General features: G+C 63.6%; 48 protein-coding genes and 2 tRNA genes (2 of these 50 running past the window's edge). 29 read left to right on the forward strand and 21 right to left on the reverse strand.

The features are described from left to right. Together folP and glmM are read left to right on the forward strand one after the other, a co-directional pair. Nucleotides 1–218 carry the 3' end of a dihydropteroate synthase gene (gene folP / locus C1O66_RS21895; protein ID WP_102770432.1) on the forward strand. Its footprint begins 562 nt before the window's first position, so only the last 218 of its 780 coding nucleotides appear in the window; the start codon falls outside the window, past its left edge; it ends in the stop codon at nt 216–218. 68 nt (nt 219–286) lie between these two features. Continuing rightward, nucleotides 287–1618: a phosphoglucosamine mutase gene (gene glmM / locus C1O66_RS21900; RefSeq protein ID WP_102770128.1), complete on the forward strand. Its 1332-nt coding sequence runs from the start codon at nt 287–289 to the stop codon at nt 1616–1618. Nucleotides 1619–1746: 128 nt separating this feature from the next. On the opposite strand, the gene C1O66_RS21905 is transcribed toward glmM, so the two are convergent. From C1O66_RS21905 to trxA, 4 genes are all read right to left on the reverse strand, one after another. Next, the gene (locus C1O66_RS21905; protein WP_243392922.1) at nt 1747–3396 is read right to left on the reverse strand and encodes an ArnT family glycosyltransferase; all 1650 of its coding nucleotides are present in this window, start codon (nt 3394–3396) and stop codon (nt 1747–1749) included. 192 nt (nt 3397–3588) lie between these two features. Then, entirely contained in the window at nt 3589–3846 is a 258-nt protein-coding gene (locus tag C1O66_RS21910; RefSeq protein WP_102770129.1) for a type B 50S ribosomal protein L31, read from the reverse strand. A 205-nt stretch (nt 3847–4051) separates the two neighbouring features. Beyond that, complete coding sequence (rho, locus tag C1O66_RS21915; RefSeq protein ID WP_102770130.1) at nt 4052–5317, reverse strand: transcription termination factor Rho; 1266 nt, start codon at nt 5315–5317, stop codon at nt 4052–4054. A 262-nt stretch (nt 5318–5579) separates the two neighbouring features. Then, nucleotides 5580–5909, reverse strand: a complete 330-nt coding sequence (trxA, locus tag C1O66_RS21920) for a thioredoxin TrxA (RefSeq protein ID WP_102770131.1) — start codon at nt 5907–5909, stop codon at nt 5580–5582. Between the two features lie 335 nt (nt 5910–6244). Between trxA and C1O66_RS21925 the strand changes: the two genes are divergently transcribed. From C1O66_RS21925 to C1O66_RS21940, 4 genes are all read left to right on the forward strand, one after another. Beyond that, a tRNA-Pro gene (locus tag C1O66_RS21925) sits at nt 6245–6321 on the forward strand. 198 nt (nt 6322–6519) lie between these two features. Further along, entirely contained in the window at nt 6520–8508 is a 1989-nt protein-coding gene (locus C1O66_RS21930) for an OPT family oligopeptide transporter (RefSeq protein WP_102770132.1), read from the forward strand. Nucleotides 8509–8691: 183 nt separating this feature from the next. Next, nucleotides 8692–8768 (forward strand) — tRNA-Arg (locus C1O66_RS21935). 832 nt (nt 8769–9600) lie between these two features. After that, nucleotides 9601–10212, forward strand: coding sequence for a hypothetical protein (locus tag C1O66_RS21940; protein ID WP_133155328.1), 612 nt, complete (start codon nt 9601–9603; stop codon nt 10210–10212). 56 nt (nt 10213–10268) lie between these two features. On the opposite strand, the gene C1O66_RS21945 is transcribed toward C1O66_RS21940, so the two are convergent. After that, complete coding sequence (locus tag C1O66_RS21945; protein WP_102770134.1) at nt 10269–10961, reverse strand: glutathione S-transferase N-terminal domain-containing protein; 693 nt, start codon at nt 10959–10961, stop codon at nt 10269–10271. 81 nt (nt 10962–11042) lie between these two features. Between C1O66_RS21945 and C1O66_RS21950 the strand changes: the two genes are divergently transcribed. Continuing rightward, nucleotides 11043–11786, forward strand: a complete 744-nt coding sequence (locus C1O66_RS21950) for a hypothetical protein (protein WP_102770135.1) — start codon at nt 11043–11045, stop codon at nt 11784–11786. Between the two features lie 21 nt (nt 11787–11807). Here the strand turns inward: C1O66_RS21950 and C1O66_RS21955 are convergent, their stop codons facing one another. Continuing rightward, a complete protein-coding gene (locus tag C1O66_RS21955; RefSeq protein WP_102770136.1) occupies nt 11808–12512 on the reverse strand; it encodes a Crp/Fnr family transcriptional regulator in 705 nt (234 codons plus the stop codon). Nucleotides 12513–12735: 223 nt separating this feature from the next. Here C1O66_RS21955 and C1O66_RS21960 point away from each other — a divergent pair, with 223 nt between their 5' ends. Beyond that, nucleotides 12736–14889 carry a hypothetical protein gene (locus C1O66_RS21960; protein WP_102770137.1) on the forward strand — a complete coding sequence of 718 codons (2154 nt, stop codon included), beginning with the start codon at nt 12736–12738 and terminating at the stop codon, nt 14887–14889. A gap of 49 nt (nt 14890–14938) precedes the next feature. Here C1O66_RS21960 and C1O66_RS21965 read toward each other — a convergent pair whose 3' ends face one another. The 5 genes from C1O66_RS21965 to lptF form a co-directional block, all read right to left on the reverse strand. Next, nucleotides 14939–16147, reverse strand: coding sequence for a pyridoxal phosphate-dependent aminotransferase (locus C1O66_RS21965; protein ID WP_102770138.1), 1209 nt, complete (start codon nt 16145–16147; stop codon nt 14939–14941). A gap of 62 nt (nt 16148–16209) precedes the next feature. Next, on the reverse strand, nt 16210–17154 hold the full coding sequence (locus C1O66_RS21970) for a CysB family HTH-type transcriptional regulator (protein ID WP_102770139.1): 945 nt from the start codon (nt 17152–17154) through the stop codon (nt 16210–16212). Next, nucleotides 17151–17543 (reverse strand): sirohydrochlorin chelatase, encoded by a 393-nt coding sequence (locus C1O66_RS21975; RefSeq protein ID WP_102770140.1) that lies wholly within the window; start codon nt 17541–17543, stop codon nt 17151–17153. Before C1O66_RS21975 ends, C1O66_RS21970 begins: the two co-directional genes overlap by 4 nt. A gap of 28 nt (nt 17544–17571) precedes the next feature. Then, nucleotides 17572–18690 carry an LPS export ABC transporter permease LptG gene (gene lptG, locus C1O66_RS21980; protein WP_102770141.1) on the reverse strand — a complete coding sequence of 373 codons (1119 nt, stop codon included), beginning with the start codon at nt 18688–18690 and terminating at the stop codon, nt 17572–17574. Then, complete coding sequence (gene lptF / locus C1O66_RS21985; protein WP_102770142.1) at nt 18687–19808, reverse strand: LPS export ABC transporter permease LptF; 1122 nt, start codon at nt 19806–19808, stop codon at nt 18687–18689. The genes lptG and lptF overlap by 4 nt, the downstream gene beginning before the upstream one ends. A 29-nt stretch (nt 19809–19837) precedes the next feature. Between lptF and C1O66_RS21990 the strand changes: the two genes are divergently transcribed. The 16 genes from C1O66_RS21990 (at nt 19838) to C1O66_RS22065 (ending at nt 38929) form a co-directional block, all read left to right on the forward strand. Continuing rightward, the gene (locus C1O66_RS21990) at nt 19838–21313 is read left to right on the forward strand and encodes a leucyl aminopeptidase (protein ID WP_102770143.1); all 1476 of its coding nucleotides are present in this window, start codon (nt 19838–19840) and stop codon (nt 21311–21313) included. 51 nt (nt 21314–21364) lie between these two features. Further along, nucleotides 21365–21805: a DNA polymerase III subunit chi gene (locus C1O66_RS21995; protein WP_102770144.1), complete on the forward strand. Its 441-nt coding sequence runs from the start codon at nt 21365–21367 to the stop codon at nt 21803–21805. 150 nt (nt 21806–21955) lie between these two features. Beyond that, a complete protein-coding gene (locus tag C1O66_RS22000; RefSeq protein WP_102770145.1) occupies nt 21956–23098 on the forward strand; it encodes a branched-chain amino acid ABC transporter substrate-binding protein in 1143 nt (380 codons plus the stop codon). A 503-nt stretch (nt 23099–23601) separates the two neighbouring features. Further along, nucleotides 23602–24984 (forward strand): TIGR03013 family XrtA/PEP-CTERM system glycosyltransferase, encoded by a 1383-nt coding sequence (locus C1O66_RS22005; RefSeq protein ID WP_102770146.1) that lies wholly within the window; start codon nt 23602–23604, stop codon nt 24982–24984. A gap of 111 nt (nt 24985–25095) precedes the next feature. Next, nucleotides 25096–27243, forward strand: coding sequence for an XrtA/PEP-CTERM system histidine kinase PrsK (gene prsK, locus C1O66_RS22010; RefSeq protein ID WP_243392923.1), 2148 nt, complete (start codon nt 25096–25098; stop codon nt 27241–27243). Beyond that, entirely contained in the window at nt 27240–28607 is a 1368-nt protein-coding gene (gene prsR, locus C1O66_RS22015; protein WP_102770148.1) for a PEP-CTERM-box response regulator transcription factor, read from the forward strand. Before prsK ends, prsR begins: the two co-directional genes overlap by 4 nt. 256 nt (nt 28608–28863) lie before the next feature. After that, nucleotides 28864–30234 carry a GNAT family N-acetyltransferase gene (locus C1O66_RS22020; RefSeq protein ID WP_243392924.1) on the forward strand — a complete coding sequence of 457 codons (1371 nt, stop codon included), beginning with the start codon at nt 28864–28866 and terminating at the stop codon, nt 30232–30234. Beyond that, nucleotides 30186–31049, forward strand: a complete 864-nt coding sequence (locus C1O66_RS22025; protein WP_165794735.1) for a S1C family serine protease — start codon at nt 30186–30188, stop codon at nt 31047–31049. Before C1O66_RS22020 ends, C1O66_RS22025 begins: the two co-directional genes overlap by 49 nt. 54 nt (nt 31050–31103) lie before the next feature. Then, the gene (locus C1O66_RS22030; RefSeq protein ID WP_102770150.1) at nt 31104–32237 is read left to right on the forward strand and encodes an NAD-dependent epimerase/dehydratase family protein; all 1134 of its coding nucleotides are present in this window, start codon (nt 31104–31106) and stop codon (nt 32235–32237) included. A 50-nt stretch (nt 32238–32287) separates the two neighbouring features. Further along, entirely contained in the window at nt 32288–33493 is a 1206-nt protein-coding gene (locus tag C1O66_RS22035; protein ID WP_102770151.1) for a glycosyltransferase, read from the forward strand. A gap of 63 nt (nt 33494–33556) precedes the next feature. After that, the gene (locus C1O66_RS22040; protein WP_102770152.1) at nt 33557–34078 is read left to right on the forward strand and encodes a YbaK/EbsC family protein; all 522 of its coding nucleotides are present in this window, start codon (nt 33557–33559) and stop codon (nt 34076–34078) included. After that, nucleotides 34075–34314 carry a DUF1289 domain-containing protein gene (locus tag C1O66_RS22045; protein WP_102770153.1) on the forward strand — a complete coding sequence of 80 codons (240 nt, stop codon included), beginning with the start codon at nt 34075–34077 and terminating at the stop codon, nt 34312–34314. The genes C1O66_RS22040 and C1O66_RS22045 overlap by 4 nt, the downstream gene beginning before the upstream one ends. 90 nt (nt 34315–34404) lie before the next feature. Further along, the gene (locus C1O66_RS22050; protein ID WP_102770154.1) at nt 34405–35055 is read left to right on the forward strand and encodes a 2-hydroxychromene-2-carboxylate isomerase; all 651 of its coding nucleotides are present in this window, start codon (nt 34405–34407) and stop codon (nt 35053–35055) included. A 367-nt stretch (nt 35056–35422) separates the two neighbouring features. Beyond that, nucleotides 35423–37105: an MFS transporter gene (locus C1O66_RS22055; protein WP_207796057.1), complete on the forward strand. Its 1683-nt coding sequence runs from the start codon at nt 35423–35425 to the stop codon at nt 37103–37105. A gap of 417 nt (nt 37106–37522) precedes the next feature. Then, the gene (locus C1O66_RS22060; RefSeq protein WP_165794736.1) at nt 37523–38638 is read left to right on the forward strand and encodes an erythromycin esterase family protein; all 1116 of its coding nucleotides are present in this window, start codon (nt 37523–37525) and stop codon (nt 38636–38638) included. A gap of 90 nt (nt 38639–38728) precedes the next feature. Beyond that, complete coding sequence (locus C1O66_RS22065; RefSeq protein WP_102770157.1) at nt 38729–38929, forward strand: hypothetical protein; 201 nt, start codon at nt 38729–38731, stop codon at nt 38927–38929. Between the two features lie 93 nt (nt 38930–39022). Here the strand turns inward: C1O66_RS22065 and C1O66_RS22070 are convergent, their stop codons facing one another. Together C1O66_RS22070 and C1O66_RS22075 are read right to left on the reverse strand one after the other, a co-directional pair. Next, nucleotides 39023–40594, reverse strand: a complete 1572-nt coding sequence (locus C1O66_RS22070) for a sensor histidine kinase (protein ID WP_102770158.1) — start codon at nt 40592–40594, stop codon at nt 39023–39025. Between the two features lie 215 nt (nt 40595–40809). Then, entirely contained in the window at nt 40810–41895 is a 1086-nt protein-coding gene (locus tag C1O66_RS22075) for a GGDEF domain-containing protein (RefSeq protein ID WP_102770159.1), read from the reverse strand. A gap of 296 nt (nt 41896–42191) precedes the next feature. On the opposite strand from C1O66_RS22075, the gene C1O66_RS22080 reads away from it, so the two are divergent. The 5 genes from C1O66_RS22080 (at nt 42192) to C1O66_RS22100 (ending at nt 48043) form a co-directional block, all read left to right on the forward strand. After that, a complete protein-coding gene (locus tag C1O66_RS22080; protein ID WP_102770160.1) occupies nt 42192–43415 on the forward strand; it encodes an NAD(P)H-dependent flavin oxidoreductase in 1224 nt (407 codons plus the stop codon). A gap of 240 nt (nt 43416–43655) precedes the next feature. Continuing rightward, entirely contained in the window at nt 43656–44750 is a 1095-nt protein-coding gene (locus C1O66_RS22085) for an ABC transporter substrate-binding protein (RefSeq protein WP_223696546.1), read from the forward strand. Between the two features lie 121 nt (nt 44751–44871). Next, nucleotides 44872–45798 carry a DMT family transporter gene (locus C1O66_RS22090; RefSeq protein WP_102770162.1) on the forward strand — a complete coding sequence of 309 codons (927 nt, stop codon included), beginning with the start codon at nt 44872–44874 and terminating at the stop codon, nt 45796–45798. A 4-nt stretch (nt 45799–45802) separates the two neighbouring features. After that, nucleotides 45803–46591 (forward strand): SDR family oxidoreductase, encoded by a 789-nt coding sequence (locus C1O66_RS22095; protein ID WP_102770163.1) that lies wholly within the window; start codon nt 45803–45805, stop codon nt 46589–46591. A gap of 132 nt (nt 46592–46723) precedes the next feature. Beyond that, on the forward strand, nt 46724–48043 hold the full coding sequence (locus tag C1O66_RS22100; RefSeq protein ID WP_243392954.1) for a CsgG/HfaB family protein: 1320 nt from the start codon (nt 46724–46726) through the stop codon (nt 48041–48043). A gap of 45 nt (nt 48044–48088) precedes the next feature. Here C1O66_RS22100 and C1O66_RS22105 read toward each other — a convergent pair whose 3' ends face one another. The 8 genes from C1O66_RS22105 to C1O66_RS22140 form a co-directional block, all read right to left on the reverse strand. Next, a complete protein-coding gene (locus tag C1O66_RS22105; RefSeq protein ID WP_102770165.1) occupies nt 48089–49018 on the reverse strand; it encodes a DMT family transporter in 930 nt (309 codons plus the stop codon). Then, nucleotides 49015–49305 (reverse strand): hypothetical protein, encoded by a 291-nt coding sequence (locus C1O66_RS22110; RefSeq protein ID WP_102770166.1) that lies wholly within the window; start codon nt 49303–49305, stop codon nt 49015–49017. The genes C1O66_RS22105 and C1O66_RS22110 overlap by 4 nt, the downstream gene beginning before the upstream one ends. A gap of 13 nt (nt 49306–49318) precedes the next feature. Continuing rightward, on the reverse strand, nt 49319–50866 hold the full coding sequence (locus C1O66_RS22115; RefSeq protein ID WP_102770167.1) for a hybrid sensor histidine kinase/response regulator: 1548 nt from the start codon (nt 50864–50866) through the stop codon (nt 49319–49321). A gap of 186 nt (nt 50867–51052) precedes the next feature. Next, entirely contained in the window at nt 51053–51880 is an 828-nt protein-coding gene (locus C1O66_RS22120; RefSeq protein ID WP_102770168.1) for a DUF2189 domain-containing protein, read from the reverse strand. 123 nt (nt 51881–52003) lie between these two features. After that, complete coding sequence (gene lspA, locus C1O66_RS22125) at nt 52004–52510, reverse strand: signal peptidase II (RefSeq protein WP_102770169.1); 507 nt, start codon at nt 52508–52510, stop codon at nt 52004–52006. A 3-nt stretch (nt 52511–52513) separates the two neighbouring features. Next, entirely contained in the window at nt 52514–55360 is a 2847-nt protein-coding gene (gene ileS, locus C1O66_RS22130) for an isoleucine--tRNA ligase (RefSeq protein ID WP_102770170.1), read from the reverse strand. 149 nt (nt 55361–55509) lie between these two features. Then, nucleotides 55510–56532: a bifunctional riboflavin kinase/FAD synthetase gene (locus C1O66_RS22135; RefSeq protein ID WP_102770171.1), complete on the reverse strand. Its 1023-nt coding sequence runs from the start codon at nt 56530–56532 to the stop codon at nt 55510–55512. A 43-nt stretch (nt 56533–56575) separates the two neighbouring features. Continuing rightward, a protein-coding gene (locus tag C1O66_RS22140; protein WP_102770172.1) for an ATP-binding protein crosses the window boundary here: on the reverse strand, nt 56576–56889 show its end. The gene runs 1633 nt beyond the window's last position; only the last 314 of its 1947 coding nucleotides appear in the window; its start codon lies off the right edge, out of view — the gene reads right to left on this strand; the stop codon is at nt 56576–56578.

Below are 56889 nucleotides of genomic sequence, written 5' to 3' on the forward strand. Positions count from 1 at the left end.
AAGAGTTGCAAGGTTTGGGCTACCCATTGTTGATCGGTTGGTCGCGCAAGCGGGCCATCGGAGATGTGACCGGCCGGCCTGTGGACCAGCGCCTGGCCGGTAGTTTGGCCGCGGCGTTGGCCGCGGTGGCACGCGGCGCCCGCATCGTGCGCGTGCACGATGTGGCGGCGACGGTCGATGCGCTCAAGGTCTGGCATGCGGCTGCCGGGGGCGCGTGAATACTGTTACGCAGTTGCCACAGCCGCTGACCGACAATAGCGGATTGATTTTCAGGAGGGTGCTCACAATGAGCCGCAAGTATTTCGGTACCGATGGGATTCGTGGCACGGTCGGCCAGGCGCCGATCACGCCCGACTTCATGTTGCGCTTGGGCCATGCGGTGGGCCAAGTGCTGCGCAAGCAGTCGAGCCGCCCCAGCGTCTTGATCGGCAAGGACACGCGTATTTCTGGCTACATGATCGAGTCGGCCCTGGAGGCCGGTTTTGCCTCGGCCGGCGTCGATGTTCAGCTGACTGGCCCGCTGCCCACGCCCGGGGTGGCTTACCTGACTCGCGCGCTGCGCCAGGATCTGGGTGTGGTGATCAGCGCTTCGCACAATCCCTTTGCCGACAACGGCATCAAGTTCTTCTCGGCCAAGGGTGAAAAGCTGCCCGATGCCTGGGAACTGGCCGTCGAAGCGGCGCTCGACGAGCCGCCGACCTGGATTGATTCAGCCAATCTTGGCCGCGCTCGCCGCATCGGCGATGCGCGTGGTCGTTACATCGAGTTCTGCAAGAACAGCTTCGGCTCCGATTTGACCCTCAAGGGCATGAAGATCGTGGTCGATGCAGCGCATGGCGCGGCCTACCACGTGGCCCCTGATGTGTTCCACGAGCTGGGTGCCGAGGTCATCTCCATTGGCTGCAGCCCCGACGGTTTCAATATCAACGCCGGTTTCGGAGCCACTTCGCCCGCCGCCCTGGTCAAGGCCGTGCATGAGCACGGCGCGCACTACGGCGTCGCGCTGGATGGTGACGCCGATCGCCTGCAACTGGTGGACGCACAAGGCCGCCTCTACAACGGTGACGAGTTGCTGTATGTGATGGTGGCCGATCGCCTGGGTCAGGGCCTGCGTGTGCCTGGCGCGGTGGGCACCTTGATGACCAATATGGCGGTCGAGCTGGCCCTGCGCTCGCGCGATGTGGACTTCGTCCGTGCCAAGGTCGGTGACCGTTATGTTTTGGAAGAGCTGAGCGCGCGCGGCTGGCAGCTGGGTGGCGAAGGCTCGGGCCATTTGCTGGCCCTGGACAAGCACACCACGGGCGATGGCATTGTCAGCGCTTTGCTGATTCTGCAGGCCGTCAGCCGCACCGGTCGCTCTTTGTCGGAGCATCTGGCAGACGTCACCTTGTTCCCGCAGACCATGATCAATGTGCGTTTGCAGCCGGGTCAGGATTGGCGCAGCAATGCCCGCCTGGCGCGCGAGCAAGCCGAGGTGACGGCTGAGCTCGGCGACCGCGGCCGTGTGCTGATCCGCGCCTCCGGCACCGAGCCGCTTCTGCGGGTGATGGTGGAGGCCAGCGACGCGGCCTTGGCACAGCAAAGTGCTCAACGCTTGGCGGAGGCCGTCAAGGCCTGATGTGATGATGGTTCGGGGCGGGTGTGCTGCAGTGTGTTGCATTTGCCCGAACCCTTGACGCTGAAATGAAAAGCCCCAGGTGACATGTCATCTGGGGCTTTTTGCTTGATTGCCAGGCAGTGGTCGATTCAGGGGCGCTTGAGAACCAAGAATCCGCCCGACTTGTCGGAAGGCCGACTTACGGCCGCTACCACGCTCCAGCCGGAGGGAATCTCCTGACTGTTGCTCTGCAGCGCATGGCTGCAGCGGGTGTTTTGCAGGGAATGCTGAGCATCGACCCTCCATCGGCCCTGGAACTGCAACGAGGCCAAGGTTGCCAGGGACTGATCCGGTGCTGCGACACAGTTGGCGTTCTGCGGCAGGTGAGCCCGCAAGCGCTCCACCAAGGGGCCGTTGCTGCGAATGAAATCCAGTGGCGGCAGCAACAAGGTCATGATCAAGAGCCAGCAAAGGGCCACGCCCCCGGCGGGCAGGACCAAGCTCTTCCAAAGCGCATGCTGATGCCGGGCGGTGCGCCAACGAACCAGTGCGATCCATGCCGCAGTAGCCAATACGGCCAATACCAGGGCCAGTGCGCTGAAGCGTGGTTCGAACTCTTCACCCAAACCCAGGCGGCGCAGATTGGTCATGGGCGTGCGTGGCACACCCAGATGCATGGAGATGTAGTGCAGCCAGAACAGCAATGTCCAGGCGCTGAAGAAGAACACCGAGAACCAGTCCATGGCTGCGGCGATGCCGCGCTGCAAGGTGGGCAACGCAAAACTGGCGAGCACTGCAAGCGCCGGCAAGCTCAACAACAAAGCGCGATCCGAGCCGCCCATCAGGATGCTGGTCAGCAGGGGGATCAGGGCGGCGATCAGTGGCAGAAGGATATGCCTGCCTTGCCAATGTGCACGCCAGCGCCACAGGGTCCAGAGGGCCATGGGCCAGACCGGCCAGCAGAACCAAGCCAGCAAATTGAGGGTGCGCAGCAACTGATCCAGATCCAATTCGCCTTTGATTCGCCAAGCCCAGGCATTGAATTCCCAGGCACTCATGGCGGCCAGACAGCCTGAAGCAAGCAGCCATAAGGTGAGGCTCCGCACTTCCAGATACCGCGAGCGCCGGCAAAGCCAGGCGCCAATGAGCGACAGCGCGAGCGCCACCGCGGGCGCGCCACTGGCTGCCAATATGGGGAGTGCTCCAAGAATCGCCCAGCGCGATTTGCTGGGGCGATAGGGGGCCGCGGCGAGGCCGTATAGGTAGAGGCTGACAGCCAGCAACTGCAGTAATTCGGGCGTGGTTTCGTGACCCAGTTGCAGCAGACCCAGGCTGGCGATCAAGGCAAGTAGGGCGCCATCGGCCAGTGAGCGGGCGTAATCGACGGCCTGTGCTTCCCCGCCAAATGCAAAGGCCACGGGTTGTGCTGCATCGGTGCGCGCCAGATGGAAGCTGCTGTACCAAACCAGCACCAGGACCAGCACCAGCATCAGTGCATATGGCAGGCGCGCCGCGAAAGCAGCGTCGGCGAAAGGCAGGGCCTGGATGGCTGCCGCACCCACCCAGTAGGGCAGGGGGCCGCCTTCTGCCGGAATGCCCGCGATCGCAGGTTGCCACCATGGGGCGCTGCCTTGCGCAATGCTGGCCATGAAGCCAAAGGCGCTCAGGTCTGCATTGCGCCAGGGATCTCGGCCGAACAGGCCAGGCAGCACATAGGCTGCGCAAAACAGCAGCAGTGCCAGGCGGGGCAGGCGCTGCGCACTTCGCTCGGCAACGATGGCAGGGGTGGGCAGGTTCACGCGTGGAGCAGTTGGGTGCGAATGAAAGATGCCTGGATCATGCCGCAAAGCTGTGATGGCAGCGAGGCGCGCGTCTTGCGAAGCTGAGCGTGTGGGGCGAGGGCTGCACGGGGCTTGGCGAAGCGGGCATGAAAAAAGGCAGCCAGAGCTGCCTTCCTGTACCGAGAACCCGAAGTCCGGGTCGAGTCGGATTTACTTCTTGGCGAAACCGGCAAACTTGTTGCGGAACTTCTCGACGCGGCCGCCCAGGTTGTCGATGCTCTTTTGCTGGCCGGTGTAGAAGGGGTGCGATTCGCTGGTGGTTTCCAGCTTGACCAGCGGCACTTCGCGGCCGTCGTCCAGCGTGATGGTTTCCTTGCTGCTCACGGTCGAACGCGTGATGAACTTGAAACCATTGGATTGATCCACGAAGCAAACGTCGCGGTAATTCGGGTGAATGCCGTCTTTCATGAGAGACCTCTCGCTTTGCGCTGACGTGCCGGGAGCCATGTCGCACCATGCGACGCACTTTCCGACAGCGACAAAAACGCGGATTGTAGCAAAATTTTTCAGGGCGACCGTTTGAAGGTGCCCGTCGGCCCACCGAAACCAGCGGGCCGGGTGTCCACCGCCGCAGCATGCCGCGGCCGTCCCTGCGCCGGCAGGGGCTGGAGAATCAACCGCCGCGACGCATCATGTCGAAGAAATCGAGGTTGTTCTTGGTGGACTTCATCTTGTCCAGCACGAACTCCATCGCCTCGATCTCGTCCATGTTGTAGAGCAGCTTGCGCAAGATCCAGCTCTTTTGCAGGATCTCGGGCTTGAGCAGCAGTTCTTCGCGGCGGGTGCCGGACTTGTTGATCAAGATCGAAGGGTAGACGCGCTTTTCGGCCATGCGGCGATCCAGATGGATTTCGCAGTTGCCGGTGCCCTTGAACTCTTCGTAGATCACTTCGTCCATGCGGCTGCCGGTGTCGATCAGCGCAGTGCCGATGATGGTCAGCGAGCCGCCTTCTTCCACCTTGCGCGCAGCGCCGAAGAAGCGCTTGGGGCGCTGCAGGGCGTTGGCGTCCACGCCGCCGGTCAGCACCTTGCCGGAGGAGGGCAGGACGTTGTTGTAGGCGCGAGCCAGGCGGGTGATGGAGTCCAGCAGGATGATCACATCCTTCTTGAGCTCGACCAGGCGCTTGGCGCGCTCGATCACCATCTCGGCCACCTGCACGTGGCGGGCGGCGGGCTCGTCGAAGGTGGAGCTGATCACTTCACCGCGCACGGTGCGGATCATCTCGGTCACTTCTTCGGGGCGCTCGTCCACCAGCAGCACGATCAGGTGAGACTCGGGATGATTGGCGACCAGCGCATGCGCGATGCTCTTCATCATCTCGGTCTTGCCGGTCTTGGGCTGGGCGACAATCAGAGCGCGCTGCCCTTTGCCGATCGGCGCGATCAGGTCAATGATGCGGCCGGTGACGTTTTCTTCGCCCTTGAAGTTGTCTCGTTCGAGCTTGAACTGTTCGCGCGGGAACAGCGGCGTCAAGTTCTCGAACATGATCTTGTGCTTACTCTCCTCGGGCGTCAGTTCGTTGACGCGGTCAACCTTGACCAGGGCAAAGTAGCGCTCGCCGTCCTTGGGCACGCGCACTTCGCCTTCGATCATGTCGCCGGTGTGGAGGTTGAAGCGGCGGATCTGGCTGGGGCTCAGGTAGATGTCATCGGTCGACGCCATATAGCTGTCGTCGATGGATCGCAGGAAGCCAAAGCCATCCGGCAGCACTTCGAGCACGCCGTTGCCGAACACTTGTTCGCCGGCTTTGGCGCGCTTTTTCATGATCGCAAACATCAACTCCTGCTTGCGCATGCGAGCGACGTTGTCGATCTCCAGCGCCTCGCCCATCTTGATGAGCTCGGAGACGTGAAGCGCTTTCAGTTCGGAAAGATGCATGGGTGAACACCCGGTAGGTCGTCAGGGTCCTGCCAAGGACCGGGGACTTAAAACTTCAGCGGCAAGCGCACATTGCCCTGCAAGCCACGCCAACGGCACAGAATCAGTCAGCGAAACCGCGAAACAAAAAACGAGGGAGCTTGGGCGCCGAGTCCACGCGCCAGAGCCGTCGATGCGGCCAGGGCGTGTTGGCAATTCACTGTTGCCGGGAGCCAGGAAACCGAGAGGATTCGATATGTCCCCGGCAACAGATTGAAGGAGATTATAGGTTAGCGTCCAGGAAGGCCGTCAATTGGGCCTTGGACAAAGCGCCGACCTTGGTGGCGGCCAGCTGGCCGTCTTTGAACAGCATCAGGGTCGGGATGCCCCGGATGCCGAACTTGGCGGGCACTTCGCGGTTTTCGTCCACGTTCATCTTGGTGATTTGCAGGCGATCGCCATAGTCCTTGGACACTTCGTCCAGGATGGGGGCAATCATCTTGCAGGGGCCGCACCATTCGGCCCAGTAGTCCACCAGCACGGGCTTGCCGGCTTGGATCACATCGGCGTCAAAGGATGCGTCGGAAATGTGTTTGATCAGTTCGCTGCTCATGGAGTGTCCTTGGACGGGGTCTCGGCAGGGCTGCCGACAAAAAGGCCAGACGTGGCTGACTTGAGTGTCGTTGGATTTTGACACAAAGGACTTGGGGTCGTGACGATGGGGCCATGGTGGAACGGTCGGCTTCACGTGCTCGCGAATCAGCGCAACGACTTGTGTTCTGCGCTTGCCTTCTGATCCTTGGCTGCTGGGTCGCTAACGTGAAAACAACTCGGAGGTTTTTTGGGGGGCATGAATTCGGCAATGGCGTGTTGCTTGCAGTGGCCCGGAAGAAGTTTTGGAGTTTTCTCGGGAGCGCTTGAAATCCAGGCTAGAATGGCCGTCTTCGTCGGGGCGTAGCGCAGCCTGGTAGCGCATCTGCTTTGGGAGCAGAGGGTCGCGAGTTCGAATCCCGCCGCCCCGACCAAGATCCTTATCGAATACCCGTTGCAAGCGTGAGTTTGCAGCGGGTTTTTTGTTTGTGCTGGAGAAAGGTAAGGCAGTCGTATTTGACACCGGGGTTTGTGCGCCCTGGGTTAGCGCGACTTCTCCGGCCGCAGCTCAAACCACAGAATTGCGCGCGACTGGGCTTGATCGAGCCCGCCCTTCAACATGACTTGATGCCATGGCTATCCAACAACTGACCGAAGAGCAAATCCAGACCTGGACTCGCGCCCAAAAGGACGAGTGGTGGTTCAAGAACATCTTCCGCGGCGACATGCCGCAGCTGACCCTGCGATCTGCCCTGACGGGTTTCTTGCTCGGCGCCGTTCTGGCAGCCACCGCGCTCTATGTGGGCGGCAAGACCGGCATCGGCATCGGCGTGGGGCTGACCGCGGTGATTCTGTCGTTTGGCTTGTTTCGGGCCTTGCACGCTTCGGGTCTGGCCAAGGACTACACCATCCTCGAGAACAACTGCACGCAGTCGATCGCGACTGCGGCGGGCTATGTGGTGGCGCCGCTCTACACCAGCTTGGCAGCCTATATGTTGATCACGGGCCGCATCATTCCTTGGTGGCAGATGATCATTTGGATGGCAGTGACATCCATTCTTGGCGTGCTGGTGGCTTTCCCCATGAAGCGGCGCTTCATCAATGAAGATCAGCTGCCTTTTCCCGAGGGCCGTGCCAGCGGCGTGGTGCTGGATGCGCTCTACATGGGCGACGCAGCGACGGGTGTGTTCAAGGCGCGTTTGCTGACCCTGGTGGCCGGTGGCACTGCGCTCTATCAAGCCGTGGTCAGTGATGGCTGGATGAAGTTGATCCAGTTCAAGATCCTGCGCATGGATCAGTGGGCCGGCATGAAAGAGCCTTGGCATTTGCATGAACGTCTGGACACCTACTACTACCAAGCCGCAGCCAAGGCGGAGTGGTGGATCCCGAAGATTCTGGGTACGGATTTCCGCGTCTTGGGCCTGCGCCTGACGCTGGACGCCGCCATGATCGGTGTCGGCGGTCTGATGGGCATTGCGATCGCAACCAGTTGCTTGCTCGGTGCCTTCATCAACTTCGTCATCCTTGCACCGATGATGATTCAGCTCGGCGATATTGCGCCGCGCGTGTCGCCCAGTGGGGCACTGGTGCCGCTTTCGCGCGCCGAGATCGTCAACCAGTGGTCGCTGTGGTGGGGGGTCACCATCATGGTGGTGGGCTCGCTGACCAGCCTGCTGGCCAAACCTGAGCTGATCACCAGTCTGTTCAAAGGCAAGAAGAAGGGCGCGGCTGTGGCGTCCACGGGCCCGGATCTGCTGGCCGGTATCGAAGTGCCGCTGTGGATCTCCTATGTCGGCGTTCCCGTGTTCAGCGTGCTGGGCGCCTGGGTCACGCACCTGTTCTTTGGTGTGCCCATGTTCCTGGCCTTGGTGTCCTTACCCTTGATCTTTGTGCTGACGGTCATCTGCACCAACTCGATGGCCTTGACCTCGTGGACGCCGACCGGGGCCCTGTCCAAGATCACCCAGTTCACCATGGGCGCAATCGACCGGACCAATCCCGCCAGCAATTTGCTGCCGGCCGGCATGACCTCGGAGATTGCCTCCAACGCCGCCAATCTGCTGTCGGACATCAAGCCGGGCTACATGCTCGGCGGCAAGCCGCGCCACCAGGCCATTGGTCACATCATCGGCATCTTCGCGGGCTTGCTGGCCTGTGTGCCCCTGTACTTCCTGCTCTTCTTGCCGGCCGATGCCAACGGCGTGCGCTCGGTCTCGACCCTGGTGTCTGAGCAGTTCGCCATGCCGGGCGCCTTGCAGTGGAAGGGCGTGGCCGAGTTGATTGCGCGCGGCTTCAATGGCTTCCCGACCTCGGCTCTGATTGCCATGGCTGTGGCAGCCATCAGCGCCATCGTCATCGAGGTGCTGCGCATCGTCACCAAGGGCCGCTTCCCGCTGTCGGCTGTGTCCATTGGCTTGGGCGTGGTGTTGCCGCCCGAGTCGGTGTTTGCCATGTGGGTGGGTGCAATGCTGTTCTGGGTCATGGGCCTGCGCCACAAGAGTGTGAGCAGCCCCGGTCACCGCATTTGGGTGGAAGGTTGCGAACCGATCTGTGCGGGCCTGATCTCGGGCGCGGCCTTGATGGGAATTGGCAACTCCATCGTCAATGTGATCATGAATTGATGGTGGGGCCTCGGCGGCGGCGCACTCGCGCGGCCTCCCAGGCCCATGGCACAATCGCGGCCCCCGGAGCCTCGATTCGGGTACTGCTACAGCTCAGACCTCAATTTGTTTGGGTGGCCTCGTGGCAGCCTTGCCGGGGCTCCTTGCCAGGGTTGGCGTCGATCGGCGCCGTGCCCTGGTCGACCGACCATAGCTCAACTGGATAGAGCACCCGCCTTCTAAGCGGGCGGTTGCAAGTTCGATTCTTGCTGGTCGGGCCAATCTTCTTTCTCGCAGCCATGTTGCGCCGCACTCCCCTTCCTGTGTGGTGGATGTCCGCGTTGGCGTGCCGGGCTGATTGCGGTTTCAGTGGCTGAAGCGGGCGGATCTTGCGATGTTTCGCTCCTGTACTGTTCTTGTTTCGAAGCCAGCGACGCTGCCTTGCAAAGCAAGAATGGATTTGCGGGCTGACAAGCTGGCGCATCTTTTTGAATCACGCTTGTTCCCGGCGTTCTAGGGTTTTCCTGAACCTTGCTTTCCTTTGAATTCCCGCTTTAACGCTGATTTCCTGCATTTGGGCCAGAGATTTCGCGTTGCAAGGATTGCATCCTGCGCGTTACCAAACGTAAAGTAGAGTCCACAAAACGAGGGAATAGCGGCACCACGATGTGTACGCTGGAGGGGGAGTGAGTGCGGCTGCAAATGCTGTTCTCGCAACCTTGGGGAATGGCTTGGAGCGCAGTGCAGATTCGTCTCAGTCTGCATGCCATGTGACTCCTTGTGAGCAAGCGGCGTCCTCGTTGGACGCCGCTTTGCTTTTTTGGATCGAACACCATGCAGTGAGGATCCGATTCAAGACTTCAAGCCGGGCAGAGAAGGCGCCGGCTGAAGCTTCAAGTGCCTAGCTCCGTCGCATTCCGTTGTTAGACTCCGCAGCCCTGTCCAGCCCGCGGGCTGTGCGCGTCCGCTTCGACACGGGATTGCGTTTGTTCTTGCCCATGCTTCCGTGACTGCCGTGCCTGCCTTGCCATGACTGCTTTGCCAATCACCCGACACACCTGCCTCGCCCTGCGTGCTGCCAAAGCCGGCCGAGCGGCTCGGTTCTTCGGAGTGATGGCCATCTTGTTCGGTGCCACTACAGTTTGGGCGCAGGATGGCGGCGCGGCAGCGCCGGTATTGGGCACCGGCCCAGGGTCCTGTGTGTTGGTGTTCGGGCATGGGCGCAATTTCGAACCCACGCAGGCTGCCCAGAATGAGCATTGGGATCAGCTCAATCTGAGCTTCAACCGCGAGGTGGTTGATGCACTCAATCAGGCTCGCCACACCGCTCATGCCTTGGTGCTCAAGGTCTCGGCGCTGGATCTTGCGCGCAATGCGCGCCTGTTGCTGGACGAAGCACAGCGCCTCGGTTGCGGCCAGGTCTTGGAAACCACCGTGTTCGCCGATGTCGAGTCGTCTTCGTTCAAGGCCCGCTTGCGTCTGTATCCCCTGCAGGGGATGAAGGGGCCGCGGACTTCGGGCGAAGGCCTCAGCATCGGGGCGCCGCTCTACACCAACGAACGTGGCTTTGAGCTCAATCAGCGCAATCTCGAGCGCCTGCGTCCGGAGTTGCTGGCGCGCACCATGAGCGATGAGTTCTTGCAGTCCTTTGTGCCGGCCTCACGCACAGGTGCTGGGGCCAGCTCCGCTGCCGCTCCCGCCGCTGTCTCGGCGCCAGGACCTTGAGGTTCATGAGATGCATGAGGAGTGCGTCCGGCTCTGTGTGCCAGACGAAGCAGGCATCAATGTCGGCGGTACTGGGTGTCCCCGAACAGCATTTCGCGGGCCTTGTCGTCCATCAAGGGCTTGCGCTGGGTTTCCAGCACGGCCACGCCGCGCTGCACTGCCGGCCGCGCAGCGATTTCGTCAAACCAGCCCTTGAGATGGGGGTAGTCCGACATCTGCACGCCTTGGTTTTTCCAGCTGCGCAGCCAGGGAAAGATGGCCATGTCGGCAATGCTGTAAGCCGGCCCGCCGATGTAGCGGCTCATAGCCAGACGCTTGTCGATCACGCCGTACAGGCGCTGCGCTTCCTTGCTGTAGCGCTCGATCGCGTAGGCGATTTTCTCCGGGGCGTAGATGCGAAAGTGGTGAGCCTGACCCAGCATGGGGCCGACGCTGCCCATCTGGAACATCAACCACTGCAACACCTCGTACTTGCCGGCCGTGTCAGCGGGCAGAAATCGCCCGGTCTTGCCGGCCAGGTACAGCAGGATGGCGCCCGACTCGAACAGGCTGATCGGCCGCCCGTCCGGGCCTTCGCTGTCCTGGATGGCGGGGATCTTGTTGTTCGGGCTGATGGCCAGAAAGGCGGGCTCGAATTGTGCGCCCGCCCCGATGTCCACGGGGATCACCCGATAGGGCAGTCCGCATTCTTCCAACATGATGTGAACCTTGTGGCCGTTGGGTGTAGGCCATGAATACACTTCGATCATTTGGGTTCTCCACCTTGGCCAGACGGTCGATGCAAGGCGCATCGTCACGCTGTTCTGGCGTTCGCCGCATTGTGCTAGCTCATGTTTTTTAAGCAAGTCAAACACTGGTTCGTTGCCCGCTCCAATGCCGCCCGCTGGCGGCCCATCCACGATTGGTCGGAGAGCCGCAATGCCCAGTTCCGCTTGACCCGAGACGGCCGCGGCTTCGTGATCGAGCAGCCCAAAGCCCTGCCCGGCAGCTTGCGCATCGAGTGGGGGGACTCCCAGCGCGGCTACATCAAGGGCTCGGAGCTGCGCATTCGCTGCGAGCTGCGCCTGCACAGCGATCTGCAGATGATGGTGCTGTGCCGCCAGCTGATGGAGTCGCTGGAGTCCACCGTGTTCGAGGCCTACACCGACACGCTCAAGACCCGTGTCGACACCGACACGCCGGAGGAGATGCGCTGGCTGGTGATGTTCCCCAAGCTCGGCCAGATCAGCTCCAAGCTGGTGCGTCAGCGCTTTGGCGCCATCGGCGTCAACAAAGACCTGACCGCCGCCTGGCTGGATGGCGATCTCAGTGAAGCCCTGGCCCAGGCCAGTCAGGATTTGCTGCCCGAAGGGCACCCCGTCGTGATCATGACCCTGCGTGGCAATGCCTACCTGCGCACGGCCATGGACCAGCCCAGCTTGCCTGCCATCCAGGGCCTGCTCAAGTTGCTGGAAGTCGCGGGCCGGGAGGCTCAGCGTGTCAATGGTCGCTTGTCTGAAAGCGGCCCATGGCCGACCACCACCTCGATCGCCTGGCAGTCTTCGCGGCCGGAGGAAGACCTGTCACGGCCCTGAGTGCAGGGCCGCAGAGGCTGTTCAGCGATTGGCAATGGCCAGGAGTTTGTCGCGGCTGAGCATGACCAGGCGCGTGGGTTCGACCCGCACAGCCCCTTCGCGTTCGAAGCTCTTGAGCTCTTGATTCACGCGCTGGCGCGACGCCCCCAGCAGCTGGGCCAGGTCTTCTTGCGCCAGTTGCAGGCCGATGCGGGTTTCCTCGCCCTGAGGCTCGCCGTAGGAGCGAGCCAGGAAGATGATTTGCTTGGCCAGCCGCGAGGCCAGGGGTCGGGTGTTCAGGTCTTCCACCATGTCGAACATCAGGCGCAGGCGGCGGCAGTTCAGGCGCAGCAGCGCATCGTAGAGCTCGGTATGGCGCTGCAGCAGCTCGCGGAAATCGGGCTTGCGGATCACCAGCAAGGTGGTTTCTCCATGCACACTGGCATCGTGGGTCCGTGGCAGCCCGTCGAACAAGGCGATGTCTCCGAACCAGGTGCCCGGCTCGACATAGGTCAGTGCAATCTGCTTTCCCGCCAGTGACACCGAGCTCACGCGCACGGCACCCTTGGCGACCGCCATCCATTCCTCGGCCGGCTCGCCACGGCAGGAGAGCAGGGCGCCATCGTTGAGGCGGCGCACCGAGGCGCGAGCAAGGATGTCCTCGCGCAAGGCGGCGGAGAGCTTGGAGAACCACGGGCCCGATTCGATGTTGTTGCGTTCTGTTTGTGTGAGGACCGTGCTGTTCATGCTGTGCCGCTGTCGTGACCACAAGAGTTTGTCGTCGGATGACTGATTGTCCATGAGCAGATGCTTGGTGTCGGGATGGTCTCAAAACGGAAATGGCATGGAAAACCCAGGCACTTGCGTCGCCTGCGGAAATGGCCTGGGAAGGCGGTTTGTTTCGCGCTTTTGTCCCGCAGTGCGGGCGATGCTGCGTGCTAGAGTGAGTCAAACAACATTTCCCCCCGGCATGGACCGAGTACCCGCACCGCCCACCTTCACCTGGCGCCATCCCCGATCCATCGCGCCACTGCTGCTCGGTGTGAGCCTGGGTCTGTGTGGCCCGGTGCAGGCCCTGGGCGTGGACAGTCCGCTGACGCAATCAGCCCTGGGGCAGGCGCTGAATCTGGCCTTTCCTGTGCTGTTGAAGGCGGGTGAGCGTCTGACCCCCGAGTGCGTGCAGGCTGAGGTCTATGCGGGTGAGGCGCGCTTGCCGCCGCATCTGGTGCAGGTGGTGCTGGAAGGTGAAAGTGAAGGCGCGGTGCGAGCTGTGCGCCTTTATAGCCCGGTGCCTATCAATGAACCTCTGGTGCATGTCAACCTGAGTCTGGGTTGTCCGTCGGTCTTGAAGCGCCAGTACACGGCCTTCATCGATCCGCCGGGATTGGATCAAGGAGCACGCGGCCTCAATCAAGCCGCTGCTGCTGTGCGGGCGCCTCAGTACACGCCGGCCATGCGGGCCGCCATGGCTGCCGCCGGCGCCCGCCCCGAGGAACTGCTCGGTTCAAGCGCTCGCATGGCCCCGGCGCCTGGCGCGACCGGACCTGTCGCGCCTTCATCGAGAGTTGCGTCGGGCTCGAAAGTCAAGCTGCCCTCAGCGCCTGAGGCCGATGCGGCCGTTGTGCGGACGGCAACGGCCAGGCCGACTCAGGGCAAGGCCAGCTCAACCTTGCGTACCGTGAGTCTGAAGATTGGCGAAACGCCTCGTTTGCGCCTGGATGCCCCGGATGCCGATGAGGCCGCCGAGTCGCCCTTGGCCCAGATCGCGGCTGCCGAGGTGGCGCTGCTGCGTTTGCGTCAGCTCGAAGAGCTGCTCAACCGGCTGCAGCAAGACAACCAGGGCAGCCGTGCCAAGGTGCAGGCCTTGCGCACGCAGTTGGAGGCAGCGCCGCCGGATGAAGGGCCGCAGCCCGCCGTCTGGGGCTTGGCTGCATTGAGCCTGGGCTTGGCGGGCCTGAGTGCTTTTCTCTGGAACAGCCGACGCCAGGAGCGCGCCGAACGCGATGCGGCTTGGTGGACTGCCGGCCGTGCAGGGAAGTCGCCAGATGAGATCGATGCGCGCGAGCCTGACGTGGGACTTGCACCCAGCGAGGCATCCCGGACTGGCGGCGCTGATCGGCCCGGCCTGGACGGGCATGACCTGACCCCTGTCAGCCCTGCGTCCGCGCTTTCTGGAGTGGCGGCCTCTGCTCCGCCCAGCGCTTGGGCTTCGGCCACGGGCGCCATGCCGGCAGCGGCGCACCTCAGTTCGATCGATGAGCGCACCATCACTTTGCCGCCTCAAGATGCGGTAGACGATGCAATGGGCGATCCAGGCGACGACTTCCTGTCTGCCCCCATGCCGCTGGCGGACGAGTCAGCGTCGGAGCCTCTGAGCATTCAGTTGCTGGACACGCCGGCCAATTTCGTCAATGACACCGGTGCTTTCACCGCGCCCGTGCCCTTGAACGTCACTGCGGTCGGCACCGATCATGTGACCGTGGAGGAACTGATCGACCTGGAACAGCAGGTCGAGTTCTTCCTGGTGCTGGGGCAGAGTGATGCCGCTGTGGAGTTGCTGCAGGCCCGCATCGATTTCGGCGGCGCCAGCGCCTTGCCGTATTTGAAGCTGATGGAGATCCACCAGCGCCAAGGTCAGGAGCCGCGCTTTCAACAGGTGGCTGCGGCCTTTGCCAAGCGGTTTGATGCCTTGGCGCCTACCTGGGGCGCCGATCTCAACCTGGGGCGTGATTTGGAGGCCTACCCTGCCGACTTGCAGCGCATCCAGGGTCGCTGGGCCGATGCGGCCGCCAGCATGGCCCTGGTGCAGGAACTGCTTTCGCGTGGTGGTGCGCAAGGGCAGGGTTTCGATTTGCCGGCCTACCGTGAGTTGCTGTTTCTCTACAGTGTGGCCCGTGATCGCTCCGAACATGAGGTGCGCGGCGAAGAAATCGATCTCTTCTTGCCTCTGGACGGCGACGCTTCGTCTGCGGTTGGAACGGCGGGCGACGGCCATGAATTGATGGCCACCATGATCTGGCAGGGCAAGGCCATGCCGGGCCCTCAGCATGCGCTGGAGGTTGACATCTCGCTGGATGACCCGAACGCCGCCGCGTCGCGCATCAGCGCACCCAGCCGTTTCTGATTCTCTGAGTTTCTGAGTTTCTGTCGCGCCCGGGCCTTGGCGCACCAGCTCAGAGCTGCCGCAGCAAGGCCAGTGCGCGATCCAGGGTCGCGTCTTTTTTCGCGAAGCAAAAGCGAATGATCTTGTCTTGGCTGGCCCGCGCCTGGTCTTGCTTGTCCGCATGGAAAGCCGACACTGGAATTGCCGCCACGCCCACTTCTCGTGTCAGCCATTGGCAAAACTCGGCGTCGTTGAGTGCTCGTCCGGCCTCAAGCTCGCGGTAGTCCACGCACTGGAAATAGCTGCCCTCGCTGGGCAGCAGGCGCAGCCGGCATTGCGCCAGGCCTGCGCGGAAATGGTCGCGCTTGCGCTGGTAAAACGCGGGCAGATCCAAATAGGGACGTGGGTCGGCCAGATAGCGGCTCAGACCCAGCTGAACCGGCGTGTTGACGGAGAACACCGTGTACTGGTGTACCTTGCGGAACTCGGCGCTCAGGGCCGCGGGAGCGGCGACATAACCGACTTTCCAGCCGGTGACGTGGAAGGTCTTGCCGAAGCTGGACACGATCAGGCTGCGAGCGGCCAGCTCCGGAAAACGGGCGACGCTTTGATGCGCTTGCCCGTCATAGACCATGTGTTCGTAGACCTCATCGCTGATCAACAGTGCCTGGCTGCCGCGCAGCAAGTCGGCAAGGTTGCGCATCTCGGCATCACTCCAGACCGTGGCACTGGGGTTGTGCGGAGTGTTGATGATGAGGGCGCGCGTGCGGGGGGTCAACGCGGCGCGGATGCGATCGAAATCGGGGCGAAAGGTCTCCGGGTCCAGGGGCACGCGTACGAGCACGCCGCCAGCCAGCGCGATATTGGGGGCGTAGCTGTCATAGCAGGGCTCCAGCACGATCACTTCATCGCCGGGATGAACGATGGCCAATAGGGCGCACAAGATGGCTTGGGTGGCGCCGGCGGTGATGGTGATCTCGCGCTCAGGGCAATAGGCTTGGCCGTGCGTGGCCTGCAGCTTGGTGGCCACCGCTTGGCGCAGTGCGGGCACGCCGGGCATGGGTGGGTACTGGTTGTGGCCATCACGCATGGCGGCATGCACGGCCTCGATCAGGGCGGGGTCGCAGTCGAAGTCGGGAAATCCTTGGCCCAGATTGACCGCGCCATGGGCCTGAGCCAAGGCCGACATGGTGCTGAAGATGGTGGCGCCCACCTGGGGCAGGCGGCTGTTCAGGGGCGTGGGCAGGGTCAGGCTGCCGGGCGATGTCGGTGCATTCATGGTCGAGAGCGGGGCAGACAGTCGAGCGGCCGGGCCCGACTGAGATCAAGGGGTCAAAGCGTTCAGAGCTTGTAGTCGCTGGCCTCGCCGCTCATGGCTCGCTCGAGCAAGGGGCGGTTCAGTCGGTCCGACAGGAGCTCGGCAAAGCTGTAGACGTAATTGCGCAGATAAGCGCCACGCTTGAAGGCAATGCGGGTGACATTCTGGCCGAACAAATGGCCCAGCGGTCGCGACACAAGTCCGCCGTCGGGAGGATCCTCGCGCACCGCCATTTCGGCCACGATGCCCACACCCATGCCCAGGCGGACATAGGTCTTGATGACGTCGGAGTCGATGGCCTCGAGCACGAAGTTGGGGTGTAACTGGCGCGCCTGGAAAGCCCGGTCGATGCGAGTGCGGCCGGTGAAACTGGGGTGGTAAGACACCAGGGGCTCGGCAGCCAGCTGCTCCAGGCTCGGGCGCTCCACCTGGGCCAGAGGATGGTCGGCCGGCACCACCAGCACATGCTGCCATTCGTAGCAGGGCAAGGTGACCAGCTCTTCGATCTGGGCCAGAGATTCGGTGGCCAGGCCGACATCGGCGCTGTCGTCGAGCAGCATGCGCACGACTTGGTCGGGGTTGCCCTGGTGCAGGCTGACGCGCACCAGCGGCAGTTGCCGGCGCAACTGCGCCACCGGGCCCGGCAGAACATAGCGCGCCTGGGTGTGTGTGGTGGCGATCGACAGGGTGCCACTGTCCTGCTTGGAGTATTCGTCGCCGATGCGCTTGAGGTTGTTGACCTCGCGCATGATGATTTCGATGGCGGCCAGCACCTGCTGGCCGGGCTCGGTGATGCGGCGCAGGCGCTTGCCGTGGCGCGAGAAGATGTCGATGCCTAGCTCTTCTTCCAGTTCCAGGATGGCCTTGGACACGCCCGGCTGAGAAGTGAACAGCGCCTTGGCGGTCTCGGTCAAGTTGAGATTGCGGCGTGCCGCTTCCTGCACGAATCGGAACTGGTGCAAGTTCATGGGTGTTCCTCGGCGGGGCCGTCCAGCCAGGCCAGGCTGGCCTCGGCCATGGCCTGGATGATGCGCTCCTGGTCGCCCAGGGCAGGGTGCAGCAGCCACTGCACGGCATCGCCGTACTGGCTTTCCAGGCTGGCCAGCAGGGGCGGAATGTCGCGCCGCACGTGGCCGCCGGTGCCCAGGAACATGGGCACGATGTGAATCGTGTCGCAGCCCTCGGCCGCGAGGCTGTGTGCCGCTTCTTCGAGGCTGGGCGACATGAACTCCAGGTAGGCCAATCGCATGGCCAAGCCCGGGCGCTGTCGGGCCAAGCGGGCGGCCACGGCTTCGAATGGGCGCGCCCAATCGGGATCGCGGGCGCCATGGGCGAAAAGAAGCAGGCCTTGGCTCATGGCTGTTGGTGGTGGGTGTGGAGCGGGTTCATCGGTAGCGGACCAACCAGCCGAAGGCGGCCAGCGAGAGGGCCAGATAGATCAGGCTGGGCGTTGCGGCGGCAGCCCAAGGCGTCCAGTTGTTCAAGATGCCCATATGCCCGGCCACATTGTTCAGCAGGACAAAGCTGATGCCCAGCATGATGCCGCCGAAGACCTTGAGGCTGATGCCGCCCGACCGCCCATGAAGATAGGCGAATGGCAGGGCCAGGGCGATCATCACAAAGCAGGCGAAGGGGTAGAGCGCTTTGCGCCAGAACTGAATGTTATGGGCCTGAGCCGATTGCTCTTGCGCGGACAGGTGCTCGGTGTAGCGATAGAGCTCCAAGGTCGACATGGAGCCGGCCGGCAGGACGGCTGCTGTGATCACGCCAGCGTGCAGGCTGCTGGGCCAATCCAGGCGCGGCAGCCGCAGCTCGCGAACTGGGGTGCTCAGATTCGGTGCATCCTCGCCGCTGGTCCACTCGGTGCGCTCCACCTCTTGCAGCTGCCACAGGCCTTGCTTGTCCACGCTGGCGCGCTCGGCCGCCGTGCGCGAAATCAGGCCGCCATGCTCGTTGAACTCAAAGATGCGTACATCGCGAAGTTGCCCTGCAACATCGGCCCGCCCGACGTGGATAGAGTAGCTGCGTTCCTGGCCGTCCACGGTGCGGTGCTCTTTCAACCAAGCTCCTTTGGCATTGGCCTGCGCATCGCCGGTGGCGCGTGCGCGAAGCAAGTCGTACTGGCGCTTGAAAAAAGGTTCTGCAAAGTCACCGGCCACAAAGGTCAGCACGGCAAAGACCAGGGCCAGGTTGGCCAGCAGGCCCAGCGCGCGCCCGGGGCCCAGGCCGCCGGTGCGCAGAATCGTGAACTCGCTGGACTGAGCCAGGCGGGCCAGCGAGAAGATGGTGCCGATCAGCACCGTGATCGGGAACAACTGGTAGAAGTGTCCCGGGATCGACAGCAGGGCCAGTTGCAGCGCCACCCAGCTGCCGGCGCCTGCCCGGCTCATGCGGTCGATTTCATCGACGCAGTCGGTGAAGAAAAACAGGGACAGAAAGGCCAAGGTGACAAAGGCGACGGCGCCGACGATGTCACGGTAGAGCAGGCGGCGGACCGTTTTCATGCGGCGCCTCCCTGGCAGCCGGCCTTCAAGCCGCCGCCGCGGCGGCGCGGTAGGTGGATGCGATTGCCCTGGTCACGCCACCACAGCAGCAACAGTGCCAGCGCCAACGCGCTGCCGTGCACGCTCAGCAGGGCGCCACCCATGCTCATGCGGCCACTGGTGATCCAGGACTGGCTGAGATTGACCAGATTGAAATAGACCACAAAGGTCAGCAAGGCGAACAGCAGGTTCCAATTGCTGGCACGGCGCGGATTGGTGGCCGACAGACCCAGGCCCAGCAAGCACATATTGAAGGCCGACAGAATCATGCCGAAGCGCCAGGCCAGCTCGGCCCGGTTGCGCGGCGTTGGGTTGTTGATCAGTTCCAGAGTGGCCAGTGCTTTGGGCGGCAATTGATCGGCCGAGCGCAAGACCTGGCTGTCCATCAAGACCTGGTACTCCTCGAAGCGGGCCAAGGTCTTTTCGCCGCCAAAGCCCTTCGTTTCGTTGCGTTGACCGCGATCCAGCACCAAGAAGCGGTCGTCGCCGACCTGCTCGATGCGGCCCTTGGACGAGGTGGTGACAGATTCGCTGTCCTGTTGTTTGGACAGGATGAAGACATTGCGGCCAGTGCGTCCGTCCTCGCTGTCTCGTTCGATGAAGAAGACGCGGCTGCCGTCACGTGAAGGCTGGAACTGGCCGGGTGCCACACGGGACAAGTCGCTGCGTTTTTGATAGCGCTCGCGCAGCTGGGCGCTGTTCTGGTTGCCCCAGGGCCAGATCAAGAGGTAGAGCACCATCACCACCAGGAGGACCGGCCAGGCCATGCGGAACACCGGCTTGGCGAATCGGCTCAGGCCGATGCCGCTGGAGAACCAAATCGACATCTCCGAATCGCGGTACATGCGGCCGAGGCTGGTCACGATGGCAATGAACAGCGACAGGATCAGCATCGTGGGCAGATGGCCTAGCGAGGCATAGCCCAGCAGCAGCATCACATCCTGCGGCGCCACGCTGCCGCCCGCCGCCTGGCCCAGGGTGCCAATCAGCATGATGGTGAGGACGGTGGTGAGGATGACCACGAGGGTCACGCCGAAGCTGCGCGCCAACTCGGTGCGTACGGTGGAATCGAATAACATCCTGGGACTTTTTTCTACTCGGCGACATTATGGACTTCCGTACACAGTCTGCGTCCTTTGACGCATTGGCCAGCTTCAATGCTGATGCCTTGATCCTGGTTCTGGGTGGCGACACGCTGCCTGAGGGCCTGGACGCCGGCCTGAGCGCCCTCATCAAGGACGCGATCAAGCTGGGCGACTTCGAGTTGAAAGCTGGCAAGTCGCTGGTGCTGCAGCGCCCGGTCGGTGTGAAGGCCCCGCGCCTGGTGTTGGCAGCTTCTGGCAAGACCAGTGTCAAGGCCGCTCGCGCTGCTGTGCAATCGGCGCTTGGCCATCTCAAGGGCCGTGGCGTGGCCCATGCCGGCGTCGCCTTTGTCGGCTTCGACCTCGCGGCTCACGGCGACAGCCTGGCCGAGCAGTTCGTGCTGGCTGCAGGCGATGCGACGTATGTGTATCGCCACACCAAACCCAGCGCGCCGGAAGCCGGCAAGCTGAGCAAGCTGACGCTGCTGGTGGACAAGGGCGATGTCGCTTTTGCCAAGGCTGCCAAGCAAGGTCTGGCCCGCGGCGAGGCGATTGGTGCGGGTGTCGAGTTGGCCCGCGAATGCGCCAATCGCCCGGGCAACTACGCCACGCCGACCTACCTCGGCGAGCAGGTCAAGGCCTTGGGCCAAACCTACGGCCTGAAGGTTGAAGTGCTGGACAAGAAGGCCGTCGAGAAGCTGGGCATGGGTTCCTTCCTGTCCGTCGCGCAAGGCTCGGACGAGCCGCTGCGTTTCATCGTCGCCCGCTACGAAGGCGCAGCCAAGACGCAGGCGCCCGTGGTGCTGGTGGGCAAGGGCATCACCTTTGACTCGGGCGGCATTTCGCTGAAGCCGGGCGCCGAAATGGACGAGATGAAGTTCGACATGGGCGGCGCCGCCAGTGTCATCGGCACCCTGCGTGCCGTGGCTGAGCTCAAGCCCAAGATCAATCTGGTGGTGCTGATCGCTGCCTGCGAGAACATGCCCAGCGGCCGCGCCCTCAAGCCGGGTGATGTGGTGACCTCGATGTCGGGTCAGACCATCGAAATCCTGAACACCGATGCTGAAGGCCGTCTGATTCTGTGTGATGCGCTGACCTATGCCGAGCGATTCAAGCCCGCAGCCGTGGTGGATGTGGCCACGCTGACGGGTGCATGCGTGATCGCTCTGGGCGGTGTGCGCAGCGGCATGTATGCCAACGACGAGAGCCTGGCGCAAGCCCTGACCGCAGCTGGCGAAGCGTCGCTGGATTTGTGCTGGCGCATGCCTCTGGATGACGACTACGAAGAGGGCCTCAAGAGCAACTTCGCGGACGTCGCCAACGTGGGCTCGCGCGCCGGTGGCTCCATCACCGCGGCCAAGTTCCTGCAGCGCTTTGCCAGCAAGTACGCCTGGGGTCATCTGGATATCGCCGGCACGGCCTGGAAGGGTGGCGCGGCCAAGGGCGGCACCGGCCGTCCGGTGGGCCTGCTGACCCACTTCGTGCTGTCGCAAGTTCGTTGATCGAAGAAGGGTGCGGGCGCTGTTCATCGGCGCCCGCCGTTTCTCGCTCACATGGACCGAATGACAACCGAAGTCAGTTTCTACACCGGCGTTGCCGACCGGCTCGGCTACCTCGTGCGTCTGCTGCGCAAATCACAGCAGGCCGGGGTGCGCACGGGTGTGTGTGGGCCGGCTCATCTTCTGGGGCGTCTGGACGGCAAGCTCTGGGATGCCGAGGCCAGCATTTTTGTGCCGCACGCGCGCTGGGAAGCTGCGCATGCGGGCACGCCCTTGGGCGAGCACACGCCGATCTTGTTGAGTGAGCGCTGCGTGGACTTGCCCCACCGCGAAGTGCTGCTCAATGTCGGCGCTGACATGCCCGAAGGATTCGATGAGTTTCAGCGCGTGCTGGAGGTGGTCTCGACCGACCCCGAGCAGGTGCAGGCCGCGCGCCGGCGCTGGCGCCGCTATGAAGAGTTGGGCTTCAAGGTCATCCACCACAAGGTGGCCTGAAGGCTTTAAAGCCTTGCCACTTGCGCCCTGGCAAGGCCTGTTGCGATTCCATGCTTTCCCCATGTCGTCACCCCCTCGTTTTGGGGTATGTTCATGGTGTTGAGAATTCAACGGCAAATAACTCTCCTTCTTCCAACTCGGAGGTAATTCATGCAGGTTAAATTGAATGTTGTGGTCGGCGCCGTGGCGCTGATGCTGAGCGGTGCAGCCATGTCCCAGGACCTGGTTGTGAAGATCGGCCACGTCGGCCCCACCAGCGGCGCGATTGCCCACCTGGGCAAGGACAATGAGTTGGGCGCTCGCATGGCCATCACCGAGCTGAACGCCAAGGGCGTGATGATCGGCGGCAAGAAGGCCAAGTTCGAACTGCTGGCCGAAGACGATGCTGGCGATCCGAAGCAAGGCACCGCCGCAGCTCAAAAGCTTGTAGACTCCAAGGTCAACGGCGTGGTCGGTCACCTGAATTCGGGCACCTCCATCCCGGCCTCCAAGGTCTACAGCGACGCGGGCATCCCCCAGATTTCGCCTTCGGCCACCAACCCCAAGTTCACTCGCAACGGCTACAAGACCACCTTCCGTGTGGTGGCTGATGACGTGCACCTGGGTGGCACGCTGGGCAAGTACGCCGTCAAGGAGCTGAAGGGCCAGTCGATCGCCGTGATCGATGACCGTACCGCTTACGGCCAAGGCGTGGCCGACGAGTTCGAAAAGGGCGTCAAGGCAGCTGGCGGCAAGGTTGTTGGTCGTGAATTCACCACCGACAAGGCCACGGACTTCACCGCCATCCTGACCAACTTGAAGGCCAAGAAGCCCGACGTGGTCTTCTTCGGCGGTATGGATGCAGTGGCTGGCCCGATGCTGCGCCAGATGAAGCAACTGGGCATCGAAGCCAAGTTTGTGGGTGGCGACGGCATCTGCTCGGGCGAGTTGCCCAAGCTGGCCGCTGGCACCATGGGCGACGGCCAAGTGGTGTGCGCTGAAGCCGGTGGCGTGGAAGGCGAATCGAAGAAGACTTCGGACGCTTTCAAGGCCAAGTTCAAGGAAGCCTACAAGGTCGAAGTCCAGATCTACGCGCCCTACGTCTACGACGCAGTGAACGTTCTGGTGGCAGCCATGGTCAAGGCGGGCTCTGCTGAGCCGGCCAAGTACCTGCCGGTGCTCGCCAAGACCGAAGGCTACAAGGGTGTCACGGGCACCATCTCCTTCGACAACAAGGGCGACATCAAGAACGGCGCTCTGACCATGTACACCTACAAGGGTGGCGAAAAGTCGCAAATCGCTGTGGTTCGTTGATTCAATTCAGCTGACTATGCAATCCCTAGGCCCGCGCAAGCGGGCCTTTTTTTGGGCTACGGGAATAAGCACAAACTCATACTCTCCGAAGGAAACTGATAAAGCTGAACAAACTGTTCCCAGGTGACACATGTGCCAATTTGCGAGAGGCGCGAGCCCGTGGAATACGCACGCTGCGGCGATCTCGCGTGCACTGCGGGTGTTCTGGAATGCGCTCTACTCTCGCCACTTAGTCGCAGGGGCCTGAAAACTCAATGCCTCGTGTTGCGGAGTTTTGTCTTTATTCCCGCCGGTCCCCCTCTAAACGGGGGGCTTTCAAGCAGTGGCGGCGCAGGCATCATTCGCTCGCGATCAAGGTAAGACCCAGTGTCAGATTTGGATCGTTTGCAGGTGAGCAAGGTTGTTGGGGCTCATCCGGTTCGAAGGTGGCGATTCCGCTGCCCCGAATTGATAGCAGACGCTTGACGCTGCAGGCAGTTCAGTTTTAGTGATCGGGGAATAACATGATTCGGATATTCAGCCACTATTTGCATCGGCAGACTTTGCTGCAGGTCTTTTTTGATCTGGGTTTGATCGTCTTTGCGGTGGTCGCCGTGGTTCTGAGTCAGGAAGAGGCTGCCAGCTCGGTCATTCCTTTTGTCGCCTCTCATGGTTTGTCCTTGGCTGGTTGCATGTTTGTCATCAACTCGGCCAGTGGTTTGTACCAGCATGTGCACAACCGCTCGCTGACCGAGTCCTGCGCCCGCGCTTTGCTCGGCTTGCTGTTCGGTCTGCCGCTCGCTTATGCCATCTTCAGCCTGCTGCCGGTGGATCCGGGTCATCGTCAATTGGTGACGTTCGCTGCCATGCTTGCCGTTGCGGCCGTGATGGTTCATCGCGTGTATGCCGCCCATGCCGGTGCCCAGTCGCGCACCCGTACTCGCATCCTGATTTTTGGTTCCGGCGCTGTGGCCAAGACGGTCGGCGCCACCCTGAAGGCAGCCGACCCCCATGCGCTGATCGTGGGTTACCTGGCCGGTCCCAACGAGGAGTCTTCGGAAGTGCCGGCCAATGAACTGATCCAGGCCCGCGGCTCTTTGACGGACACAGCGCGCAGCTTGGGTGTTGATGAAATCGTTGTCGCTCTGTCTGAGCGGCGTGGTGGCAGCATGCCGCTGCGCCAGTTGCTAGATTGCAAGCTCTACGGTATCCGCGTGGTCGACATCGCGACGCATTTTGAAAAGACCCTCGCCCAGATCAAGATCAGTCACGTCAATGCGGGTTGGTTGATTTTCGGCGACGGCTTCAACCAGGGCGTGTTCCGCACGGCTGTCAAACGCATCTGCGATATCGTCTTTTCGTCGCTGATTTTCGTACTGACCTTGCCGGTGATGGCTGTGACCGCCGTGCTGATCAAGCTGGAATCCAAAGGCCCCGTCCTGTACCAGCAAGAGCGCGTCGGTCTGAATGGTGCAGTGTTCAAGGTGATCAAGTTCCGCAGCATGCGCACGGATGCCGAAAAGGATGGCAAGCCTCGCTGGGCTACCTTGAACGACGACCGCGTGACTCGCGTCGGTCGCTTCATTCGCAAGGTGCGCATCGACGAGTTGCCGCAACTGATCAATGTGCTGCGCGGCGAAATGAGCATGGTCGGCCCGCGTCCGGAGCGCCAGTTCTTCGTCGATGACCTGGTCAACAAGATTCCTTATTTTGCTGTTCGCCACAGCGTCAAACCGGGTGTCACGGGTTGGGCTCAAGTCCGTTACGAGTACGGTTCGACGGTGGAGGATTCGATCGAGAAGCTGCAGTACGACCTGTACTACGTGAAGAACAACTCGCTTTTTCTTGATCTGCTGATCATGCTGGAAACGGTCGCCGTGGTGTTGACCGGCAAAGGCGCGCGCTGACCGAGGCCTTGAGTTCCTCTGAAAGATGGGCCGGCTCATGGAGCCGGCTTTTTTCTGTCCCGCTGCGGGTGAGTGTTTGGCATTTGTGCCGATTCAGCTGATCTGTAGGTCGTGCTCCAATCGCTGATGCTCAATAGTTTGCTGGATCTCAGCTTGTTCGGTGATGCGCTGGCCGCTATGGCCTATGCCGTTTTCACCTTGTACTTCGCCTGGAAGCTGTGCTGGCAGCGCAGCGCTCCAGCCCACATTGTTTCCTACGTCTTTCTCTCGGCCTTGCTTGTCAGCACGGGCTGGGCGGCCTTTTCCTGGCTCACCCAATGGCTTCGTTTGCCGATCGAGGTCGATGTCTGGCTGATTCCTTTGGCGGATTGGTTGCGCTACGCGCTGTGGCTGGCATTTGTGTGTCTGCTGTTACGGCCCGCCGATGGGGGCGCTCGGGCGGCAGGTCTGCCGCGTTTCGCGCCGCTCGCCGTCGTGGTGTCTTTGACATCTCTGGCGTTTTTGATCTCGCGTGAGTACAGCAGCCCGTGGTTGTCTTGGCCTGTCATGCTCAGCCGACCGGCGGCATTTGCGGCTCTGGCTCAGGCCGTGGTCGGGCTGATTCTGGTGGAGCAGTTGCTGCGCAATGTTTCGGCCGATTCGCGCTGGAACGCCAAGCCGGTTTGCCTTGGCTTGAGCGCCATCTTTGCATTCGATCTGTTTTTCTTTTCGCAGGCCGCCTTGTTTCGCCGCTTTGACAGCGACGCATTGAGTGTCCGCGCCCTGGTCCACAGTCTCGCGGTCCCATTGTTGTTCATGGCCGCACGCAGGCAGGTCGACTGGCTGGACAAACTCCATGTTTCTCGCGCCGCGGTGTTCCACTCGGCCGCGCTTTTGCTCGTGGGCGCCTACCTTTTGCTGGTTTCGGCGGTGGGCTATTACGTGCGCTACACCGGCGGCGAGTGGGGCAGGGCCCTGCAACTGGCCCTGATGTTTGTGGCCTTGATTGCACTGGCTGTGGCGGTGCTGTCCGGCGCAATTCGGGCTCGCTTGAAGATCTACATCAGCAAGAACTTTTTCAATTACCGCTACGACTACCGAGAGGAGTGGCTGCGTTTCACGGCCATTCTGTCTTCTGGCAGCTCTCCGCAGGAGATGGGGCTGACGGTGGTCAAGGCCTTGGCCAATCTGGTGGAAGCCCCTTCCGGAGCTTTGTGGTTGCGCCGTGGTGCCGAGGCTGAGCTGCGCCCGGTGGCGAACTGGAACCTGCCTCAGCAGGATCGCGCGGAGCAAGCTGCCTCGGGCTTTTGTGAGTTCTTGCGCGAACGCAACTGGATCGTTGACATCCAGCAACTCCATGCTCAGCACCAGCACTATCAGGCCGTAGCCCTGCCCGAATGGTTGCTTGCGGATTCACGCTACTGGCTGGTCATTCCATTGATCGTGGGTGGCGAGTTGCTGGGCTTGGTGGTTTTGGGGCGACCGAGGGCGCCGATCGAGGTCAACTGGGAGGTTCGCGACCTGCTCAAGACCGCCAGCAGCCAGGCTGCCAGCTACCTGGCACAGATGCAGGCGGCCGAAGCCTTGCTCGAGGCGCGCAAATTCGATGCCTTCAATCGCATGTCCGCCTTTGTGGTTCACGATCTGAAGAACATCGTCACGCAGCTGTCCTTGATGATGAAGAATGCAAAGCGGCTTCGAGATAATCCCGAGTTTCAGCAGGATATGCTGGACACGGTGGAGAACTCGCTGGAGAAGATGCGGCAGCTGATGTTGCAGCTTCGCGAGGGTGAGAAGCCCCATGGGGTGAGCAGCGGTGTGGACTTGGTCGGGATTGCCAAACGTCTGGCCGCCGCGGCGGAAGCCAAGGGGCGCCGTTTGAACTTGCAGTTGAGTCAGGGGCTGCGCACGCGCGGCCACGAAGATCGCGTCGAGCGCGTCATTGGTCACGTTGTGCAGAACGCCTTCGATGCCAGTGCGGCTGATGCCGAGGTGCGGCTGGTTCTGGAACAGAATGGCAGCATGGCTCGCCTCATCGTCAGTGATCAAGGCTGCGGAATGAGCGAAGATTTCATCCAGAACCGTCTTTTCAAGCCGTTCCAGACGACCAAATCCAGCGGTATGGGGATTGGCGCTTATGAAAGTTACCAATACCTGCAAGAGTTGGGTGGAAAGATTTCGGTGGACAGCAAACTCAAGATCGGGACCACAGTGACGATTTCATTGCCTTTGTTTCATGGCGGTGGTGCGGGAGAGCACTCTTTGGTGGGAGGCGCATGAGCGCAGTGCGACAACAGCCTTTGCTGATCGTTGAAGACGATCTTGCGTTGCAAAAGCAGCTCAAGTGGTCACTTGATCGATTCGAATCCGTGTTGGCTCAGGACGTGGCTTCGGCCGTGCTGCAGTTTCGTCGGCACAGTCCTGCCGTGGTGACCATGGATCTGGGCCTGCCGCCCGATCAGGATTCGGTGTCCGAGGGGTTCAAGTGCCTCGAGAAGCTGTTGGAGTTGGATCCTTCGGCCAAGGTCATCGTGCTGACCGGTCAAAACGATCAAGAAAACGCGCTGCGAGCCATCCGCATGGGTGCGTATGACTTTTTGTCCAAGCCCGTCGATCCAGATGTGCTGAGCTTGACGGTCGAGCGCGCTTACCGGCTGTACGAACTGCAGCAAGAGAATCGACGCCTGCAGACCGCGCAACAGACGGGCGCATTGAGCGGCTTGGTGACCCGTGACGCCCAGATGCAGCGCATCTGCCGCACGATTGAGAAGGTAGCCAGCAGCGATGTCACCGTGCTTTTGCTCGGAGAGAGCGGCACCGGCAAGGAAGTGCTGGCCCAGGGCCTGCATGAAGCCTCCAAGCGGGAAGGGCGTTTCGTCGCCATCAACTGCGCCGCCATTCCTGAGAATCTGCTGGAGAGCGAACTGTTCGGCTACGAGAAGGGTGCCTTCACGGGTGCCAGCAAGACCACCATCGGCAAGATCGAGACGGCCCATGGGGGCACGCTGATGCTGGACGAAATAGGCGACCTGCCCATGCCGCTGCAGGCCAAGCTTCTGCGCTTTCTGCAGGAGCGTGTGATCGAGCGCGTTGGCGGGCGCAAGGAGATTCCGATCGATGTGCGGGTGATCGGGGCAACCCATCAGGATCTGAAAAATCAGATCAGCTCGGGCGGCTTTCGCGAGGACCTGTATTACCGACTGGCTGAGATCGTGATCGATATCCCGGCTTTGCGTGATCGCCAGGGCGATGCGGTCCTGTTGGCGCACACCTTCTTGCGCAAGTTCAGCAGCGAGTTGCGTCGGCCCGGACTCAGCCTGGGCGAAGATGCAATTCGCAAGATCGAGTCCTATGCCTGGCCCGGCAATGTGCGTGAATTGCAGAACATCATCAAGCGCGCTGCCATCATGGCCGATGGTCAGCAGATCACGGCTGACGACATCGGTATCGCAGTTGCTGCCCCATTGGATGGCGAGGAGCTGGCCGTTCTGGACTTGCGCACAGTGCGTGAGCGCGCCGAGCGGCAGGCTGTCGTCGCCGCCCTGGCGCGTGTGGATGGCAATATCTTGCGCGCGGCCGAGTTGCTGGGCGTCAGCCGTCCGACTCTGTATGACTTGATGGACAAGCTCCAGATCAAGGCTTGACGCAGGAGTGGGGCCTGTAGCCAGCGCTGTGTGGCCCCAGGCGGGTAAATCGGCGCTGGGCAACTCGCGACAGATGCGTCATTGTCGGGCGGGTTAGCCCGGGCCCTGCGTCGGGTCGGATTGTGGCGAGGCGGTGAAAGCTGGGTGTCTTGGGCTCTCGATAAGACGGGTGTCTTGCCACTTGCAAACTTTGTCACGATTTGTACGCTCGGCGTATATTGGTCGGATGGTGGCGCGCGTGTTCGCAGGATGTTGAATGCTCGCCATTCCCGCTGATTCCATGCGCCGTGGCCCTGCCGCCGCGGCGCGTTGGGTGACGCATCAGATTGAGGAATCTATGAGTCAAATCCGCCGGTCCAATTTCCGCAAAAGCCTCCATCAACAGCTACGCGGCTTGTTCCGCAAGTTCCCGCAGAGCATCCGATTTCCTTTCTACCGGCGCATGGTGGATTGCGATCCCGCGCCTGACAGTCGGCTGGAGCTGAAAATTGCAGAAACCCAGGAGGAGCTGGAGGCTTGCTTTCAGATCCTGCATGACGCCTATGTGTCCAGCGGTTTCATGAAACCGCATCCGTCGGGTATGCGCGTTACGATCTACCACGCATTGCCCACGACCACGACTCTGTGCGCCAAGTTCGACGGCCGCGTGGTGGGCACCATTTCCATCGTGCGGGAGGGGGTGTTCGGCTTCCCGATGCAGACTGCGTTTGATTTGACGCAAGTGCGTGCAAAAGGCGGCAAGATAGCAGAAATATCTGCTTTGGCGGTGCATCCTGAGTTTCGGCGTACCGGCGGCGCGATCTTCTTTCCTTTGGTGAAGTTCATGCGCCAGTACTGCGTCGAGTACTTTGATACCCGCCACCTCGTGATTGCCGTCAACCCTGATCGTATCGAGCTCTATGAAGCCGTGCTTTGCTGCGAGCGCTTGCAAGCCAACGTGATCGATCACTATGACTTCGCCAACGGCGCGCCAGCCGTTGGCGCGACGCTGGACTTACGTTTGGCACCTGAGGTGTTCCGGCGAACTTATGGTGGCCGGCCGCCTAAAAAGGACCTGCACAACTATTTTTTCGAGTTGTCTCTGCCCAATATCAAGCGCCCGAGCCGCAAGTACTTCACCACCAACGATCCGGTGATGACGCCCGAGCTGCTGGACTACTTTTTCAATCAAAGAACCCAGGTTCTTCCGCAGTTGGACGATCGCAAGAAGTCCCTGCTTTGGTCGATTTACGACCAGGTCGAGTACCGGGCTGTTTTGCCCTTGCTTCAAGGCTCTGCGGATCATGGCCATCCATTGCGCCGACATCAGCGCTATTCCATTCGTTGCCCAGGTGCGGTTGAGTTCAGTGTGGACGGCTCGAAGCGCAACTTTGTGCTGGATGTCATTGAAATTTCGCTCTTTGGTTTTCAAGCGGAGTGCAAGCTCAATCTGCCCTTGGAACAAGACGGTTGGGCCGAGATCGATCTGGGGCAGAACAAGCGCTCGCGGGTGGAAGTGCGTTCGGTGCGTCACCGCGAAACCGAGGCCGGGCACTTTTATGGTTTCAAGCTGACCGAACCCGACACCATCTGGCGCGAGTGTGTGGCAGCGCTGGAAATGAGTTTGACTTCAGGGGATCTGGCTTGAAAGAGGTCGGCATCAGCCTTGCTCAGTCTTGCGCAGCGTATCTTCGCGCCCTTGTGCGCGCACTGTGTGCGGGGCTGCTTGTCTCGCTGGTAGCCCATGCGCAAAGCTCGGCCTCGGCCTCGGCGTTGACGCCTGCCGAGATCATTGCTCGAAGCAAGCCCTCGGTGGTGTTGGTTGGCACCTTCAACCCTTTGGCCACGCCCCGTTTTTCGTTTCGTGGCACTGGCTTCGCCGTCGCTGATGGCACGCGCATCGTCACCAACGCCCATGTGCTGCCGGAGCCGGGTTCAGAGCAAGCATCGCAGTTGGCGGTGCAGGTCAAGCAGGCCAGCGGTGCGTGGGAGTTGCGCAAGGTGCTGGACCTCAGCCTGGAGCGCGCCCATGACCTGGCTGTTCTTGAGATCGGTGCCCCGGCGCTGCGGCCTTTACCCTTGAAGACCGAGTTGCCCGAGGAGGGCACGGAGGTGCTGTTCATTGGCTTCCCCATCGGCGGTGCGCTGGGGTTTTCACATGTCAGCCATCGTGGCATGGTCTCGGCCGTCACGCCGGTTGCCTTGCCGGCCCCCAGTTCCACCACACTCAATGCACGCAATGTGTCGCAGCTGCGCGCAGGCTCCTTCAACATCCTGCAGCTGGATGCGACGGCCTACCCAGGCAACAGCGGCGGGCCGGTGCTGGATGCGCGCAGCGGCGAGGTGCTCGGCGTCATCAATATGGTCCTGATCAAGAACACCAAAGAGTCCGTGCTCGCTCAGCCCTCAGGAATCAGCTACGCCATACCGATAGAGAACGTGGCTCGCATTTTGCAACGCTGATCCGCCGGCATCGGGCCCGGCACGTCCTGCCGTGCTTGCAGTAAAGGAGTAGTCATGAATGTTTTGATCACCGGTGGCGCAGGCTTTATCGGCACCCACACCACACGTGCTTTGGTGGTCCAGGGGCATACGGTCCGAATCCTGGACAGCCTTGACCCCCAGATTCACGGGGCTGCACCTCAGTTCAGTGCCGAATTGCAGCAGCTTGCGGATTGCCGTCTGGGCTCGGTTCTGAGTTTGAGTGACTGCATGCAGGCCTTGGACGGTGTTGATGCGGTCTACCACATGGCAGCCCGCACCGGTGTGGGTCAAAGCATGTATGAAATCGCCGATTACGTGTCCACCAATGTCCTGGGCACGGCGGTGCTTTTGGAAGCAATTCTGAAGAAGAAGATGCAGCTGCACCGCCTGGTGCTGTCTTCGTCACGCGCGATTTACGGCGAGGGCCTTTACAACTGCGCGAGCCATGGTGTGCAGCATCCCGAGATTCGCTCGGTCGAAGCCATGAATCGCGGCGACTTTTCCATGCCTTGCCCACACTGCCAGACTGCCATGCAGGCCTTGCCCACCACGGAGGATTGCCCCTCTGCGCCGCTGTCGGTTTACGCGCGAACCAAGAAGGAGCAGGAGGACTACTGCGACTACTTTGCCAAGACCTACCGTTTGCCCGTCACCACGCTGCGCTACTTCAATGTGTACGGTTCCGGCCAGTCCTTGAAGAACCCCTACACCGGGGTGGTGTCCATCTTTTTTTCGCTGCTGCGCGAAGGCAAGGCCTTGTCCATGTACGAAAGTGGCTTGCCGATCCGAGATTTCGTTCATGTGCGTGACGTGGTTCAAGCCAATTTGCTGGCCTTGAGCTCGCCCCAGGCGGCAGGTCAGAAGTTCAATGTCGGATCCGGTGTTCCCGCCACCATCGCGGACATCGCGCGTACGCAAGCGCAAGCCATGAAGCTTGAAGCCAGCTTGGAGGATCGGGGCGAGTTCCGGGTGGGTGACATCTTTGCCTGCTATGCCGATCTTGAGCATTCGCGCCGCGACCTGGGTTTCAAGCCTCAAGTGGACCTCTTGCAGGGCATGGAAGAGTTTGTGGCCTGGGCCTCGGGCCAAGCGTCGGCCAATTTGTACGACAAGACCGTGAGCGAGCTCCGCGCTCATGGCTTGTTTGGGCAGGCGCGCCGGTCTTGACCGAACTCAACTTCCGCACGCCCCGAACCGAGTCGCCGTAGAAGCAAGCCATGTCCGCACCGAAACTTCTGTTCGTCGCCGAGGCTGTGTCCCTGGCCCATGTGGCGCGCCCTAGTGTCCTGGCCCATTGTGCGGTTGCGGCCGGCTATGAGGTGATATTTGCCAGCAACGGCCAGTTCCCGGTGTGTTCTGCCAGCCCGGAATGGCAGTCCTACGCCTTGCACAGCATCGCGCCTGCGCTGTTTCTGCAGCGTTTGGCGGACGGTCAACCGGTGTACAACGAGGCCGAGCTGCGGGCGTATGTCGATGCCGACATCCGCATGCTGGAGGCTTTGCGTCCAGCGGCCATCGTCGGTGACTATCGACTGTCCCTGAGTGTGGCCGCGCGCAAAGTCGGCATCCCTTTGATGTCGATAGCCAATGCCCATTGGAGCCCTTTCGCTCGTGATCAGCAAATGCAAGCGCCTGAAATGGCGCCGGCCCGATATTTGGGCTACGCGGGTCTTGATCTTGTGTTTCGTGCCGTCTGGCCCTGGGCCAGCTTGCATCACTGTGCAGCCATGAATCGCGTGCGAGCCGACTACGGCCTGCCGGCCTACCGAAGCTTGCGTGAATACTATTGCGACGGCGATCTGACGCTGTATTCCGACACGCCGGCTCTGGTGCCAACCGCGGATTTACCGGCTTCCCATCGTTATGTGGGGCCCATCGTCTGGTCGCCGCAGATGACGCCGCCGGATTGGTGGGGCGTACCAGCGGGACAAGGTCGCCCGCTGGCCTACATCACCTTAGGCTCGACCGGCAGTGTCGATCTGCTGCCGGCCATCATTGATGCCTGTCTGGCTGAGGGCATGAGCTGCTTGGTGGCCACTGCAGGGCGCAGCGATTTCCGCTCGGACTCGCCCTATGTGTTTTGTGCCCCATATCTTCCGGGCAGCGAAGCGGCGGCCTGCGCTGATGTGGTGGTCTGCAATGGTGGTAGCGCCACGGTTCAACAGGCTCTGCAGAAGGGGCGGCCCGTGCTGGGCATTTGCTCCAACCTCGATCAGGTCTTGACCATGAAGGCCATGCAGCAAGCCGGTGTCGGGCGCTATTTCCGTGCCGGGCAGTTCTCGCAGTCACGCATGCGCCAAGCACTGCGCGACTTGCGCGACGAGCCCGCGCTGCGTGCGCGTGCCCTGGCCATGGTCGAAGAGTTTGCGCGCTGGGATCCGCGTGTTCACTTTCCGAAGGCTTTGGCCGCGGTTCTGTCCTGAAGATGCGTCGCTCCGGGCCTGCTGTCCTGGGCCTGAGACAATGCACGGATGAATCCTTTATCCATGTCTGCATCTTCCCAGACCGTGCCCGCCGATGTGCGGCCCGAGGGCTTTCTTCGCGTCCAGGCTGCCTTGCTGCAACGGGGTCATGAACATCCGCCGCGCTGGCTGGACGTGGCGGCACGTACTTCGCAAGAAGCCGCCGATGCGTTGGGTGTCAGCCTTGGCCAGATTGCCAAATCGGTGGTGTTCCGTCGCCGCAGCGACGAGGCCGCGGTGATGGTGATCGCTTCGGGGGATCGCCGGGTCGACGAGAAGAAGCTGCAGCAGCACACCGGCGCTTTGGGGCGCGCGGACGCCGAGTATGTCAAGGCTCGCACCGGTTTCTCGATTGGCGGTGTGTCGCCACTGGGCTTTGCGCCGGCCGCAGATCTGCCCCAGCCGCTCTTGTTTCTGGATGCCGATCTGCGGCGCTTTGACTTCATTTGGGCCGCGGCCGGACACCCTAACGGCGTGTTCCTTATGAGCCCCGAGCAACTCCAGCGCCTGACGGGCGCTGAGTTCATCGAGGTGGTGCAAGCATGAGCGCGCTGCGCCCCCCTTCGCCGCCGGCCGTGCCGGCTCCTGGTTCCACCGTCAGTTCGCCCTGCACCAACATCTGCCGCATCCATGCAGCCACCGGTTGGTGTGAGGGCTGTGCGCGCAGCATTCCGGAGATCACCGTCTGGTCTAGAGCTGACGATGCGACACGGCTTGAGATCCTGGCGCGCCTGCCGGCGCGGCGCGAGCAATTGGCGGAGCAAGGCATCTTCATTGCCTGAAGATCGCGCCCCCCTTGCTCTTGTTTTAGTCATCCACCTGCAACAGGCTGAGGTCGGCAGGGCCGCAGCCGCCGTACCGGAGTCCTTCGCATGAAACATCTGCGTTTTTATTTCGATCCCATCTCTCCCTACGCCGCGCTTGCCTTCGAGCATCTGCCTCAGGCCCTGGAAGGGCTGAGCTACAGCGTCGAATACCGGCCGATTCTGTTCGCCGCTTTGCTCCACGCCTTGGGGCAGAAGGGGCCAGCCGAAATCGAGCCCAAACGACAGTGGACCTTCCGTCAGATCAGTTGGGCGGCGCACAAGCTGGGCCAGCCCCTGCAGGTCCCGGCCCAGCATCCTTTCAATCCGCTGCCGCTGTTGCGCCTGGCCTGGGCGTGTGCGCCGGCCGGTGACACGCCGAACCGGGCCACGGTGGAGCGCATATTTCGCCATGTTTGGCGCAGTGAGGGCGCTCATCCTGCCGACGCAGCTCGTCTGGCAGCGCTGAGCCAAGAACTGGCGCCGGTGCGCGATCCGGCCAGCGAAGAGGTCAAGGAGACCTTGCGCGTGGCCACCGAGGCCGCGCTGACCCTGGGCGTGTTTGGCGTGCCGACGATCGAGGTGGACGGTCGCCTGTTCTGGGGCCTGGACTCATTCGATATGGTGGCGGCCTACCTCAAGGGCGACCCCTGGTTCCAGCAAGGTGACTGGGAGGCGGCCGCGGTACCGCGCCCTGGAGTGCGTCGGGCGGCCCCCTGAGCAGCGCACTTCCCTCAGGCTGTGCCCGGGAGGGCGCGGTCTGTGCATGTCTTGAGCTGACGAGCTAGTTCAGCGGCATGGCGAGTCTGACAATGCCAGCCCGGGACTTACCCTGAAAAGTCTGAAAATTTCGCATCACGAAATTCTCAAGCAGGGTTGCAGCGGATTTTGTCAGCCTGCGTTCAGTTCGGCGTCAGAGTTGGGTCAGAGCCGACTCCCATGATGCGTGTCAAGAGCTACCGGTCGGTGGCTCTCAAGCAAACGTCGGTTTGCAAGAGGATGGGCCCTCAGCCTTTGCCGGTGAGAGCCTCTCAGGACCCCAGGTCCATCCCCTTGTGGCCGGCTGCAATCAACGGAGACACCCACCATGGCAACTGCAAACGCAGTCTCCACCAACACGCCGATGACGGCCGAGGAAAAGAAGGTCATCTTCGCTTCCTCGCTCGGAACCGTGTTCGAGTGGTACGACTTCTACCTCTACGGTTCGCTGGCGGCCATCATCGCCAAGCAGTTCTTCTCGCAACTGGATCCGCAGGCGGCGTTCATCGCTTCGTTGCTGGCCTTTGCGGCCGGCTTCATCGTGCGCCCCTTCGGCGCGTTGGTGTTCGGTCGCCTGGGCGACATGATCGGTCGCAAGTACACCTTCCTGGTGACCATCCTGATCATGGGTCTGTCGACCTTCATCGTCGGTATCTTGCCGGGCTCGGCCACCATCGGTGCCGCAGCCCCGGTGATCCTGATCGGTCTGCGCATGCTGCAGGGCCTCGCGCTGGGCGGCGAGTACGGCGGTGCAGCCACCTATGTGGCCGAGCATGCGCCTCACGGCAAGCGTGGCGCCTACACCTCCTGGATTCAAACCACCGCGACCCTGGGCCTGTTCCTGTCGTTGATGGTGATTCTGGGCACCCGTACCGTGGTCGGTGAGGCTGCGTTCGCCGAGTGGGGCTGGCGCGTGCCTTTCATCGTCTCCATCCTGCTGCTGGCCATCAGCGTCTGGATTCGTCTGTCGATGAATGAATCGCCGGCCTTCCAGAAGATGAAGTCGGAAGGCAAGACCTCCAAGGCCCCGCTGTCCGAGTCCTTCGGTCAATGGAAGAACCTGAAGATCGTCGTGCTGGCACTGTTCGGCCTGGTTGCCGGTCAAGGCGTGGTTTGGTACTCGGGCCAGTTCTACGCCCTGTTCTTCCTGACCAGCGTGCTCAAGGTGGACAACGCCACGGCCAACATCATGGTGGCGGTCTCGCTGCTGCTGGGCACGCCTTTCTTCGTGGTGTTCGGTACGCTGTCCGACAAGATCGGCCGCAAGCCCATCATCATGGCCGGCCTGCTGCTTGCCATCGTCACCTACTTCCCGCTGTTCAAGGCCCTGACCAACGCCGCCAACCCGGATCTGGCCAAGGCACAAGCGACCGCGCAAATCACGTTGACGGTGGACATGAACACCTGCTCCTTCCAGGGCAGCCCGATTGCGCGTGAGGTGGACTTCACCAGCTCCTGCGACATCGCCAAGCGTGCGCTGGCCCAGTCTTCGGCCAGTTATGAGACCCTGCCCGGCGAGGCCGGTTCGGTGGCCGTCATCAAGATCGGCGAGAAGGTCATCACCGGCCTGAATGCCACCAAGCTGAACGAGCACAAGTTCGATGAAGCCACGACCAAGGGCATCGCTGCCTTCAAGAAGGAACTGGCTGAAGGCCTGAAGGCTGCAGGCTATCCGGCCAAGGCCGATCCGGCCAAGGTCAACCAGCCGCTGGTGGTGGGCATCCTGTTCATCCTGGTGCTGTACGTGACCATGGTCTATGGTCCGATCGCCGCCATGCTGGTGGAGATGTTCCCGACCCGTATCCGCTACACCTCGATGAGCCTGCCGTATCACATTGGTAACGGCTGGTTCGGTGGTCTGCTGCCCTCCATCACCTTCGCGATGGTGGCTCAGAACGGCAACATCTATCACGGCCTGTGGTACCCGATCGGCGTGGCCGCCATGACCCTGGTCATCGGCCTGCTGTTCGTGCGTGAAACCAAGGATGTGGACATTTACGCCAAGGACTGAGCGTTTCATCTTCGAGCCATCTGGCTCATCAAAAGGGAGGCCCTGGGCCTCCCTTTTTTATTGGGCTTGTTGCTTGCAGAGGAAATGCGTGCAGGTGCGCTGGGCGAGCCGATCCACGCTCAGGCAGATGGGCTCGGGGCAGATTTCTTGCTAAATTGGTCTTACTTTGGTTTTATTGGCTTTCACATGAACACCAAGCTCTGTTCCCTTGCGTCTGCGGTTTCCCTTGCTTCCAGGCGCTGGCTGGGGCCGCTGCTCGTGCTCGCAGCGCTGCCGGTAGGTGCGCCAGCGAGCGCGCCACCCCCGGCATCGACGCCGGCCGCTGCCGGCGCATCGGTTCTGGCGGGGCTTCCGGTGGACCTGCGGCCGCTGCGCAGCTTGTCGCCGGCGGATGAGGACTTCAGCGACCTTGCCCCTTTGGCCAAGGAACTGGACGGTGTTCGGGTTCTGGCCTTGGGCGAGCAGACCCATGGCGGCCGCGAGGAGTTTTTGCTCAAGCTGCGCCTCTTGCGTTTCCTGCATGAAAAGCTGGGCTACGAGGTGCTGCTCCTGGAGAGTGGCTTTTATGACATTGGCCGTCTGGCTCAGGCGATGGCCGCGGGTCAGAGCCTGGATGCGCTGGCGCCAGGCAATGTGTTTTTCATGTACGCCAAGACCGCCGAAGGCCGCTTGTTGCTGCAGTATCTGGATCGTCGGCAGCGCAGCAGCCGCCCATTGCAACTGGCGGGTTTCGACAGCCAGCACAGCGGGGAACTCAGCCTGAAAGGCTTGCTGCCCGGGCTGCGAGAGCGCATTCAGCAGCGAGCGCCTGAGCTGGCCCGGGACCATCTCTGGCAGCCCTTCGCGCAACTCGCCCAGGCCTTGCTGAGTCTGCGGCCGCCCCTGCCCGAGGCTGCGGAGCAAGCCGGCTTCTTCCAGCAGGTTCAGGCCCAGCGTCAGGCCTTGTGCCGAGAGATTCCCCCGGAGCAGCGTGCCGGTGTCGGCTCCGAGGGGTGGTGGTGCCAGTTGTTGGGCAGCATCGAGTCCCAGGCGCGCAGCCTTTGGAGCGAGGGGCGCGACTTTCAGCGCGATATCCAGATGGGCCGCCATGCCATCTGGCTGATGGAACAACAGTTCCCGGGCAAGAAGGCCGTGGTGTGGGCGCATACCGTGCATGTCGCGCGAGGCTTTGAGCGCAGCCCGGCGCACCCGCAATCCGGTGAGGTGATGGCCCGGCACTGGGGCCCGGCCTACAAGGTGCTGCAGTTCAGTGCCAGTGGTGGTCAGGTGCTGGATTACCTGCGCGCAGTGCCGCAGTCTGTGCCTGCGCCGGTGCCGGGCAGTCTGGAGGCCTTGCTTGGCCGATCTCACCCAGGTGCTGTGGCGTCGCCGGCCCAGCTCTTGATCGCGCGTGGACCGGTGACGCTGCCCCAGCACAATTTTGAGTACCAGAGTGGGGGCATCGAAGCCTCGCGAGGCCCGGGTCGCCTGGGACAGAACTGGGATTTTCTGATCCACATCCCGCGCATGAGCCCTGTGCAGATGGTGCGCTGAGGCGCATCCGAGCTCAGCCTGCGCTCAGGCTGCTGTCAGCTTGGCTGGCAAGAATGCCGCCATCCTTTCTTCTTTTAATGGGAATACACCATGTGGAAACTGCTCGTCGGCTTCATTGCGTTTGCGGCTCTGGCCATCTTCATCATGAGCAAGGGTGGCGACATTGACATGAGCGGCGAGAAGCACGATGTGGCGGTTCCCCATGCCGCCGAGGCGCCCGCGGCCAGTTCGGCCCCGGCCTCTGCGACCCCGGAAGCCGCCTCTGCGCCGGCTTCAGCCGCTTCGAACTGAGTCACGCCAGGTGCCGGGCCCAGCCCGGCGGCATCGGCTTGGAGCTGAGCGCTCTGTGAAGGGCGCGCTGCGAACCCTGGCCGGCAAGGGCGCTCAGTGCAAGGCGTCCTCGCTGCCGCCGCTGCGCTGTGGGGCATTCAGCGGCAGGCGCATCACCATGCGTGTGCCCTGGCCGACGCTGCTGATCACCTCGATTTGCCCGCCCAGCACATGGGTGACGATGTTGTGCACGATGTGCATGCCCAGGCCGGAGCCGCCGGTGCCCAGCTTGGTGGTGAAGAAGGGATCGAAGATGCGGCGGCGCACCGATTCGTCCATGCCGCGGCCGTCGTCCTCGACGCTCAGTTCCACCTCCTCTCCGCTGCTGCCGTACATGCAGCGCACCAGAACCTGGCCTTGTTCGCGGCCTTCAAAGCCATGCACCAGGGCGTTGATCAACAGATTGGTCAACACCTGGCCCAAGGAGCCGGGGTAGCTGCTCATCGCGATGCCGCGGGTCAGTTCGGTCTTGATCAGGAATGGCGTGTGCTTGAAGCTGGGCTCCACCATCACCAGCACATCTTCGATCACGCGATCGAGTTCGAAATCTCGCCGTGAGTCGGTGGTCTGGTCGATGGCCACGCGTTTGAAGTCGCGCACCAGGTCGGCCGCTTTCTGCACATTGCGTTGCAGGATGTCCTGCCCGCGCCGGGTGTCGCGCACCAGGTCCTCCAGCACGCTGCGGCGCATGGGCGTGTTGTTCGCCAGCATCTCGTCGAGCTGTTTGTAGCGATCTTCCAGAGAGGACACCACGGTCAGGGAGTTGCCCAGCGGCGTGTTCAGCTCATGGGCCACCCCGGCCACCAAGCGGCCCAGCGAGGCCAGCTTTTCCGACTCGACCAGCTCATGCTGGGCGGTCTTGAGGTTGGCCAGGGCCTGGGTCAGGTCGGCATTGCTGGTGGTCAGCTCGGCGGTGCGCTGCTCCACCTGTTCCTCCAGGGTATTGGCATGCTCGCGCAAGGCATCAAAGGCCTGCAGCAGGGACTGGCGCATATGCTCCATGGCCTGGCCCACCCGGGCGATCTCGTCGCTGCCTCCCAGCTTCAGCGGCTGCTGCAGCTGGCCGGCGGCCAGGGCTTCGGCGGCCTGGGTCATCTGGGTCATGGGTTGCAGCACCCGCCGCTGCATCACCCAGAGGATCAGGGCCGAGGACAGGGTCAGGGTCAGAAAGCTGCGCCAGAGGGTGCGCAACATTTCCGCCTGCTTGGTCTCCAGCAAGGGCGCTGCACTCATCTCGACCGTCAGCTCGGCGATCTTGCGGCCATCGCGCAGCACGGGCCGGCTTTCGCTGAGCGTCAGGTCCGGTTCGTTGGCTGCCAGCTTGCGGCGCAGCTCCTGGAAGGGGGCGACATTGGAGGGTTCACGCACCACCACCGAGACAAAGCGAGGGTCGTCGAATTGGGCCTTGATCATGGGCTCGGCCAGGTCAGGCGAGACCTGCCACACCGGTTCGGCCAGGGACAGCGACATGACCTCGGTCGTGCGCACCAGATCTCGTTTCAGGTCCTCCAGCGCGGTCCGCCGGGTTTTCTGGGCGTCGTACAGAAGCACCAGTGCGGTCGGCACCAGGAGGCCGATCAGCAGGGCCACGATGACGGCGTAGCGCAGCGAGGCGCGTTCGAACATCACGCGGTCTGCTCCGTGGCCGGGGCTGGGCGGGAATGCGTCAGCGGCAGGATGTTCAAACGGGGCGTCATTGCAAGGGCAGGGGCCGAACTGCCCTCAGTGTATGGGCAGACGCGGCCCGGTCAAGTCGGGGCAGTGGCCCGGCGTCGCGCGGCTGCGTCGGAGGCGCCGCGGGCGGGCTGCCGGGCAGGCTGGTGCTGTGCATGGGGGCGGGCTCAGGCCGCCTCCGCGCTGAGCACGGTGACGCAATTACGGCCGCAGCGTTTGGAGGCGTAGAGCGCGCGGTCAGCCCGCTCAAAGAAGTCGTTCGCACTCTCGCCCGGTGTCATCTGCGTCACGCCCATGGACATGGTGATGCGCTCCAGACTGGGCTGGGCCTGGGCCGGACGGATGCGGCTGGCCGCCACGCTGGCGCGCATCTGTTCGGCCAGACCTTGGGCCTGCGCCAGGCTGGCATGCGGCAGCAGCAGGGCGAACTCCTCGCCGCCCACCCGCGCCGGCAGGCTGTCGCCGCGTGCCACCTGCTTGAGCGTTTGGGCCACGGCGCGCAGCACATGGTCGCCGAACAAATGGCCAAAGCTGTCGTTGACGCGTTTGAAGAAGTCGATGTCGCCCAGAACCAGGCAGGGCGCTTGCGCGTCCTCGGCAGGGCGGTCCTCGTGCTGGGTTCGCAGGCCGGTGCGGCTGGCGGCGCACAGGCTGAGCTCCTGCTCGAAGGCGCGGCGGTTGGCCAGACCGGTGAGCGAATCCACCAAGGCATCGGCCCGCGCCCGGCGCACTTCTTCGCGCAGCAGGCGCAGCTCGTTCTGGCTGCCGTCCAAGCGCTCCTGCAGGGTTTGCAACGTGGCGCGGATGTCCTGGGTACCGACCAGCAATTGCTGGACGATCTGGCCCGGCGTCTGTCCGCTGCGCTCGGCCGCAGGCACGGCCTCGACCAGCAGCTCTTCCACCCAGCGCTGCAGCGAGGCCTCGAACCCGGCCGTTTGCTGGCCGGCCAGCGAGGCCGAGGCCGACAGGGTGTCGAGCACCCGGTTCAGGCCGTCGCCGATGTTCTGGGCGGTGCGGGCATTGAAATCGCTGACATGGTCCTGGTAGAGCTGAAGGGTCTGCGCCTCGTCGAGGCAGCGCTCGTCCCGCGTCAAGGTTTGCAGGGCGTGGCTCAGGGCGGGGTTGATGCCGCTGACATGCTCGTACCAGACCGCATAGCTGATCGGGTGCAAAGCAGCGCGCTGACGCGTCATCTGGGGCAGGGCGGCGCGCAGGTGCTCGGCGCTGCGCGCCATGCTGTCTTGGTATCTCATCGGGGAACCCTCGAAGCTTGGCGTTTTGATTGCTTTTCAATGGGCCAAGATCGGTGGTGTTCCGTGACCGGACCTCCAACTGCTGCCGGGTGGCGACGCATGTTCAGCGGCCCCGGTCTGCTTGGCATGCCGGGCCTATCGGCAGCGCTTGCGTGAACTCAAGCCTTCAGCGGCACAGACAGGCCAGGCCCATCCACGCGAGGCTGATTTTTGTCAATTAGTGCCGGCTCTCTAGGCCTTAGTCTGCCGGCTGTTCTTCATCCACCGTGCGGGGCGCTCAGCGCCCGAGCCTGCCCATGACTGAAACCTCCAGCCCCCAGCAGCAGCTGCAATCCCTGTTCGAGCGCAGCGGTCTGCGCGCTCTTGAGTTGAAGGGCCGTCGCTTGCTGCCCATCGTGCAAGGCGGCATGGGCGTGGGCGTCAGCGCCCAGCAACTGGCCGGCACGGTGGCCAGTCTTGGCGGTGTGGGCACCTTGAGCTCGGTGGATCTGCGCCGCCAGCATCCCGACCTGATGGCTCGCACCGAGGGCCACAACGCGGGCGACGCGGCCAAGCGCTTGATCAACGAGGTCAATCTGATTGCACTCGAGCGCGAGATCCAGGGCGCCAAGCAGCGTGCCCAGGGCCGCGGTCTGGTGGCTTTGAACGTCATGCGTGCGGTGGCCGAGTACGCGCCCCAGGTGCGTCGGGCGCTGGAGTGCGGTATCGAGGCTGTGGTGGTGGGGGCGGGCTTGCCGCTGGACCTGCCCGACCTGGCGGCCGAGCACCCGCAGGTGGCTTTGATCCCCATCCTCAGCGATGCCCGCGGCGTGCAGCTGATCGTGCGCAAATGGGAGCGCAAGCAGCGCTTGCCCGATGCCATCGTCATCGAGCACCCGCGACTGGCCGGTGGTCACTTGGGCGCGGCCAAGGTCGCCGATGTGCACGATCCGCGCTTCGATTTCGAGCGCGTGATTCCCGAGTGCCTGGAGTATTTCGAGAAGGCCGGCATTTCGGGCCAGATCCCCTTGATCGCGGCCGGCGGCGTGCGCAGCTTCGCCGACATCCAGCGCCTGCAGGCCCTGGGTGCTGCGGCCGTGCAATTGGGCACGCCCTTCGCCGTCACCACCGAGGGCGACGCCCACCCCGAGTTCAAGCGCGTGCTGGCCGAAGCGCAGGAGAGCGAGCTGGTCGAGTTCATCAGCGTGGCTGGCCTTCCAGCTCGCGCCGTGGCCACCCCTTGGCTGCGCAACTACCTGCGCGCCGCGCCCAAGCTGCAGGCCATGGCCCAGGTCAAGAGCCGCTGTACCAAGGCCTTCGATTGCCTGGCGCAATGCGGCTTGCGCGATGGTCTCAAGGACGCCGGCCAGTTCTGCATCGACAACCAGCTGGCAGCCGCCTTGCGCGGCGATGTCAAGCATGGCTTGTTTTTCCGCGGAGTAGGGGCTTTGCCCTTCGGTGCGCAGATCCGCAGCGTCGCGGAGTTGATGCAATGCCTGCTCAGCCCTGGCGGCGCGCAGGCCTTGAACGCCTCGATCTGAGAGGCGGTTCACGCCCGGATGGGGCCAGGCCAGCACGGGTTTTTCCGGGTGCCAAGGGTCACCCGTGCGACAAATCCCTGCGCCACAATCGCGCCTTGAATTTTCGCTGACGGCCCCTTCGTGGCCGGCGAAAAACAAGGGACGAGGGTGAGGGGGAGAGTCATGCGTGACGCTGGAGGAAGGGCTGTTGTGTCAGCCCGGCAGCAGGGCACCGTGGTGCCCGTTTGGAACAGGTGGGCATTGCTGGCCTTGGTTCTGTCTTGCCTGTGGTGCAGCGGTCTGGCCCAGGCGCAGATCAAGATCGGCCAAACGGCGGGTTTCAGCGGACCCGCTGCCACCGGTGTGCAGGAAATCACTGACGGCGCGCGCCTGTATTTCGACGCCATCAATGCCCAGGGCGGCATCAAGGGTCAGCCCATCGAGCTGGTCTCTTTGGATGACAAGTACGACCCGCGACTCAGTGCGGCCAATGCCGAGCGTCTGATCGACGAAGGGGTGGTGGCCTTGTTCCTGAGCCGCGGCACCGCGCAAAGCCAGGCTCTGCTGCCCTTGCTCAGCAAGCATCAGATGGCCTTGGTGGCGCCGTCCAGCGGTGCCATGGTGCTGCATCAGCCCATGATCCCCCAGGTCTTCAATGTGCGCGCCACCTTCCAGAAGGAAGCGGCGCGCGCGGTGCAGCACCTGGCCTCGATCGGGGTCAAGCGGGTGACCATTGTTCAAGTCAACGATGCCTTCGGCAACGATGCCGGTATCGGTGCGATCAAGGGCCTGGAAGCCCAGGGCATGAAGGCCTCGGCCATCCTGCGCTTCGATGGCGCCAGGCCCGAGCTGGGGCCCTTGATGGAGCAGGTGGCACGGGCCGGTGTCGAGGCCGTGCTTTTCATTGGGCCCAGCCATGCGGTGGTGCAAGGGGTCAACGCCTTGCGTGCGACCGGTTCCAAAGCCCAAGTGGCCACGCTGTCCAACAATGCTTCAGTCGATTTCGTCAAAGCCCTGGGCGAGAACGCGCATGGCGTGATCGTCACCCAGGTCTTCCCCTACGAGCGATCGACCAACAACCCCTTGGTGCGTGAAGCCCTGGGGCTGGCCAAGGCGCGTGGTCGCAATGAACTGAGCCCTTCGCAGATCGAAGGGTTTGCAGCGGCCAAGCTGCTGGTCGAAGGCCTCAAGCGTAGCGTCAAGGACATCAGCCGGGCCAGCCTGCTCAAGTCTTTGGAAAGCTTGCAGCGTCTGGACCTGGGTGGCGTCGAGTTGCACTACGGCCCCAAGGACCGCAGCGGTCTGGATTTCGTGGACATCTCCATCATCGGCCCCGACGGCAAGTTCTGGCGCTGACCGCGCAGCGCCTGGCTCGCTCCGTCCCGTCCCAGCCCTCCGCTTCAGGCGAGAGAGCCTCGCATCCATAGGAAGGCCCGGTTCGCACGCAGGCCCTGGCTGGCTTCTATGATGGCTGGCGATGTCCTCTTCGTCTCCCGCTTCTCCCGGCTTGCCAGTGGCGCCGCCGCCTCGCCTCTGGCCCGGCTTTGCCCTGGCCACCGCTGGCGCCATTGCCTTCTCGGGCAAGGCCATCATCGTCAAGCTGGCCTACCGGCATGGTGTCGATGCCATCACCTTGCTGATGCTGCGCATGCTGATGGCTCTGCCCCTGTTTGTGCTGCTGGCCTGGTGGGCCGGGCGGGGCAAGCCGGCGCTGACCCGGCGTGACGCCTGGGTGGTGCTGGGTCTGGGCTTCAGCGGCTACTACCTGGCCAGCTTTCTGGATTTCGCTGGCCTGGCATTCGTCAGCGCCAGTTTCGAGCGCCTGATCCTGTACCTCAACCCGACCCTGGTCTTGCTGCTGGGTTGGCTGTTCTTCAAGCGCCGTGTCACTGGCCGGCAACTGCTGGCTCTCGCCATCAGCTACAGCGGTGTTTTGCTGGTGTTCGGGCAGGAGTTGTCCTTGCAAGGCCCATATGTGGGCCTCGGCGCGGCCTTGGTATTTGGCAGCGCGTTCAGCTATGCCTGCTACCTGCTGTTCAGCGGCGAAGAAGTGCGGCGCCTGGGTGCGATGCGCCTGACCGGCCTGGCCACCACGGTGGCCTGCCTGCTTTGCATTGCCCAATTCCTGATGCTGCGGCCGCTCAGCGGCCTGGCCCAGCTGGCGCCAGAGGTGTGGTGGCTGTCCTTACTGAACGCGACGGCTTGCACCTTTGCGCCGGTGCTGATGGTGATGCTGGCGATCGAGCGATTGGGCGCCAGCCTGGCGGCCCAGACCGGCATGGTGGGGCCCATGTCCACCATCGTGCTGGGCGCGCTGATTTTGGATGAACCCTTCACGGTCTGGGTGCTGATGGGCACGCTGCTGGTGCTGGGCGGGGTGTGGTTGTTGACGCGTTGGAGGTGATGCGATGGATTTGGGACTGTCGGGCCGCTGGGCCCTGGTGTGTGCGGCCAGCAAGGGCCTGGGTCGGGGCTGTGCCGAGGCCTTGGTGAAAGAGGGCGCGCATGTGGTGATCACCGCGCGCGGCGCTGAAGCGCTGGAGGCCACGGCCGAGGCCTTGCGGTCCCTCAACCCCGCCGTGCAGGTGCGTGCCGTGGCGGGCGATATCGCCACGCCCGAGGGCCGCGCGGCGGCCTTGGCCGCCTGCCCGCAGGTCGATGTGCTGGTCAACAACGCCGGCGGCCCGCCGCCCGGGGATTTCCGCGACTGGGACCGCACCACCTGGCTGGCCGCCATCGACGCCAATATGCTGACCCCGATCGAGCTGATCAAGGCCACGGTCGACGGCATGGCGGCGCGTGGCTTCGGTCGCGTGCTCAACATCACTTCGGGCGCGGTCAAGGCGCCCATCGATGTGCTGGGCCTGTCCAACGGCGCGCGTTCGGGCCTGACCGGCTTCGTCGCCGGCCTGGCGCGCCAACCGCAGCTGGCCGGCCGCAATGTCACCCTCAACAACCTGCTGCCCGGCGCTTTTGACACCGAGCGCCTGCACAAGACCCTGGTGGCCGGCGCCAGCAAGAACGGCCTGGCGACCGAGGAGTTCGCGCAGCGCCGCAAGCAAAGCATTCCAGCCCAGCGCTTCGGCACGGCCGCCGAGTTCGGCGCCATCTGCGCCATGCTGTGCAGCGCCCAGGCGGGCTACCTGACGGGGCAGAACATCCTGCTCGATGGCGGGGCTTACGCCGGCGTGTTTTGAGTGGTCTCGCTGGGGCATCGCTCGGTCGCAATTTGTTACCGATCCGTGCCCTTTTGGGGGATGGGTGAGTGGGCCGCACTTGGGCACAATGCCCGGCTTCGTGTGGCTATGCCTGAATGGGAGTGCATCTTGATGATGAAGCAGAAGGTCTTCGTGCAGACCGGCGTGGTGGCTGCGGCCGTGATGATGCTGGCGGGCGGCGCCCGCGCCGAGGAGCAAGGCTCCAATGTCGAGAAATGCTCGAAGAAGCTGGGCGTGATCGCCGTGGCCGAGCCGCAGACCGGCTGGCACCACCTGTCGCGCTACGGCCTGGGCTCGCCTGAGGCCTTGCTGCGCATGATGATCCAGCAGTCGGGCTGTTTCGATGTGGTCGAGCGCGGCGTGGCCATGCAGAACCTGCAGCAGGAGCGCGCCCTGGGCCAGAGCGGTGATCTGCGCCAGGAATCCAATGTCGGCAAGGGCCAGATGCAGGCCGCCGACTTTGTGATGACGCCCAATGTGCAAGTGGCGGCCTCCGACACCGGCGGCATCGGCGGTGCGCTGATGGGCCGCCTGGGCGTGCTCGGCGCGATTGCCGGTGGCCTCAAATTCAAGGAAGCGTCCACCAGCCTCCTGATCGCCGATGTGCGCTCCAGCATCCAGGTGGCCGCCGCCGAAGGCAAGGCCACCAAGACCGACTTCGGCATCGGCGGCTGGGCCTATGGCAACGGCATGCTGGGTGCCCTGGGTGGCTACACCAAGACGCCGGAAGGCAAGATGGTGGCCGCCAGCCTGCTGGACAACTACAACAAGATCGTCCAGACCATCCGCGATCAGCCTCAGCTGATCCGCAGCAATAGCGCCTCGGGCGATGCCAATGCCGCAGCCTCGCAGAAGGCCGAGGCACCGCAAAAGCCCGGGCAAACCCTGTGCCCCAAGATCGCCAATGTGAAGGCCTATGCCACGGCTTCGCGCGAAGGCAAGGTCGTGGCCACCCTCACCAAGAACGATGAGCTGATCGCCTCGGGCGAGCTCAGCAACGGCTTTGTCTTTGTGGACGCGGCCAACTTCAGCGGCTGGGTGCAGCGCACCCTGGTCGGCGCTTGCGGCATGGTGTCGAGCGCGCCGCAGGCCCAGCCCCTGCCGGTCACGCAATCGGTGGCCGGCGGCATCTTCGGCAACTTCTCCGGCAGCTTCAGCGGCTACGAGCAAGGCAGCTTCACCGTCAGCATCCTGCCGGGCCTCAATGGCAGCGGCACGGTCACCGGCAGCGGTGTCTCCAACCAGAGCGGCGCCTTCAGCGTCAGCGGCGCGGTGCTGCCCAATGGCCGCCTGACCATGGTGGCCTCCGGCTCGGCCGGCTCGGCCCATTACCAGGGCGGTGTGGACCCCATCAACGGCACGGTCAGCGGCACTTGGAGCTATGGCGGCGGCATGAAGGGCGGCGGCAGCTTCAGCGGCCAGCGCAGCTGAGGGCGTCAATGAGGGCGTGGCTGAGTTGTGCTCAGCCCCGCGGCCTCAGGCCTTTTTCGGCGAGACTCTCGACGAGACCCTCGACGAGACCCAGATCCCGGCCGCAATCAGACCCAGGGCCGCGCCGTGGTACCACTGCGGCCATTCGCCCAGCAGAGCGGCTGACATCAGGCCGGCAAACACCGGCGTGAGGTTGCCGAAGAAGGCCGCCACCGCCGGCCCGGCCTGGGCCACCCCCAGGCCCCAGCAGCGGTAGGCGATCAGCGAAGGCCCCACCGCCACATAGATCAGGGTCAGGGCAAGACCTGACCCCCAGGCGATGGGTGCTGGGCTGCCCAGCGCCTGCTCGGCGCCCGCCATGCCGCCGGCAAAGACGAGGCCGAAGAGCAGCTGGGCCATCAAGGTCTCGGCCCAATCCCAGTGGGGGCGCTGTTCCCCGCGCATCGAGGCCGGTGGCCGCGCCAGCAGCCAGCTGTACAGGGCCCAGGAGAGGATGGCCAGCAGCATCAGCAGATCGCCGCTGACGAAGTGCACCTGGGCCAGGCTGGTCAGTTGCCCGCGCGCGATCACCAGGGCCACGCCGGCCAGCGAGAGCAGGGCGCCCAGCAGCTGGCGCCGCTGCGGCCGCACGCCGAACAACAGGGCGCCGATGGCGAGCATCCAGACCGGCAGGCTGGCGGCGATCAGGGTAACGTTGAGCGCGCTGGAGCTGCGCAAGGCCTGGTACTGCAGGGCGTTGTAGCAGCCCATGCCCAGGAACCCGGTCAAGGCCAGATAGGCCCAGCGCTGGCGCAGCAATTCGGTCTGTTTCAGCAGCCGCCAGGACAGTGGCAGCAAGAGCAGGGCTGCCAAGGCCCAGCGCAGGCCGTTGAGGGCCAGGGGGCTGATGCTGCCCACCATCAGTCGGCCCAGCACCGCATTGCCCGCCCACAGCAGCGGCGGCAGGGTCAGCAGCAGGGCCAGGCGTGGGTTCAAAGGCCAGTGTCCGAGCGCTTGGTGGCCTCGCGGCGCTTGTTGTTCTTGCTGCCACTGCGCAGGCGCCAACGCAGCAGCAAGCCCACAGCCACCGCCAGGCCGGTCAGCAGAGGCAGGGCCGAGCGGGCCTGGCCGCCTTGTGCTGAGCCCAGCGTGCTGACGGAGTCCATCAGCCAGGCGAACAGGCCGCCGATCAGGGCGAGCGAAAGCAAGGCCAGGGCCCCCGCCAACAGCAAGCCCCAGGCAAGGCGGCGGTAGCGGGCCTGGCTCGTGAGGTTCATGTCCATGGCAGGCAGAGGATCAAGCTGTGGTGGAGGGCTGCGTCGCGTGGCTGTCTGCGGCGGCTGTCGAACCGTCTAGCGCCACTTCAAAGCTGAAGCAGGAGCCCGTACCGGGTTGGCTTTCGACCTGCACCTGGCCGCCCATGAGGTCGACCAGGCGCTGCACGATGGTCAGACCCAAACCCGTGCCGCCGTAACGGCGGGTGATGCTGCCATCGGCCTGGCTGAAGGGCTCGAAGATCTGCTGGATCTGATCGCGTGTCATGCCAATGCCAGTGTCATGGACACTGAAGCGCAGGCGCAGCGCCCCTGCGGTGGCGCTCGCGGGCACCTGATCATTGGCATCGGGCTCGATGCGTTCCACTTCGACGCGGACCTCGCCTTTCTCGGTGAACTTGAGCGCGTTGCCGACCAGATTGACCAGCACCTGGCGCAGGCGCAGGGCGTCGCCGGTGGCATGCTGCGGCACGCCGGGCTGGACGCGGGCGTGCAGGTGCAAGCCCTTCTCGTGTGCCTGGAGCAGCAGCGGGTGCAGGGCCTCGCGCAGGCAATCGTGCAGGGAGAAATGCGCCTGCTCGATGACCACGCGGCCCGATTCGATCTTGGCCACGTCCAGCAGGTCGTTGATGATGACCATCAAGCCCTTGGCCGAGCTGTGGGCCAGCTCGATGAACTTGCGCTGCTTGTCGCTGAGCTCGGTCTGCAGCACCAGCTCGGTCAGGCCCAGCACCCCGTTCATCGGTGTGCGGATCTCGTGGCTCATATTCGCCAGAAAACTGCTCTTGGCCTGGCTGGCCGCTTCGGCCGCTTCGCGGGCGGCTTCGAGCGCGGCCTGGCTGGCCTTGAGGTCGGCGATGTCGCGGGCATTGAGCAGCAGCACCTGCTCGCCGGTCACCGGGTCGCGCATGGGTCGGGCGTTGACGCCATGCCAGCAGCGGCCGCCGTCGGTCAGCAGCTCCAGGTCGGCCTTGAAGCTGTGGCCGGCACGCACCTGGTTGAAGACCTTGATGGCATCGCCGCTGTCGGCAAACAGGGCCTCGAAATCGCTGATGCGCCCGCGGCCGGTGGTGCTGGTGCCAGCCACAGCCGGGCGTTTGCCAAAAGCCAGGGCGGCCGCAGGGTTGCGCATCAGGGTGCTGCCGTCCTGCAGGCTGAACACGGCGATGCGCACGCTCGTGTGCTGCAGGGCTTCCACGCCGCGCAGCATGGCCTTGTCGCTGCTGTTGGCCAGGGAATCGGCCGCAAACAGCATGACCTGGCGGCGGTCGGGGGTGAGGATGCCGCGTGAGACCAGCATCACGGTGGCGGGCTGGCCCTTGGGGTAGAGCGTCCATTGTTCGCGCACGATCTTGCCCTGGGCATGGTCGGCGGCGGTGACGGCCAGGCGTTCGCGCACGGCCTCGCTGGTGTCGGAGAAATCGCGCGAGAGGAATTCCTCGGCGCTGCTCGCGCGCCAGAAACCGAGTGCGGCGGCATTGGCCCAGAGATTGCGCTGGCGTGCGGGGTCGAACACCCACATCGGCACGTCAAGCCAGTCGTAATGGGTCAAGCAGGAAAAATCGAGCATGGAGGGTCAGGGTGGGCCAAACGGCCGAGCGTGCAGGCCTTGTGGGGCCACCCACCGTGGCCATCCGGCAGGCTGCGCGTGGCGCTGCGCATTGTCGCCTGGGTGACGCGGCCTGCCGTCGCTTGTCGGCCGGCTGTTGCGCAAAAAACTGCGTTCGACGCGCGACTGGTGCGCAATTCGGCGGCTTCAGTCTTCCACGGCCGCGCGGTAGGCATGCCAGCTTGCATGGCCCAGCACCGGCCCCACCACCAGCAAGCCGGCAAATCCCGGCAGCAAGGCCAGCACCACCAGCACCGTGATCAGGGCGCCCCAGAACAGCATCACACCGGTTTGTGTCAGCACGAGGCGCAAGCTGGTCAGGCCGGCCGTGACAGCATCGGTCGGGCGGTCCAGCAGCATGGGGATGGAGATCACGCTGACGGCATAGATCAGGCCGGCGAAGAAGGCGCCGACGCCGAGGTAGGCGACGATGAAGCCCAGGTTTTCGGGGTTGAGCAACTTGACCAAGGAACCGCTGAGATCGGGCATGCCATCAAAGCTGACGGCAAACACCACCAGGGCCGCGCGGCCCCAGATCATCTCCAGGATCAGCAGCACGGTGCCGAAGATGGCGATCTGCGACATGCGCTTGCGCCAGGCGGAGAGGCAGTCCAGCAGGCGAGGCTGGTAGCCCTGCTGCAGGCGTCGGCTGACCTGGTACAGGCCCAGGCAGAGAAACGGACCCATCAGCAAAAAGCCGGCCGACAAGGCCAGGGTGTAGATGGGTGCGTGCTCGTAGACGCCAAGCAAGCACCAGCCCATCAGCATGAAACAGGCACCGAAGAACAGGCCGATCAGGGGTGCGCGCCGGAAATCAGCCCAACCGGCCGCCAGCCAGCGCACGGGGTCGCCAAAGCCCAGCGGGCGCAGGCGGATGGCAAAAGCGCTGTCGGCAGGGATTTCCTCATTCACCGCCGAGGGCGGCAGAGGCTGGGGCCGGGGCGCATCGCTGGAGGGCAGTTCGGCGGGTGTCATGGCCGCAGCTTAGGCGCCTGCAAGGCCTGCGCACCAGCGGGCTTTCCAGCAGATGCAGGCCCCGCGGGACGCGAGTCAAGCTGGCGCTCAGGTTCAGCGGCGCAGTGCGGCGCGGGGCCGCACTCAGCCCTTGCGAACTCGCCGAACCTCGTCCCAGATCAGCAGCACCGCGCCCACGGTGATGGCGCTGTCGGCGACATTGAAGGACGGGAAGGCCCGGCCGCTCCAGTGCACCTGAATGAAATCGACCACATAGCCGTGCAGCAGGCGGTCGATGACATTGCCGATGGCGCCGCCCAGGATCAGGCTCAGCGCGGTGGCAAACAGGGTTTGCTGGCCGTGGCGCTTGAGCATGACCAGAATGAAGACCGTCGCCACGGCACCCAGGCCGACGAAGAACCAGCGCTGCCAGCCCGCCGCATTGGCCAGGAAGCTGAAGGCGGCGCCGGTGTTGTGGACCCGCACGACGTTGAAAAAGCTGGTCACATAGCGGCTGTCGCCGAGCTGGAAATTGCCCAGGATCAGCACCTTGGTGAACTGGTCCAGCAGGATGATGACCAGGGCGATGCCCAGCCACAGGCCCAGCTTGTTGCCGCCGCTCGCGCCGCTCTTCTTGTTGCTGCTCGCCATCGTTCAGGCCACCGTACGGGTTTCGCCGCTGCCGTGCAGATTGCTGTCGCAGCGGCCGCACAGAGTCGGGTGGGCCGGGTTGGCGCCCACGTCCTCGCGGTAATGCCAGCAGCGCTCGCATTTCTGGTGAGCCGACGGTGTGACCGTGACACTCAATGCTTCCGCAGCCGAGAGGCTGGCGGCCGAAGTAATGAAGACGAACTTCAGATCCTCGCCCAGGCTTTGCAGCAGGGCCAGGTCTTGCGCTTCGACGCCCAGGGCCACCTCGGCCTGCAAGGAGGCGCCCACGCCGCCGGCGCTGCGCACATCCTCGATGGCCTTGTTGACCGCCTCGCGGATCTCGCGGACGCGGCCCCACTTGGCCAGCAAGGCCTCGTCCGGCGCGGCGAAGGGCCAGTAGGTTTCGACAAAAATGCTCTCGCCGCCATGGCCGCCGTCGAAGATGGCCCAGGCCTCTTCGGCCGTGAAACTCAGGAAGGGCGCCATCCAGCGCAACATGGCCTGGGTGATGTGCCAAAGCGCGGTTTGCGCCGAGCGGCGCGCCAGGCTCTTGGGCGCGGTGGTGTAGAGCCGGTCCTTGAGCACGTCCAGGTAGAAGGCACCCAGGTCTTCCGAGCAATAGACCTGCAGCTTGGCCACCACCGGGTGGAACTCATAGCGTTGGTAGTGCGCCAGGATGTCGGCCTGCAGCTGCGCCGCGCGGGCCAGGGCGAAGCGGTCCACTTCCAGCAGCTGATCCAGCGGCAGGGCATCGGTCTTGGCATCGAAGTCCGAGACATTGGCCAGCAGGAAGCGCAGGGTGTTGCGGATGCGGCGGTAAGCATCAACCACGCGGGCCAGGATCTTGTCGTCCAGGCCCAGATCGCCCGAGTAGTCGGTCGAGGCACACCAGAGGCGGATGATCTCGGCGCCCATCTTCTCGCTGACGGTCTGCGGCGCCACCACATTGCCGACCGACTTGCTCATCTTGCGGCCCTGGCCGTCGACGACGAAGCCGTGGGTCAGCAAGCCCTTGTAGGGCGCGCGGCCGTAGAGTGCGCAGCCGATCAGCAGGGAGCTGTGGAACCAGCCGCGGTGCTGGTCATGGCCTTCCAGGTAGAGGTCGGCCTCGGGGCCGCTGTCGTGGGCGGCGCCCACGTGGCTGCCTTTGAGCACATGCTGGAAGGTCGAACCGGAGTCGAACCAGACGTCCAGGATGTCGCTGCCCTTGCTGTACTGCGCCGCTTCTTCGCCCAGCCATTCGGCCGGGTCCAGCTTGGCCCAGGCCTCGACGCCGCCGACTTCCACCAGCTGCGCAGCGCGCTCGATGAACTCCAGGGTCTTGGGGTGGGCCAGGCCGCTGTCCTTGTGCAGGAAGATGGGCAGGGGCACGCCCCAGCTGCGCTGGCGCGAGATGCACCAATCGGGCCGGCCGGCGATCATGTCGCGCAGGCGAGCGCGGCCGTTCTCGGGGTAAAAGCTGGTGGCGTCGATGGCTTCCAGCGCGGTCTGGCGCAGGGTCTTGGCGGCCGGGTCGGTGGCGAACAGGCCTTCGCCCTCATCCATGCGCACAAACCATTGCGCGGCCGCTCGGTAGATCACCGGCGTCTTGTGGCGCCAGCAGTGCGGGTAGCTGTGGGTGATCTGCACATGCGAGAGCAGTCGGCCGGCGTCTTCCAGGGTCTGGGCGATGACGGCATTGGCCTTCCAGATGTGCTGGCCGCCGAACAGGGGCAGGCTGGCTTCGTAAGTGCCGTTGCCGGTGACCGGGTTCAGGATGTCCTTGAAGGCCATGCCATGCGAGATGCAGGACTGGAAGTCATCCAGACCGTAGGCCGGCGCCGAGTGCACGACGCCGGTGCCGTCCTCGGCGGTGGCGTAATCGGCCAAATAGACGGGGCTGGTTCGGTTGTAGCCCGCATCGACATGGGCCAGCGGGTGCTTGAACTCCAGGCCGGCCAGGTTCTTGCCGAGCGTGGTGGCCAGCACCGAGCCCTCGAGCTTCCAGCGCGCCAGGGACTTCTCGACCAAGGCCTCGGCCACGACATACAAGCCGCGCGGCGTGTCCACCAGGGCGTAGCTCAGCTCGGGGTTGAGGTTGAGTGCCTGGTTGGCCGGGATGGTCCAGGGGGTGGTGGTCCAGATGACGGTGAAGGCATCCTTGTCCAGCGAGCTCAGGCCAAAGGCCGCGGCCAGGCGCACCGGCTCGGCGCTCAGGAAGGCCACGTCCACGGCCGGGCTCTTCTTGTCCTGGTACTCGATCTCGAACTCGGCCAGCGAGGAGCCGCAGTCAAAGCACCAGTACACGGGTTTGAGGCCGCGGTAGACGAAGCCGCGCTCGAACAAGCGCTTCAAGACGCGGATCTCGCCCGCTTCGTTCTTGAAGTCCATGGTGCGGTAGGGGCGGTCCCACTCGCCGAGCACGCCCAGGCGCTTGAAATCGGCGCGCTGGGCGTCGATCTGCTCGCCGGCATAGGCGCGGCTCTTGGCCTGCACCTCGTCGCGCGGCAGGCCGCGACCGTGCGTTTTCTCGATCTGGTTTTCGATCGGCAGGCCGTGGCAATCCCAGCCGGGGATGTAGGCCGCGTCCAGGCCTTCCAACTGGCGGGCCTTGACGATCATGTCCTTGAGGATCTTGTTGGCGGCGTGGCCGATGTGGATCTGGCCATTGGCATACGGCGGGCCGTCATGCAGCACAAACTTGGGCGCGCCGCGGCGCGCCTCGCGCAGGCGCTGGTAGGTGCCTTGCTCTTCCCAGGCCTTGATCCAGCCCGGCTCGCGCTTGGGCAGGTCGCCGCGCATGGGAAAAGGGGTGTCGGGCAGATTCAGCGTGGCGCGGTAATCAGCGGGGGTGTCTTTGGCGGCTGTCATGGTGAAGCGATGGCTTTCAGGCGTGAGCCCGTTCAAAAGAGGCGCCGCGCGCAGGGCGGGCGGTGGAAGGCGTGCAGGAGGCGCGAGGGGATGGAGCCCGTCGCAGGGGCTGCGGCAGGCCGGTGTGCTGCACCCGGCCCCCGCGCCGATCAAATTCGATCGCGGGTGGTCTGCCGTCGCAAGGCGGCGTGGGTGGCCAAAAAGGCGCGTGCCTGCTCTGCATCCTGCCGGATGGCGGCCGTCAAGGCATCGAGCCCGTCGTAGCGGGCTTCGTCGCGAAGTTTGTGCAGGAGTTCCACGCGCACGAGTTTACCGTAGGCCTCCTCACGCCCCAGGGGAGCGGGCCAGGCTAAGCAGTGCACTTCGAGCAGCACGCGACCGGCGTCTTCCACCGTGGGTCGCACACCCAGGCTGGCCACGCCGTCCAGCGGCTCGGCGGCCAGGCCATGGGTGCGCACGGCGAAGATGCCGTGGGCGGCCGGCTTGTCATGGCTGAAGCGCAGGTTCAGGGTGCGAAAGCCGTCCAGGGCACCGGGGCTGGATTCACCGAGGCTGCGGCCCAGCTTCTGGCCATGAACGACATGGCCCGAGATGGCATAGGGCCGACCGAGCAGGCGCGCCGCACCTGCCATGTCACCGGCGGCCAGGGCCTCTCGCACGGCGGAGCTGCTGACGCGCAGCCCGTGCACCTCGTAGCTCATCATGCGGGCGACGTCGAAGCCGCGCTGCCGTCCGGCGGCGTCCAGCGTGGCGTAGTCGCCCTGGCGCTTGGCGCCGAAGCGGAAGTCATCGCCGACCAGGATGTAGCGCGCCCCCAGGCCCTGCATCAGCACCTGATCGATGAAGGCTTGGGCGCTGAGCGCAGCCAGCGCCGCATCGAAGCGCAGCACGATGACCTGGTCGATGCCGCAGCGCTCCAGCTCGCTGAGCTTGTCGCGCAGGGTGGCGATGCGGGCGGGCGCCAGCTCCGGCTTGCCGGCGAGCTGGGCGAAGAAGTCGCGTGGGTGGGGCTCGAAGGTCATCACGCAGCTGGGCAAGCCGCGGTGTGAGGCCTCGGACTTGAGCAAGGCCAGCATGGCCTGGTGGCCGCGATGGACGCCGTCGAAATTGCCAATCGTCAGCGCACAGGCGCTGGCGATGCCGGGATGATGGAAACCGCGAAAAACCTGCATGGCGCCGATTATCGTGCGCCGGCGCAGCGACCGGATTTGGCCTTCAGACCAGAGCGGCCGAGCGGCTCAGCTGCGCGACCTGCATATGGCGCTGCACCACGGCGACGAGGTCATCCATCTCGAAGGGCTTGACCAGGTAATCGTCCATGCCGCACTGGATGCAGCGCTCGCGGTCGCCGTTCACGGCGCTGGCGGTCAAGGCGACGATGGGCACGGGTGCCAGGAACTTCTGGCGCTCCTGGCTGCGCCAGCGACGCGTGGCCTCGAAGCCATCCATGCGTGGCATCTGGCAGTCCATCAGCACCAGGTCGTAGTGCTGCTGGCTCAGCCGGTCCAGGGCCTCCAGGCCGTTCTCGG

The sequence above is a fragment of the Paucibacter aquatile genome (genome assembly GCF_002885975.1).
GTDB classification, from domain to species: Bacteria; Pseudomonadota; Gammaproteobacteria; order Burkholderiales; family Burkholderiaceae_C; genus Paucibacter_A; species Paucibacter_A aquatilis.

What these genes read in the sequence shown, in the direction of transcription:
- lspA (WP_102770169.1), bottom strand. Translation starts at nt 52,510, where the DNA reads ATGGCGAGCAGCAACAAGAAGAGCGGCGCGAGCGGCGGCAACAAGCTG.
- C1O66_RS22100 (WP_243392954.1), top strand. Translation starts at nt 46,724, where the DNA reads ATGATGAAGCAGAAGGTCTTCGTGCAGACCGGCGTGGTGGCTGCGGCC.
- C1O66_RS22055 (WP_207796057.1), top strand. Translation starts at nt 35,423, where the DNA reads ATGGCAACTGCAAACGCAGTCTCCACCAACACGCCGATGACGGCCGAG.
- lptG (WP_102770141.1), bottom strand. Translation starts at nt 18,690, where the DNA reads ATGAAAACGGTCCGCCGCCTGCTCTACCGTGACATCGTCGGCGCCGTC.
- C1O66_RS22135 (WP_102770171.1), bottom strand. Translation starts at nt 56,532, where the DNA reads ATGCAGGTTTTTCGCGGTTTCCATCATCCCGGCATCGCCAGCGCCTGT.
- ileS (WP_102770170.1), bottom strand. Translation starts at nt 55,360, where the DNA reads ATGACAGCCGCCAAAGACACCCCCGCTGATTACCGCGCCACGCTGAAT.
- rho (WP_102770130.1), bottom strand. Translation starts at nt 5,317, where the DNA reads ATGCATCTTTCCGAACTGAAAGCGCTTCACGTCTCCGAGCTCATCAAG.
- C1O66_RS22075 (WP_102770159.1), bottom strand. Translation starts at nt 41,895, where the DNA reads ATGAGATACCAAGACAGCATGGCGCGCAGCGCCGAGCACCTGCGCGCC.
- lptF (WP_102770142.1), bottom strand. Translation starts at nt 19,808, where the DNA reads ATGTTATTCGATTCCACCGTACGCACCGAGTTGGCGCGCAGCTTCGGC.
- C1O66_RS21945 (WP_102770134.1), bottom strand. Translation starts at nt 10,961, where the DNA reads ATGATCGAAGTGTATTCATGGCCTACACCCAACGGCCACAAGGTTCAC.
- C1O66_RS22090 (WP_102770162.1), top strand. Translation starts at nt 44,872, where the DNA reads ATGTCCTCTTCGTCTCCCGCTTCTCCCGGCTTGCCAGTGGCGCCGCCG.
- C1O66_RS22045 (WP_102770153.1), top strand. Translation starts at nt 34,075, where the DNA reads ATGAGCGCGCTGCGCCCCCCTTCGCCGCCGGCCGTGCCGGCTCCTGGT.
- trxA (WP_102770131.1), bottom strand. Translation starts at nt 5,909, where the DNA reads ATGAGCAGCGAACTGATCAAACACATTTCCGACGCATCCTTTGACGCC.
- C1O66_RS22020 (WP_243392924.1), top strand. Translation starts at nt 28,864, where the DNA reads ATGCTCGCCATTCCCGCTGATTCCATGCGCCGTGGCCCTGCCGCCGCG.
- C1O66_RS21995 (WP_102770144.1), top strand. Translation starts at nt 21,365, where the DNA reads ATGGACCGAATGACAACCGAAGTCAGTTTCTACACCGGCGTTGCCGAC.
- C1O66_RS21930 (WP_102770132.1), top strand. Translation starts at nt 6,520, where the DNA reads ATGGCTATCCAACAACTGACCGAAGAGCAAATCCAGACCTGGACTCGC.
- C1O66_RS22000 (WP_102770145.1), top strand. Translation starts at nt 21,956, where the DNA reads ATGCAGGTTAAATTGAATGTTGTGGTCGGCGCCGTGGCGCTGATGCTG.
- C1O66_RS21990 (WP_102770143.1), top strand. Translation starts at nt 19,838, where the DNA reads ATGGACTTCCGTACACAGTCTGCGTCCTTTGACGCATTGGCCAGCTTC.
- glmM (WP_102770128.1), top strand. Translation starts at nt 287, where the DNA reads ATGAGCCGCAAGTATTTCGGTACCGATGGGATTCGTGGCACGGTCGGC.
- C1O66_RS22115 (WP_102770167.1), bottom strand. Translation starts at nt 50,866, where the DNA reads ATGCTCGATTTTTCCTGCTTGACCCATTACGACTGGCTTGACGTGCCG.
- C1O66_RS21975 (WP_102770140.1), bottom strand. Translation starts at nt 17,543, where the DNA reads ATGAGCCAAGGCCTGCTTCTTTTCGCCCATGGCGCCCGCGATCCCGAT.
- C1O66_RS22110 (WP_102770166.1), bottom strand. Translation starts at nt 49,305, where the DNA reads ATGGACATGAACCTCACGAGCCAGGCCCGCTACCGCCGCCTTGCCTGG.
- C1O66_RS21940 (WP_133155328.1), top strand. Translation starts at nt 9,601, where the DNA reads ATGGCCATCTTGTTCGGTGCCACTACAGTTTGGGCGCAGGATGGCGGC.
- C1O66_RS21965 (WP_102770138.1), bottom strand. Translation starts at nt 16,147, where the DNA reads ATGAATGCACCGACATCGCCCGGCAGCCTGACCCTGCCCACGCCCCTG.
- C1O66_RS21970 (WP_102770139.1), bottom strand. Translation starts at nt 17,154, where the DNA reads ATGAACTTGCACCAGTTCCGATTCGTGCAGGAAGCGGCACGCCGCAAT.
- C1O66_RS22070 (WP_102770158.1), bottom strand. Translation starts at nt 40,594, where the DNA reads ATGTTCGAACGCGCCTCGCTGCGCTACGCCGTCATCGTGGCCCTGCTG.
- C1O66_RS21950 (WP_102770135.1), top strand. Translation starts at nt 11,043, where the DNA reads ATGTTTTTTAAGCAAGTCAAACACTGGTTCGTTGCCCGCTCCAATGCC.
- C1O66_RS22040 (WP_102770152.1), top strand. Translation starts at nt 33,557, where the DNA reads ATGTCTGCATCTTCCCAGACCGTGCCCGCCGATGTGCGGCCCGAGGGC.
- C1O66_RS21955 (WP_102770136.1), bottom strand. Translation starts at nt 12,512, where the DNA reads ATGAACAGCACGGTCCTCACACAAACAGAACGCAACAACATCGAATCG.
- C1O66_RS22005 (WP_102770146.1), top strand. Translation starts at nt 23,602, where the DNA reads ATGATTCGGATATTCAGCCACTATTTGCATCGGCAGACTTTGCTGCAG.
- C1O66_RS21910 (WP_102770129.1), bottom strand. Translation starts at nt 3,846, where the DNA reads ATGAAAGACGGCATTCACCCGAATTACCGCGACGTTTGCTTCGTGGAT.
- C1O66_RS22050 (WP_102770154.1), top strand. Translation starts at nt 34,405, where the DNA reads ATGAAACATCTGCGTTTTTATTTCGATCCCATCTCTCCCTACGCCGCG.
- C1O66_RS22030 (WP_102770150.1), top strand. Translation starts at nt 31,104, where the DNA reads ATGAATGTTTTGATCACCGGTGGCGCAGGCTTTATCGGCACCCACACC.
- C1O66_RS22065 (WP_102770157.1), top strand. Translation starts at nt 38,729, where the DNA reads ATGTGGAAACTGCTCGTCGGCTTCATTGCGTTTGCGGCTCTGGCCATC.
- C1O66_RS21960 (WP_102770137.1), top strand. Translation starts at nt 12,736, where the DNA reads ATGGACCGAGTACCCGCACCGCCCACCTTCACCTGGCGCCATCCCCGA.
- C1O66_RS22035 (WP_102770151.1), top strand. Translation starts at nt 32,288, where the DNA reads ATGTCCGCACCGAAACTTCTGTTCGTCGCCGAGGCTGTGTCCCTGGCC.
- C1O66_RS22120 (WP_102770168.1), bottom strand. Translation starts at nt 51,880, where the DNA reads ATGACACCCGCCGAACTGCCCTCCAGCGATGCGCCCCGGCCCCAGCCT.
- C1O66_RS22095 (WP_102770163.1), top strand. Translation starts at nt 45,803, where the DNA reads ATGGATTTGGGACTGTCGGGCCGCTGGGCCCTGGTGTGTGCGGCCAGC.
- prsR (WP_102770148.1), top strand. Translation starts at nt 27,240, where the DNA reads ATGAGCGCAGTGCGACAACAGCCTTTGCTGATCGTTGAAGACGATCTT.
- C1O66_RS22080 (WP_102770160.1), top strand. Translation starts at nt 42,192, where the DNA reads ATGACTGAAACCTCCAGCCCCCAGCAGCAGCTGCAATCCCTGTTCGAG.